The organism is Pseudoalteromonas sp. CF6-2, from assembly GCF_021729425.1.
GTDB classification, from domain to species: domain Bacteria; phylum Pseudomonadota; class Gammaproteobacteria; order Enterobacterales; family Alteromonadaceae; genus Pseudoalteromonas; species Pseudoalteromonas arabiensis.
Genome location: NZ_CP091442.1, coordinates 936,201 through 993,871, shown reverse-complemented (window position 1 = coordinate 993,871; position 57,671 = coordinate 936,201). Strand labels below are relative to the sequence as shown.

The following is a 57,671-nucleotide window of genomic DNA, read 5'->3' as shown; positions in this document are numbered from 1 at the left end:
GCTTTTCATCGGCTTGCTCATTCATATCAAGCATACGGGCGTACATTAAAAATGTGATTTGCTCGATTACCGTTAGTGGGTTGGTGATACCACCCGTCCAAAATTCTTCCCAAAGTTTGTCTATTTTGCTTTTTAACTGACCTGTGATCATTTTCTCTTTTCCTCTTGTCGAACGGTTTAATTAAACGCTCGACCTACAACTGAATTTCTTTATCTACTGATGTGGCTTTTTGTCCTAACTCCACATCAAACTGTTTAATAAATTGCTCTATCACATCGGCTTGCGCTTCACTGAACACGCCATCAAGGCCCATATCATGTACTTGGGTAAATGGAACATCGTAAAGCTGATCAATCTTGATAACGCCATAGCGCACTAGGTGATTTTTTAATAAACCAATAAAACGCTGTTGTTTGGCATTCATATGGGTATGAGTTTGCTGTACGAATTTAGTAAAGCTATGCTCGATTGCCTCTTTATCCATGCCAACAATGGTACGAAGAATTTTATCTAAGCTTGCCGTTGAATCTGGGTAAAACTCTTTCAAAGTATTTAAATCAACATTCGGGTTTTGAATGTGGACTAAAGCATTTAAGCGAGCAATGTCATCTTCTGTAACTGGGCTACCAGCACGGATTTTTTGTAACACGCTATCGGTTTCAAATAGTGGTGCTAAGGTTTTCTCCACCTCTTGGCGGAAGATTTGATAGTCAATCGACACTATCTTGGTAGGACGTTCCGTAACCTGATAGTCAGCTTCATCTTCTCTGATGTCTAAGATGACTTCTTGTGAAGGTGGTTGAATACCTTTTTCTCTTAAGTGAATAACGCTACGCAATGCTTTACGGCTGGTTTCCAATGTTTCAAAACCGTCTATTGATGCTGTTAGGTTCTGCCAGTATTCCTCTTTTTGAATATCTGCAATAAAACTTGCCTTAGCACGCACCTCATTTAAGTGCATTTGTAGTTTTTCTATCTTCACCATTAATGCTTGCCTAGCTAAGTCGATTTGGCTTGGATCGGTGTATAGCAAAGTTTGGATAATGGCGATTTCATTATCAAATTTATACGCTTCTGACTGGCCCATAATATTGCGCCATTGCATCAGAGGTGCAATATGTTCATAGAGACTTGTTTTAGTTTCTGGGGCAAACTGATTGAGGTATTTTTCGTCTTTGCACGCTTCAACTACCTGCCAATTGTCACGCACCGCTATGGTATTCATATCAAGTGAACATATGTCCTGATGAATGAGTTTTATCACTTCATCAAACGTTGCGACATCGGCTTTTTTAAGTGAGGTTTCAGCCAGTAACAAGCGTGATTCAAATAGCTTTTGAGTTAACGATTTTGACTGTTTAACGTCCTCTTCTTCTGGGTCCATATCGAAGTATTCGAAGTTTTCCCAGTGATCGAAAATCAAGAAGTGAGTTTTATCTTTACCTGCTCCATAAAGATCTTTACACAAGCGCGTGCCTCGACCAATCATTTGCCAGAACTTCACTTTCGATTTAATTGGCTTAGCAAATACGAGATTTACACATTCAGGCACATCAATACCTGTGTCGAGCATATCAACCGAGACGGCTATGCGAATGCTGTTTTCATCTGTCGATTTAAAATCGTCAATAAGCTCTTCAGCACGTTCATATTTCGAGTGAATAACTCGGCAAAAGTTATTCCCCAACTGCGGATACATTTCTGCAAATAGGTTTGCCATAAGTTCGGCGTGAGCAATATTCCGCGCAAATACAATTGTTTTACCCGGCAATTGACCATCAACATCACGTAAACCTTTTTCCATCAGGTTTCTAATAATTGCTTCATTAGTTCCTGTTATTTTCACTGCATCATCAATTTCTTTTGCGTCAAAATCCAACTCATTAGGATCAATCCCTTGGTCTTCAAGTTGAGCAATTTGCTCGTCACTAAGATTGTCCTTGCTAATGCCTTCGCGCTGGAATTTAGTGGTAAAGCTAACGATTTTGTAGGGTACTAAGTTGCCGTCTTCTATCGCTTGTTCTAGCGGATAATTCGCCGTCGGCATTTTAAAATCACAACCGAATAGCTGACAGGTAGAACGAGATACCATTTCAACTGGGGTTGCAGTTAAGCCAACTTCTAACGCATCAAAGTATTTAAAAATGTCGCCGTAAATATTGTAAATAGAACGGTGAGATTCATCAGCAACAATCAGATCAAAATAACCTACATCATACTTTTGGAAAATGCGCATCATGCCCGGATAGGTTGCAATAAAGACACGAGCACTACTTGCTGCTTCTTTTTTACTTTTACCAACTACATATAGCGGCTCTTTGGTAAATTCGTTAAAAGCATTACCCGCTTGCTTACGTAACTCTTTACGGTCACATAGGAATAAAACACGCTTTGCCCAACCAGCATCCAACAAGCGTTTCGCCAGCGCGATAGATACTCGCGTTTTTCCCGTACCCGTTGCTTGTACGATAAGAGATTTACGGTGTTTGTTGGTGAAACGCTCACAGACACGAGATATGGTTTCCATTTGATACATACGACCAGCCACATCGGTATCAATAGGCGTTTGGTTGAGATTTTTTTTCAAAGTTCGTTGCTTAATAAGGTATTGCAACGAGTCTTTTGAGTAATAACCATAAAGCTTGCGACTGTTATAGCCTTGGGCATCGTCTAAAATACGAATGTCGTAACCATTTGAATAGAATATTACAGGGCGTTGACCATATTCCTTTTCTAGCGCATCAGCATAGATTTTTGCTTGCTCGCGGCCTTTCTCAACTGATTCACGAGTACGCTTTGCTTCAATAACCGCCAATGGCTTACCATCATCATCCCACAGAACGTAATCAGCTCTTCCGTTTCCACTATTCGTTGGCTGATGTGGCAAATCTACTTCTTTGCCCACTTCATCGGTGCTAGATTCGTCTAGTGAAACATTCCAGCCCGCTGCACGTAAATCCATATCAATAATACGGGCGCGAGTTTCAGCCTCGTCAAACTTAAAGCTTGATGTGATTTTCTTATTCAGTGATTGCACTTGGCTGACTTTTTCAGAGTCAATTGCTTGTTTAAGCTTGGATGCTTCAATTTGTGCAAGTTTTTGCGCTTTTTCAGAAGCTGCCAGCTCTTCTAGTGCTTTCTTTAATCGCGCTTCATTTTCAGCTAGCTGTTTTTCAAGTTGCTTGTTCTTCTTAACAAACTCTGCCCCAGATTGATCAATTGGTTTTGTTTGTTCTGGGATCGTAAATTCAGGACAATCTTCTTGCTGGCCTCCCGCATAAGCCATAAAGAGGTAACTAGCGACAAAGTAACTTTCTTTTAATATCCAGATAGCTTGCTGCTGATCGACTCTGCCTTCATGCGCTGCTTGGTTACCGCTTTTACGGATCGCATGAAGTTTGTCAGTAATTAAGCTGGGTACAACACTTGTGAAGTCATCTGAGGTTAACTTGTCATAGATGTTAGAGTTGGGGAATACAGGTAGGCGAAGCTCCTTGTACAAATAGCCAACCACTTTTTCAGCAAAACAGCGTAGTTTTACTAAAGCACTTTGTGGGTCACTGATCACATAGTCTTCTGCAAATGCAGCAAGCTGATGTAACTCAGGCCATTTGATTTGGATGTGTTCAAAATTCATTGATTGCTTCATTCCTGATTATTCCTTGTGTCCTATATCGCAAGCGCAATGCCAAATTCGAAATTATTGTTGATTATCTGCTTTATCATTTTCAATTCCCAAACGCTTCATCCAATTTGTTAGCGTTTGATGGTCTTTTAAGCCCAACATTTGGGTAGCGTGTTTCTTAACATTACCGCTTGCCTTCAATGCAGCCTCAACATACTTTTTTTGATAATTTTCAGTTAGTTGAACTATATCCACTTTGTCATTAAAAGACAGCCTAACATAATTACTTTGCGCACCAACTCTTCTATTTATGATCGCGTGAGACAGTTCCTTTTCACCTACCAATTTTGCATCTGTCCAGAGAAAAGCTCTGTTCAATGTGCTCCATAATTCACGAATATTGCCTAGCCATGACTGCGATAAAATAAACTTAATTCCATTTTCGGAAACTTTTTTACTTATATAATCTGGGTGTTTGGACCCCGACTCATTAATTTGGTCTGTCAGTTGTTCAACTATGACTGGAATATCTTCAAGCCGGTCTCTTAGTGGTGGCATATTGATAATGCCCACCGCTAAGCGGTAAAACAGATCTTCTCGGAAATCCCCTTGTTCAATCAAGGAGGTCAAATCTTGGTGAGTAGCAGCAATAACGCGCACATCGACATTAATGGTTTTCGTATCACCAAGTCTGGTAATTTCACCTTGCTGTAATGCCCTTAGTAGCTTAACTTGTATATCAGGCTTTAATTCACCAACTTCATCTAAAAATAAGGTTCCACCGTTAGCTTGCTCAAATAGACCTGCAAAATCTTTATCTGCGCCAGTAAACGCCCCTTTTTTATGACCAAACAGTGTTGAATCAACTAGATTTTCAGCAAGCGCACCACAGTTTACGACTCTTATAGGCTTATTGCCTCTCAGGCTCCCTTTGTGGATAGCATGTGCCATCAGCTCTTTACCCGTACCTGTTTCACCTAAAATAAGGGCAGGAACTTCAGAAGCGGCTATTCTCTTTGCCTTTTCAACCACATCAGTCATTGTTTTTGACTTGGCAGTTAATTCTGAAAACGCCTTTTGTATCTTAGGTAATGAGGTCGCTGTATGAGCAATGTTCTTTGAGGCAGACTTTACGTATTCTTTACCGAAATCCAGTGGTATTTCGACTTCTTCAATAACGTTTTTCGGGGACGATTGCACAAAGCGTGTATTGGACTTTCCCTTTCCATGAAGCACAGAAAGCGTTGTCATTGCAGGTGTACCAGACGTTAGATTGATCGAGAGCGTGTCAGACTCTTCAGATAACTTTGTGATCCACTTTTCTGTTTCAACTGAAATAGACTGGTAGTCAATTGGACTTTGGATTTGCGCTAAGTGGATTTTAATATCTTCAGATGGTCGGCTTATCATCGCCATCCGCTTTTTCAGAAAGCGCTCAAATGAATCCCACTTAGCTTCATCTTTGTTGGAGAGAATAACGATTTTATCAAATGGAACTTCAGATTTTGTCGCAAGTGAAACAATAGCAGCATTCTGCTCCTGTTCCATGTTTTCAATATCGCGATTACCAAGCCACGTAAAAAGTGTGTGCACTGTCCAATTGCTTATTTTTATTCATTTGTAAATCATCTTACATGAAATAAAAAATTTTACCTAGCCGATGATCCCTTAATTTAAACTCGTTTAACTCAAACTTAACAGGTGTTTTGTCCATTCGGATCTTTTTGAGCGATGACAGTTGTAAAGATCTTCTAAACTTTCGAAATACTCACTGAACACTTTCTTGTCTTTGTACCAAATATCAATCATATAGCTTCTCTGTCCCGGTAACGACTCAGCTCCTGAAAAAGGTGTTGTATAAACAATTAAGAAATCTCCTCTTTCCATTGTTTGAGCAAACCCCGGCATGTTATCAACGACTAAATTCTCACCATACAACTCAATCAACTCGATAGCTTTTAGCCCTAGATCTCGCACCTTTGTCATATAAAAACTCTCTTTAATTGTTTCGAAAAACTTAAGGTAAGAAGTATGCCGTCCCTGAACTAATATCTAGTTTTCTATACGGCGTAATATAGACAAAGGAATTTTACTGGCTTCGGCCTTGTTTAGTTGCTTTTCAAACGTGATTTTGACTTTCAACTCAGTAAGCAAAGTCATAATTTCATGAATATATCTGCTAGAAATCGCTTCATTAGGGATAATTACTGTATCAACTTGATTTACCGTCAGCACTTTACTCAACTTATCGACTAATTTCCCAAGAGGTAAAAAGTCAGGGTCAACACACTGAGCGGACAAGTTAACTTGTAATTGCTTGTTGGTAAGAACATCTTTACTAAATTGTTTGATACTTGAGAATGATTGAGTCTTGAATTTCAATGTTTTCATTTTATTCACCTATTAGTTTTATCACTTTAAAAGTAATAGAATTGGAAATCTCAAAAATCAAGTAAAAACCCTAACTAAATCGTTGTTTTTATTAAGATTTAAAAATCATTAAAATAATTATATATTTTGATATTTATTAAATCTCAATATTACTAACCCATTAATTTTAATGATTAATCTCATAGTAACGAAACAGTTAAACTTGGCAGATTTTTACGAAAAAACAGCGGTTTTAAGCGATTTTTTAGTAATAACAAAGTCAATGGGAATTACTTACCCCAGTGTTTTCAGGGAAAAAATATTCAATCTCTTTTAGTGCAGCTAATACATTAGTGCTACCAAAATACTCTGCTATTCGCCAGCAATCGACACTCTGTTTCGTATTTTTGCAGAAGTAAGTTTTTCGTGGGTCTCCGCCATTGCTAAGCATTTTGTTGAACAAACCAACTTCATCCAGTTCTGCCGCCAGCATCAGTGGGGTATAACCTGTGACAGGAGCAACGTGTTCAGCATTAACATTTGCACCAGCTTCAATTAACTGACTCGCAATCAATCTCATATTTACAATGTCAATTCTCTCGTCTAGCTTCTCTGACATTAAGTTAGTTAACGAGCGTGATATTTGTCGAAACCTTGGATCTGAGTTTTGAGCTAACAGAAACTGTAGCTGATCTTCCAGAGTGAAACCCGTCATGCCTGAGTTCGCCCTCCTAATCGAATCTAACACTTCAGGAGTTAACTGCATTTGAAGAACACTGTCCCAATAACGCTTTGGGTCCTTAGCTATACCAATCATCTTTATACAGGCATTCAATGCGGTTTGATTGTCAGTTAAACCTCTATTATTAACGTTTGCCCCCATAGCTAAAACTTTATCAACAATATCAGGTCTACCAGATTGAACCGCCGATATAAGAGGCTGTAGACGCTTTTTGTCAGTACAACGGTTCATAGTTTCTTTACTGTGAGGATATTCTGATAGTAGATAAAATAGAGTGTCGTCTAAAGACCTTAATGGCACCTCCCTTAAGTTTAATGTCTCTAAAGCCATTAAAATTGCGGTATCTCCAGAGCTGCTAGTCAGGTTAACATCGGCACCTTGATTTAGGAGCTGTTCAACTACATCACTTTTTTCAATCTCAGCAAACCAAACCAATTGAGGATATGTTTTCTTCCAAATCTCTCCAATTTTCAGCTTTCTATTCGGGTGTCGATAATCTGGCTTTATCTCATCAATATCTGTAACAACATTGATTCCAATATTAGCCTCAATTTCTGGAGTATTTGCTTCTGGAAACATTCCGGCTTTGGGGAAAACTTTATAAAACGAAGCTCTCCAGTTTTGTACTTCCCAATCTTCAATAATGTCAGAAAACTTATTCGATGACTCACTACTTTGAACTGAAGGAATATCATAGTTGAACATCAGCAATGCATTCTTTAAGTGTTTTAAAAAGACTTTATCCGGCTTTTCTTGGCTTGCCGCGACAACTATTGCCTCTTCAATTATATACTTTTGATTAATACCAGCTCTGTATAAACACTTATCAAACCCAAACTTATAAAGCGCATTAGCTTCTGCAAGCTGACCATTCAAGACATACATCCTAGCTTTGTGCCACTGTACCCAATATGCAAAGTGAGATTTATGCACTTCGAGAGATAGTTGTTGCTCAAGTTTATCTATTGCGGCTTTAAAATATTCAAATTCCCCTTCGTTTTTAACAATAGTTCGCTTCAACCCATGTTGAATTTCTCCGACCAATGGCAGCAAATAACTAATCCTATCCTTATAGGCTTGTTGATGTGATTGAATTAGTTGACTAAATTCATAGGTAGGCTTTGCTCCCCACGACAACAATCGGCACTCATCTATCAACAAAGAGCTGCCTTCTTCCTTAGCTGTACGGTCAATAATTGACGCAATAAAAAGTAGTACTCTCACTTTTTGCCAGTCAATATGTTCAGGCCAAGGACCTTGTGACCATGATTGTAGGAAGACTAATGATTGAATGTCTGGTTTATGTTCACCATCCTTCCAAGCTTTAACTTTTGCTTTGTTTTCTTTTTCCAGAGAATTGTAATAGTGTTTCCAGCCTCCCTCATTTTCTTCTAACCAAGCAAGTAATTGTGATGTACAGGTTTCTTGAAATGAAAAGAAGGCTACGCTTAATGGCTTTTTGCTTGAAACTAATCCCAACGCACTATCGATTGTATTTACGACGTGTTTGCTTAGTAACGTCTTACAAAGAGCTATTCCTATTTCTGTTCGAGATACTCCGTCAGCGTAAACATTTGATACATGTGTCATGTATTCCGTTAAATATGCATGAAACCCTTGTTTGAGTATTGCACCAATTTCATTACCAAATGTTTTAGATAAGTAATCGAAAACCTCCTTGGAAAATTTATTTATCAAACGATAATCAGCGGTTTTATCTTTGGCTTTATCATCAAGATATTTATTACCAGCTTTTACACCTAAAACCTTTGCAAATGTTCTCAAAGTCTCTATATGAGTTGGATACGAAAAATCAGACATAGTTGCGCTCCCTGCAAATAATGGTTCTAATGTCGTTGGAAAAATTTTTAAATGCTCTTCTATCACTTGGTGATGAAGGTACTGTTATTTTCTTTCCATTTGGGGTTATCAAAGCCCCATGCTTTTTTCTATTAATAAATCGCCAGCCTATTTTACACATTCTGGTAACTAATTTATTTATATCTTTATCGCTACTGTATTTTTTCATAAACAAATAGAGGGCGTCTAACACGCCCTCGCTTCCTTATTATTTACCACCTTTTGCTGGCGCATTCCCGCGACCACCACCAGACTTACCGCCTGTTGTGCTGGGCCAGTTGCCACCCGGTCCCGGATGTGAAGAAGGGCCACGACCATTACCAGAGCTTTGATTTGAGTTATTTGATACTGTTACTAATGACATTGTTAATCACCTTATGTTTTCCGTCCGACATTGGACGGTCTCAACTTTAACTAACAACTCAGATATTCGCGGCAATCCATGTGGCGGAAAAATTTCATTTTTTACAAATCAAACAAAAACAATTAGTTATATACCTTTGGGGTTAACTACTATAAAAACTCAGGATTACTTCCACGGTTTTGCCAAAGTTTTAAATTTTGTTCGGCTATCATTACCTCATCAATTCAAAGTCATGTGAGCTTTCAATGAATACAATAGTAAAAGACTGGCACATCGTTTCTATTTTTGACGGTGAAAAACCGATTGGAAAAATTTTGTGGGGGATCTGTGTTGATGACATGACATACCGATTCGCGACTAACGATTACATTAGTACATCAAAAATAGTAGAAATCTCTGCTCACAATCAATTAATCAAAACAGCGAGCGGTAGTATTTATCAAGTCATAGGTGCAGGCCAAAAAGCTCAAGTGCAAATGAAAGACTTCGAACTACTTCGCCACGGCTTCAGTCCAGAGCAGATTAACCACTTAAACACCGCTGTTTGTAATTAAGCGCCATTAGAACTTATCACTTTAGTTCGTAAAAACATATCTGCACTTTATTGAGGGCAAAAAAATAGACAAACCGAAGTTTGTCTATTTTTAAATACAAATGTCTAATTTTTAAATACTAGACTACAAAATCAAACCTTAGTCACGGTATGTCTCAACCGCTGGGCATGAACAAACTAGGTTACGGTCGCCGTATACGTCGTCGATACGGGTTACTGTAGGCCAGAATTTGTCTTTTGCTACGCTTGGTACTGGGAATGCTGCGTAGAAACGGTCGTATGCACGGTCCCACTCATTGCCTAGTACGTCTGCTTGTGTGTGCGGTGCAAACACGAGCGGGTTGTTTTCAATTGACCATTCGCCAGATGCGATACGGTCGATCTCTGACTTGATTGACACCATGGCTTCGATGAAACGGTCGATCTCAACTTTAGACTCAGACTCAGTTGGCTCAATCATGAGTGTGCCAGCTACTGGGAATGACATAGTTGGTGAATGGAAGCCGTAGTCTTGTAGACGTTTAGCTACATCCATTTCAGAGATGCCTGTTTGCTCTTTAAGTGGGCGTAGGTCAACAATACACTCGTGCGCAACGCGGTTGTTACGGCCACGGTATAAAATTGGGTAGTGCTCGCTTAGCTTCTCAGATAAGTAGTTAGCGTTCACGATAGCCATTTCTGTTGCTTGTTTTAAGCCTTCAGAGCCCATCATGGCAATGTATGCCCACGAGATTGGTAAAATAGCTGCTGAGCCGTAAGGAGCAGCAGAAACCGCACCGTTACCGATGTTTGTGCCAGCAACATTAATTACGCTGTGGTTAGGCATAAATGGCGCTAGGTGAGATTTAACACCGATAGGGCCAACACCTGGACCACCACCACCGTGTGGAATACAGAATGTTTTGTGTAGGTTAAGGTGCGATACGTCAGAACCGATTGAGCCTGGGCTTGTAACACCTACTTGCGCGTTCATGTTTGCGCCGTCCATGTACACTTGACCGCCGTGCTGATGCACGATGTCACAAATTTCACGAATTGTTTCTTCGTAAACACCGTGTGTAGATGGGTATGTGATCATGATACAAGATAGGTTTTCAGATACCTCTTCGGCTTTCGCTTTAAGGTCTGCCATATCAACGTTACCGTTTTTATCACAGTCAACAACCACGATTTTCATGCTTGCCATTTGTGCAGACGCTGGGTTTGTACCGTGCGCTGAACTTGGGATCAAACATACGTTACGGTGACCTTCACCGCGTGACTCATGGTATTTACGAATCGCGATTAAGCCTGCGTATTCACCTTGTGCACCTGAGTTAGGTTGTAGTGAAACTGCATCGTAACCTGTGATGTTTACTAACCAATCATGTAACTCAGTCATCATGATTTGGTAACCCGCTGCCTGATCAAGTGGGCAGAATGGGTGTAAGTTTGCAAACTCAGGCCAAGTGATTGGGATCATCTCAGCTGTCGCATTAAGTTTCATGGTACATGAACCTAATGAGATCATTGAGTGGTTAAGCGCTAAATCTTTGTTTTCTAGACGCTTGATGTAACGCAGCATTTCAGTCTCGCTGTGGTACGAGTTGAAGTTAGGGTGCGTTAAAATTTCGTCATCGCGTACTAGGCTGGCAGGAATAGAGTTGCTGCCGTTTACTTCGATTTCGTTTGCTAGTGCGTCAACGCTTAGGCCGTGGTCTTCACCTAAGATGATGTCGAATAGCTCAGCTACGTCTGCACGCGTTGTTGTTTCTGATACAGAAATTGAGTATTCACCTGCGCGGTTAGAGGCAAAGTTAACGCCGTGCTCTACTGCACGTGCAACGATTTCGTCTTTGTTATCTGCAACAACAGTCAGTGTATCGAACCATGTGTCGTGCTTAAGGTTTACGCCTTTCGCTTTTAAGCCTGCCGCTAAGATGTCTGCAAAACGGTGGATACGCTCAGCAATCGTTTTAAGGCCTTGTGGACCGTGGTAGACCGCGTAGAACGCTGCCATGTTCGCGAGTAGTACTTGCGCTGTACAAATGTTTGAGTTGGCTTTTTCACGACGAATGTGTTGTTCACGTGTTTGCATTGCCATACGCAGTGCGTCGTTACCTAAACGGTCTTTAGAAACACCGATAATACGACCTGGTAGTGAACGCTTGTACTTGTCGCGTGTTGCGAAGAATGCAGCGTGTGGACCACCGTAACCCATAGGTACACCAAAACGCTGTGCTGAACCAAGCACTACGTCTGCACCTAGTTTACCTGGTGCTTTAAGCAGTAATAAGCTCATGATGTCAGCAGCAACACAGGCAATCGCTTTTTTGCTTTGTACGCCAGCGATTAAATCGGTTACGTCGGTGATTTCACCCGTTGTTGATGGGTATTGGAATAACGCACCAAAAATGTCGTGGTCTAGTGCTTCAGCTGCTTTACCAACGATAACGTCAAAACCGAACTGCTCTGCACGTGTTGCAACAACGTCGATTGTTTGTGTGTGTACGTCATCAGCAATGAAGAATGCATTCGCTTTAGACTTTGCAACACGCTTTGCAAGGCCCATAGCTTCTGCCGCAGCCGTTGACTCGTCAAGTAATGACGCGCTTGCTAAGTCAAGACCCGTTAGGTCTAGGGTCATAGTCTGGAAGTTCAATAATGATTCTAAACGACCTTGTGCAATCTCTGGTTGGTATGGTGTATACGCAGTGTACCAGCCTGGGTTCTCAAGTACGTTACGTAAAATTACGTGTGGTACGTGAGTTGGGTGGTAGCCTTGACCGATGTATGATTTGAACACTTTATTTTTGCTTGCTACAGATTTTAAGTAGCTTAGTGTTTCAACTTCAGTGCGGCTTTCGCCAATTGATAAACCTTGCTCTAAGCGAATGCTTGCAGGTACCGTTTGACCGATCAGCTCTTCAACACTCGATACTCCAAGAGCGCTCAGCATGTCGCTTACTTGCGCTGGGCTTGGCCCAATGTGACGGCGAATAAAATCTTGCTTTTGCTCTAATTGTTCAAGAGATTTGGCGTTTGACATTTGTCCAGATTCCTATGATCCAAAAAAAAGTGGTTACTGCCAATGGGTAACTGGCAATAACTTAAAAACTTGTTGATTTAGTAACTTACAGCGTATGGAAACGTAAGCTATAAAATCATAAAAGCCCCAGTGAAACCCAAGCTAGGTAGTTGATTAGCTAGGTATCTAGACGGGGCTTTTAGTCGGCGTGACTAATTAATTAGTCTTCGTCGATTGTGTTAGCGTAGCCTTCAGCGTCTAACAGGTTATCAAGCTCTGATGTGTCAGATGCTTTGATACGGAATAACCAACCGTCAGTGTACGGGTCGTTATTTACTGTTTCAGGCGAATCTTCAAGATCTTCGTTGATTGCAACGATTTCACCGCCGATAGGTGCGTAGATGTCTGATGCTGCTTTTACAGACTCAGCTACTGCGCAGTCTTCACCCGCGTCAACTTCATCACCAACTTCTGGTAATTCAACGAATACCATGTCGCCAAGAAGTTCTTGTGCGTGCTCAGTGATACCTACAGTAAACGTACCGTCACCTTCGTCGCGAACCCACTCGTGTGAAGTAGCATATTTTAATTCGCTTGGGATATTGCTCATCTTTTTGTTCCTTTGGTTTATATTGGGTGATAACACCAAATTTTTTATAGTTTAGATAACTGATTTGCCGCTACGTACAAAGCAAGGTTTAACAACCTTAACGTTAACCAGTTTTTTACGCATCTCTACTTGGGCTGTTTCGCCAGTTGAACGCGGAACGCGTGCTAGCGCAACACTGTGACCAAGCGTTGGTGAGAATGTACCAGAGGTAATCACCCCTTCACCACCTTCAACGATGACTTTTAAACCGCTACGCAATACGCCTTTTTCTTCAAGCACTAAACCAACTAGTTTGTCTGTGCTCTTGTCAGCGCGTTGCTGCTCTAATACTTCACGACCGATAAACTTACGATCTTCTGGCTCCCATGCGATTGTCCACGCCATGTTTGCAGCAAGTGGAGAAACACTTTCGTCCATATCTAGGCCGTAAAGGTTCATACCTGCTTCAAGACGTAACGTATCACGTGCACCTAGACCTGCTGGCGCTACGCCTGCGTCTAGAAGTTGTTGCCATAAATCAGCAGCTTGATCGTTAGGCACTACGATTTCATAACCATCTTCGCCAGTATAGCCTGTTGTCGCAATAAATAAATCACCAGCTTGCACACCAAAGAAAGGCTTCATACCTTCAACAGCAGCTTGTTGCTCTGCGTTAAGTAAAGTTGCAGTTTTAGCGCGTGCGTTAGGGCCTTGAACGGCAATCATTGCAAACTCAGGACGCTCAGTCACTGTTACGGCAAAATCAGCCGACACTTTAGCTAAATGTGCTAAATCTTTTTCACGTGTTGCTGAGTTAACAACTAAACGATAGTCAGTTTCTGAAAAGAAGTAGATGATCAAGTCGTCGATAACGCCGCCTTCTTCGTTAAGCATACCTGTGTAAAGTGCTTTACCTGGTACAGTTAACTTAGCAACGTCGTTTGCAACAAGCTTACGTAAGAATGCTTGTGCTTGTTCGCCTTGAACATCAACAATTGTCATGTGAGATACGTCAAACATACCTGCATCTGTGCGAACCGCATTATGCTCTTCGATTTGTGAGCCGTAGTTGATTGGCATTTCCCAACCGTGGAAATCAACCATTTTTGCGCCAGCTTCTAGGTGCTTAGCATGTAAAACTGTTTTAGAAGTCATAATATTCCTTCACTTTTAAATTAACCCACTAGTTGTGGGGCGTGGCCTCAATTTAATGAGGGGGAATAACATGGGCGGCGATTATACATTAGTTGCACAGTTGTCACACCCAAATTGCGATTTTGTAACTAAAAACAGCTAAACACCCAAGTGTATAGCTGTTTTAAAAACTTTCTATTTTAAGCAACGTTGGCTAAGGCTAAATCAAAGCCGAGCTGCTGTAAGTGCGTTTGCCATTTATCAAGCTCTGCTTGGCGCGCCACCAGCTGAAATTGCTGTGTTGCTTGGTTGTCTATAGCGGTTATAAACACTTCACCACTTTGTGCACCATAGCAGCTGCGCATGTCTGATAAACGCAGCCCTGGCGTTAGTTTAAAGCTGTCCACCAAGGCATCAAACGCTTGCTCACCACTTAGGGTTAGCGCGCTTAAATCGTCCCGCATTACATAATCAATGTCGTAACGTAGTTGTTGCTCATTAATAAGCGACTGTAATTGCACGCTGGCATCTTTACCTAGCACAAAACGAAATGCGGTTTCATTAAAGTAGTACAGGGCATAAGCGTAGCTGCTTGTTAGGTCATCGTCTAATGAACTACGTAAGCCTAAACCGCTGGCGGTTAGCTTATTAATATCAAGACCTAAAATAGCCGTTAAAAATGGGATTGCTTCAGTGCCACTAAAGTCCATAATGGCAGTATCGTTATTTGCTTGTAGCACGTTGTCTGCTGGTGTCTCAGCTTGGCTGTGGCGAGCAAACATTATTGGCGTAAAAGTCATATGTGACACCTATCAATCGTTAATGCTTGAAGTATATTGCGCCGTGCAGGCAACAACAAATTGTAATTATTTATCAATTGATAAATAATGCTTATATATGTAGCCCTATAAATAGATTTTTTTTATGAAAAATATTTCCACCGACAGTTTACGCACCCTAGTCACCGTTGTTGAAGTAGGCGGCTTTGCCAAAGCGGGTGAGTTATTAGGGCTATCGCAACCGGCTGTGAGCTTACAAATAAAGCGCCTAGAAGATATGCTTGGCCACAAGCTGTTTAAAAAGCAAGGGCAGCGCCAAGTGCTTAACCAGTATGGCGAATTGCTCATGCCATTAGCTAAGCAAATGCTGCAACAAAACGACGCTATTTTGCAGCAGTTCACCAGCGAAAACGTCACCGGTAAAGTGCGTTTGGGGATCCCAAGTGAATTTGCTGCACGTATTTTACCTTCGATCATTGGTGATTTCGTTGCCCTCTACCCTGATGTATCGCTCGAAGTACGCTCTCGTTTGAGTAAACATTTATTGTCGGTTTCACGCCAAGATCAATTCGATTTAGTACTGGCATTAAACGAAGAGCTCGAATCAGCCAAGTTCCCTATTTTTATGCAAGACCAACTAGTTTGGGTAGGCGATTTAAGCCTTGCGCAAAACGATGTGGTAACACTTGTAACCGCTCCAGAAGGGTGTATTTATCGCCGCCGTGCAATTGAAGCATTACAAAGTGCAGGTATTAAATACCGTATTGCTTACAGTAATGCCGACTTAACGGGCCTGACTGCCGCCTTAAAAGAAGGCTTAGGCATTACGGTGCTCGCAAAAAGTACCGTACCCAATGAGCTTAACTACCAGCTACAAACTAAAGATCTCCCTGAACTGGGTCAAATTGGCATTAGTTTAATAAAACGCGCTGATGAAGCTGGTAACGCAGTAGATAAACTCGCTGAGTTTATCGCCTTGCGCTTAACCTAAGGTTGAATCACTATAAAAGCAGTGTTTACGACACGAATGTAAGCCAAAACATCGTGCATAGTTAAAACAGCATATTGATATCAATCATTAAGTTATTGCATTTTCCTAAACAAAACCCCTAGCAATCATCTTAAAATCAACCCTAAAACACTAGATAAAGTATAGTATTACAATACTACCACAAGATAATTTTACTCTTTTATATCAAAAACTTAATCATTAGTACCTGTTTTAGTACAAATAGGATTGATTCGTATTATTTTCCATGTTTAAATTACACCGTTTCAAAACCAAGCACAGACAGGACACACAATGACACCTAAGTTTATTGTTTCAACACTTTCGACTGCAATCGCGTTATCTTTAAGCGCTAATGCACTTGCAAAAGATGCAACAAAAGAAGAAAAAAGCTTTGAACAAATTACTGTAATTGGCTCAGCTGCAGCTATTAATGATATTCCAGGTTCAGCAACGTTTATTAGCGAGCAAGAGCTAGAAAAGTTTGAATACACTGACATCTCACGTGTATTGAGCTCAGTACCTGGCGTTTATGTACAAGAGGAAGATGGCTATGGCCTTCGCCCAAATATCGGCATGCGCGGCACGGGCACTTCTCGTAATGATAAAATATCTGTAATGGAAGACGGCGTACTTGTTGCCCCTGCTCCATATTCAGCCCCTTCTGCTTATTACTTCCCGACTATGGGTCGTATGGAGTCTATCGAAGTACTAAAAGGTGCAGCCTCTGTTAAATATGGTCCTCGTACAACAGGCGGTGTTTTAAACTTAGTTTCTCGTAGTTTACCAACAGAAGGCTCTAAAGGATTGTTTAATGCCGAGCTTGGTAGTGATGGCTTCTATAAAGGCCATGCTTACTACGGTAAAAAGAAAAACAATGCTGCGGGCCTTGTAGAAGTATTCTCTTATGGTGCTGATGGCTTTAAAGATCTACCTGTTGGCAGTGACAACACTGGCTTTGAGAAAAATGACTTACTCTTAAAATTTGGTTTTGATTTTGGCGATAACGAAGCCCATAGCCTAGAAATGAAACTAAAGTATTCTGATGAGCGCTCTGATGAAACATATATGGGCTTAACAGATGCAGATTACAAAGAAAGTCCATACCGTCGTTATGCAGCATCACAAAACGATGAAATGAATACACGCCACAATGCGTATCAACTAAACTATGCATATCGTTTTGGTGACGGTTACGAACTACTGGCTACGGCTTATGTAAACGACTTTCACCGTAACTGGTATAAAGCAAGTAAAGTAGGTACAAGCTACCTTGAGCAATACAGCGAGTTTGAAGCAAACCCAACAAGCGAAGGTATCGAAGGCATTGGCGTAAAAGCGAATAACCGTGACTACCAAGCAAAAGGCTTACAAACTGAGTTCCACATTCCAGCAGGTAACCACTACATTACTGTTGGTGCTCGTTACCATGAAGACGAGATGGACCGCTTTCAGTGGCAAGACACATACACGCTAAATCAAGACCTTTCAATGACGCTAACTGAAAGAGGCGTACGTGGTTCTGATAGTAACCGCGTAGATAGCGCTGAGGCGACAACATTCTTTATCCAAGATCAATGGACTCTTGATGCATTAATCATTAATGCTGGCCTACGCTACGAAGATATTACGATTACACGTGAAGAGTGGTCTAAGTCTGATCCAACACGCTCTAATGGCCTAACAAAAGATATCAGCAACGACAGCGATATTTTAGTGCCTTCACTTGGCGCAACTTATACATTAAACGACAACCTTACGCTGCTTGCCGGTATCCAAAAAGGTTATGCTCCAGCAGCGCCAGGTAACGCTGACCAAGAAGAAGAAGAGAGTGTAAATATTGAACTTGGTGGTCGTTATGATTACGCTGGAATCACTGGTGAAGTCATTTACTTTAACTCTGACTACAGCAACATGCATGGTAACTGTACTGCAGCTGTAGGTTGTAGTGATGACAACATTGGCGACCAATACAACTATGGTGAAGTATCAGTATCTGGTTTTGAGCTAAGCGCGGGTAAAGTATTTACAAGCAATGCCGCATCATTCCCTGTTCGCTTAACATACACATACACAGACTCTGAGTTCGAAAACGATTTTGAATCTGACCTATGGGGAAGTGTAACAAGTGGTGATGAAATGCCATACGTGCCTGAAAACCAGCTAGCCCTTTCTGTTGGTGCTACGTTCTCAAGCTTCGTATTCGATACGCAAATGCGCTATGTTTCAGATGCGCATGCAGACCTATCAGACTCAGGCCGCAATGCAATCGACAGCCGTGTAGTATGGGATTTAGCAGCTAAATACCTTATCGACGACAAACAAAAAGTATATCTAACTGTAGATAACTTGTTTGATAAGACTTACGTTGCAAACCGCGCTCATGGTGGTATCCAAACTGGTAAACCACGTACCCTTCAACTAGGTTACAGCTACTCGTTCTGATAAAACGACTTAACGAAAGTTTAAAAGCCGTGTGATGAAAATCACACGGCTTTTTTGTTTGTAGAAACAAATTCGCGCGAAATGAATTTCACGCCTACAGCGGCGCTTATATAATTGTGTAGGCGTTATGCTTGCGTGGCGCGTTTATTAAAGCATAACCATTAAGATAACCTATACGAAATAAAAAAAGCCGCGGTGATGGGCGTACCGCGGCTTTGCCTAACTTGAATTATTACACCAAGTTATTTCCAACTTCTCATCTTATGACCTTTTAAGGCATAGAATAAGATAAATACATAGCTTGGGATCATCACAATGTACGCGCCTTGTGCACCAAGGCCTGCCACGTTCCCAAGGCCAATTAATAAAGGACCTAATGCACCACCAGCAATACCCATGATCAATAACCCTGAGGCTGTGCCAGTTAAACGGCCCAAGCCTGCAAGCGCTAAAGGCCAAATTGCTGGCCACACCATAGCATTAGCAAAACCGAGTAAAGCAATACATAACAGAGGATCTGGAAGCTCTGGGCCACCAAATGGCACTAATAAAAAGTTTGAGATAATGAATGAGTCGTTGCTACCCATAACCACTAACAAGACTGTGATAATACCGGCAATACCCGACATTAATAACGCAGTTTGCTGACTCATAAAGCGTGGAATAGTTAAGATACCAATTGCATAACCAATTAACATACACGCCATGGTGTATGAGGTCATCACTGAATAGTCAGCTACACCAATTTGCAACGCGTACGAGCCAATAGTATCTGCGGCAATCACTTCAACAGCAACGTATAGCGCAATACCAACAACACCTAAAACTAAGTGAGGGTGTGCAAGAGTTTCTTTAATTTCGCCTTTGCCATTTGATGATTGATCTTCATCAAACACTAAATCAGGTAATGGGGCAAATTTAGCAAATGCCGCAAAAAGCATGATTAAACCAGCAATCAGTACATAAGGCATGATAAGGCTATTTGCCATGATGTCTTTTTGTTCTTGCGATAGTTTGCCCGCACCATCCACTACACCACTTACAACCACAGCAGCAAAAATAACAGGCACGATAACACCTGCAAACTTATTTAATAAGCCCATAATACAAACACGCACTGCGGCTGACTTTTCAGAGCCCATTTTAACCACATACGGGTTAACAGCAGTTTGTAAAACAGTTTGCCCAACACCAATCATTAACTGAGCAAACAAAAAGATTTCGATCATTTGCAGTTTAGCGGCCGGAATATACATTAACGCCGACAAAGCCATAATAGCGCAACCAATCGCCATACCGTTTTTATAGCCGACTCGTTTTATAAGCATTGCAGATGGAATACCAGCAACGGTTACAGCAATATAAAATGAGGAGATAATAAACGAAGCTTGTAACGGCGATAGCTCAAGCATTTGTTGTAAAAATGGTGTAATTGCGCCATTAAGCCAGGTTATACACCCTAGAATAAAAAACATCGAGCCGGCCAATACCATTGGCAGCCAGATGCTTTGTTTTGTGTTGTTGTCACACTCAACCGTTGCTTCCATAATTGTTCTCTTGGTTAATTATTTTTATTTGGCGGGTCATAATAGCAGCTTTCTGCCGTTTAATTTCCATACCAATCACAAAAATTTAATCATACACTAACAAAAATGACAGCGCTATCATTTTGCTGTGTGTACAACATGAAAAAGCCGCAATCAGCAGGCTAATTGCGGCTTTAAAAATCGACAGTGCTTTGATTTAATTAGTTAGTTTTAAAGCACGACCTGCCCTTTCATTATTGATACTCTTCGCTCTTACTTTGACAGCTTGCAAAGGTTTATTATGGCTATCGTAACGATGCCAATTTCCTAACTTATCTTGATACTCGACAGCAATATTTGGATAGGGAACAAACGCATCAATGCCACTGTCCGTCTTTTTGGCTGCCACTGTGGGAATACGATAAAAGCGCCCTGCTTGCTCAAGCTTGGCAAGCTCTTTAAACCCGACAAGAGCTGCAAAGTGTTGCCAGTCTTGCTCTTTTTGTTGCTGCATGGCTAGAGTGAACTGTTGAGTTTTATGGCTATAAATAGCGCCTTCGTTTTTATAATCAAGTTCCCACTCAGCTTTGTGCCATGCTCGCTCGGCAAGCGCAAACAAGCGAGGGTACATCATGTATTCAGCTTGTTGATCGCTTCGTAATAGTTCAGACCATAAATGTCCTTGAATACCGTATGCATCCGCCGTTCTTGCTGATTGGCTATCATCGGCGACGTAGGTTTGATGCTTTACAGAGCGCCAAATTTGCGCGTGTGCTGGTAAGTTATCCGGCATAAAAGAGAAGACTTTTTTACTGTCTATGGCACGACTTGCCCAATGATTTCCTCTTTCTTGTGGGTGTGACTGATAAGGAAAATCAAAATAGGTAACATCAGGGCTGGTCACAACGACTTTCCAACCATTGTTTATGTGGTTATGCGCGACTTTGTGACCTTCGTCACTTAATGTTGCCCACGCGTAGGAATACACATTACTGGGCATATTATTTACATTCACATCACTTAAACCATCGCTCCACCCCGCCACATTTAAGCCTTTATCAGCAACGAGCTTAGCTATTCTTTCAATAAAGTAACCATTAAACGAGTGTATCTTGGTTTTTTGCTGTAATGCGATACAGCTCGGTGATTGTAACCAAGCTCCAGCTGTTTCATCGGCACCAATATGGTATGTGTTTAAAGGCACACCCGCTTCTTTATGAAGTGTAATAACCTCGTCTAAGATTTTATCGATAAAGTCATAGGTTGTATCAAGGCATACATTCAGCGTGTTGTCTTTGTAATGTTGGATAGAGCTATATGCAGTAGTGTCTTCAGGCTCGGTAAGTCGATATTGCTTTGCAAGGGCTGGTTTATTTAATGCCATAAAATGATTAAAACGTGCCTCCATTGCAACAACTGCTGCTCGAGAGTGCCCTGGCATATCAAATGAGGGGATCACCTCAACAAAATGTTTTTTAGCATGCTGTAAAATTTCAATATAGTCAGCGCGACTAAAATAGCCATTTATGCCAGAGTTAGCATTTATGCCTGCACCAAGCTGAGGTAGCAGGCAAGTTTGCTCTGTTAAATCAAAACACCTATTTGCTCCTACAGAAGTTAGTTCAGGAAGACCCGCAATCTGCAAACGCCAGCCTTCGTCATCAGCTAAGTGTAAATGAAGCTTATTTAATTTATACGCAGCCATTTGCTCTATCGTATTTAAAATAAATGCCTTTGATCTAAAATTACGGGCCACATCGATATGCATGCCTCTGTATTCATACCTAGCGCCGTCTGTAACTTTCAGCTCGGGTAAGGTTAAATCATCTAAGCTTATTAAGGCAGCAAGACTTTGTAAGGCATAAAAAGCACCCCTTGTATTGTTTGCATTTATTGTTATGGCGTTATGACGTAAGGTAAGTTCATACGCATCAGGTAACTGAGACGTTAATTGCTGCGATACATTAATCACAATCCCCTCTTTCGATTGTGGTACTCCTAACTTGGCTAATCGCTCTAATGCCGGCATGAGAGCAATATAATGCGACTTTTTAGCTACGACATTTATGCCTTTGCTTAAATCAATACGCGAGCTTGAAAGCTGTTCAAGCTTTATAGGTGAAGGGATTAACCCTAACGGAGCTGTTTTAAACGTCGGTTTTGTGTAGCTATCATAAAGATAATTTGCGCCCATCCAAGGCGTTTCATCGTCATCGCTCACTTGTAGTTGTGCGTCAGTAGTGAAAGGTTGCAAGTACGGCTGTAGCTCAAGTTGTGTTTCATTATCGACAGATGTTTTAGTACTGGCAATAACCTTACTATCAAGCCCTGGTGCAGCGAGTACAAAGTTAGGTAAAAATTCTGAACGAGTAATTTGCGACTCTTGGCTATAAAACTGTACTGCAAAAGTGGTATTTGCTGGCATATCTTTAAATGCTTGTTTAGCCGAAATACGATGAAGATCACCATTGATATGTTCAATATCAAACCACTTCGAATCGACCTTATAAACAGGCATTAATTGGCTAAAGTAAATGTGCCACTGTTGTGGGTCAATATCAGTGCTAGAGGTAAATGTAAGCGCTGATAAATAACATTGCTTTTCATGTGGCGCTGGGCAGTTTACGGGGTTTGCATCTACCAACTGATAGTTTACTTGTAGACTCTCCGCTAAACGATTTAACTCTGTTTGAGTCGCACTTTGGGCTGAATGCGTCAGCAATAGCAACCCTGTTATAACCGATAAAATAACCTTGTTCATGATGCTTGTTCCAATAAATTCGTTTCAGATGCAGCAAGTTGAAATAACTCATAACCACCGAGTAATGGCGCATTGTCACCAAGCTCACTAATGGTAATTTGCAGCGACTGCATAATAATGGGCTGCACCAGTAAGGCGAGTTCCGATTTAAGCGCTGGCATAAATAGCGCGTGGGATTGAGCAACAGACCCACCCAACACAACTTTATCTGGGTTAAAGGCAAGTATTACCTGATTAATGGCATGCGCAAGATGCTGCCCTAGCTGCGTAAATAAACGCAATGATTGGGTGTCGCCGTTAAGTGCGTGGTTGTAAGCTGCACGACCTGTGGTTTGTTGATTTTTAAAAAACTGCCCAGATGTGTAGTCTTCGATAATGCCATCTAAATAGGGAAAACTACCAAACTCGCCTGCCGCAGAATGCTTTCCTGTGTATAGTTGCTCATTTAAAATAAGTCCTGCCCCCAACCCAGTGCCAATGCAGACACCAACAAGATTATCGTCTGGGTTTACCTGAGAATATTTATACTCCCCCATCGCAAAGCAATTTGCATCGTTATGGATCAGAACCGGTAAGTTAAAACGATTCTCTAATAATGTTTTTAAAGGAACATCATACCAATGGGGAATATTGATCGTTTCAATAACCACACCTGTCGGCTGTAACACCATACTTGGCACGCCGACAACGATGCCTTTGCAATGTTTTTCTATCACGTGATCAATAATGCGATACAAAAATTGATTCATCTGCTGCTTAGTTAAATGGCTATCAACGTCAAAGTAATGTTTTTCCTTAACCCCTTGCTCATCAACTTGAGCAACCAGTGCTTTAGTTCCGCCTAAATCTACGCATAAAATGGTGTCTGACATCTCAGCCTCTACTCTAAATTTATTTAAATCGACGTTTGCGCGTTACGCTTAAAAATATTAATGGTGTGATTATTAACAAGTGGCTTGGCCCATATTCCCACACTGAATAAGTAAACCAGTGGAATAAGCACAATCAATAGAGCCAACTGCAAGCTATTAGTCAGGTCGCTAATCAAACCGATGGTTGGCGATGCAAGCGCTCCACCGATAATCCCTGTACATAAAACGCCTGATACAGCTCCATGCCCATATGACACTGAGTTCAGGGCAAGAGAAAATATTACGGACCACATAATAGATAAGAAAAATCCAACCGCAGGAAAAGCCATCACTGCAACCTCTTTACTACCGAATATTGCAGCAATAAAGCAGGCACTGGCAGCAACACTAAAACCTTGTAATACACGCTTAGCGTTGAACAGTTTCAATAATACAATCCCCAATAAACAGCCTAATGTGAGTGCTAACCAAAAATGGCTGACGACTTGTGCGCCTTGAGTTTGTGGATCGATTTGATGATATCTTTCTAGAAAAACTGAAATTGAATTCGCAACGCCTTGTTCAATAGCCACATAAGCAGCAATAGCAAAAAAGAACTTAATCACAGTGCGGTCTTTTAAAAGCGCTAAGCTGTCTTTGAGATGTAACGTTTCACTGTTGTCGTCGGCCTTTTTCGCCATAGGTACAAGTGATACAGCAACTAACATCACGGCACATACCAAAGCAAAGATTAAATACATACTGAGCCAACTCATATTCTCTGGCACCCACTGTAGTAACCAACTCTTCTCACCTCTGTTGGCAGAGCCCGCTATGTGGCTATACACTAATGGAGAAATGCTCGCAGCGAGGCCAAACATTAGTTGAGCAGCAACCGATAACACCGCAAAGTTATGTGCACCGCCACTGGCTCTGAGTAATGGGTTAATAGCAACTTGCAGCATCGCCATTGCACAACCAATCAAAAATAGCGCGAGCATAGCAACAAAAAAGGTCGGCATAGTTACAAAAATAACACTGCCAATCAGCGCTAATAAAAACGCTAGCTGCATGATTTTCTTTTCACCAAATTGCTGCACCAACAAGCCCGCGGGAATTGACATCACGCCGTATGCAATAAAAAAAGCAAATGCAAAGAAACCAGCTAGTGCCAAGCCTATGTCATAGCTTTCGATTAATGCTGGAAACAAAGGTGCCAGCAAGTTAGTGATAAAAGAGATAGTAAAAAATGTAAAAAGTAACAAAGTTACTAATAAGTAATTAATTTTCATTGTTATATACCTAAATTAAGCAGAGTGGTGATTGCATTTGCTTGTGGGCGGACAAACAAAATGATCCAAGGGGTGGTAATCACCACTCTTAATTCTTAGTGTGCTTAAAAAATTAAAGCCATGTGACATTTATCAAGCGATTACTAATACTATTCAAAGTTGTTTTGCTGCATTGCCTTAAGCTGCATTATGTGTGGTTCGAAGTGCTTGCTACATAACGACTCTAAATAGGCATGAGCGGCTAAATCGATCTCTTGTTGAGCGCTTTCAGTGGGGGCATTTAACGCGCTATCTCTATAGTCCATACCTGCCAGTAAGCTGTACCAACTCGGCCTTGAGTAAACGCTTTCTGGGTATTGATGATATAAATAAGCATCAAAATCATCGCCGTTTCGCCATGCCGCTAACAATGGCTCTAACCTAGTTGGTATCTCGGTAGTCTGTGTTACAGCACGCCAATAAGCGCTATCACGACGCTTTGATGTCGCATAATGTGCACAAATATAATCTTTAATCCCATTCACTAAATAATGGAGTTGCTGATTGGTATGCAGTCTTAGTTTTTCAGTTTGTGTAGGACTTGTTTGTATTTTTGATATAGCCTCACTCAGCCACAAAATGGATTGCTGGGTAACCATCAGTGATGTCGCCTCGAGAGGTTCGATAAAGCTCTGTGCTAAGCCTATTGCCATGACATTTTTTTGCCATGCGCACGAGCGTGCCCCTACTTTCATGGACACATGTCTGAACTCAACGTCATTCACTGAAATATTAAGCGTTGCTGCAAGCTCTTGCTCTGCCTGCTGTTTTGAGAGAAAAGCCGAGCTATAAACATAGCCTGCGCCAATGCGTGAGGTTAAAGGTATTTGCCAAAGCCAACCTGCACTCAACGCAGTTGAATGTGTCGCAGCTTGTAGCGGCTGATTCATATTTTGTGGGCAGGCTACAGTTACAGCGCTGTCATTTAATAGCTGATCTGTAAAAGGTTGAAACCTACAGCCGAGTGTTTCACCAATTAAGAGCGCGTTAAAACCACTTGCATCAATATAAAAATCAGCATTAACCGGTGCTGAGTGTTTTAGTTTCAGCTCGCTTATTTCACCTTGAGCATTTGTTATTGCTGCAACAAATTCATCATCAATATGTGTAACATCACGCTCGATTGCATAGCCCTTTAGAATATGAGCTAACTTTTTGGCATCAAAGTGATAACCATAGTGCTGCTCACGCACCATCGGGCTCTTGGCTTTCGGGCTTAACGCGTTTTTTGCAAGATGTCCTGTTAAAAAATAACTATCGGGGCCACACCACTGCTCATGACCGCGACGTCTTGCATTGGCATTTACAAAAAATACCTCCGCGGTATTGATATCCATCTCACTATAAAAGGGATGAAAATAAGCACGGTGATCACCATTCCAATTTTTAAAGTAAATACCCGCTTTAAATGTCGCATCGCAATAAGGCATCCACTGCTGCTCAGCAATCCCCAACTGTTGCATAAACTGTTTTAAATGAGGTGTAGATCCTTCTCCGACACCGATAGCGCCGATTTTACTCGACTCAATCAGGGTAATATCCAGATCAATGTGGAATTTGCTTAGGTAAGCAGCACACATCCAACCGGCTGTACCACCCCCTAAAATTGCTAACTTTTTAATTTCTTTCATAGGGTGTTTAGGCCGTATTACACGGCCTAACTCCATTAAAATTTATAGCTAACACTTAGATAGTAACGAGAACCAAATTCAATGGTATTTTGTGTAAGACCATAGTTGGTGTCGTATGATTGGATAACCTCGTTGGTCAGGTTTACGCCTTCAAGGCTGACATCAAGATTTTCCATCGCATGCCAAATGATTGAAGCATCAATTTGCTGATAATCATCGTTTTTCACAGCTTGGGCCGCACCAACACCAATCCACTCGCTACGCCAGTTGTACGCAAGTCGAGTGCTGATGTAAGCATTTTCATAAAACAATGACGCATTGAAGCTATTTTCCGACACCCCTGGCACCATTTCTTTGGTGTTATCAGGGGTATTGGTTTCGCTATCAACGTAAGTGTAATTGGTTATAAAGCCAACCCCATTATCGAAGCTATGTTGAAGCTGTAGCTCTAAACCTGTTACTTCACCGTCACCATTACTACGCGGCCTGGTCACACGGCATTGATCATAAAGATCTGGGCTCGCACCACAGCCATCAACGGTTTCAACCGCTTCTGTTGAGAAAACAACATTCTCAATCTGTTTAGTAAATAACGCTGCTGAAAACATTGATGCGTCTGTGAAGTAATACTCTATGCCTAAATCAGCTTGATCAGCCTCATACGGTTTTAAATCTGGATTACCACCTGTTGCATTACCAAAGTTTTCATTAATAGCTAAACCAGGTTTTAAATCACTGTAGTTGGTACGCGCCATTACCTGCGATGCTGCCGCACGAATAATAATGTTATCTGTTAAATCATAGGCAAAGTTAATGCTTGGTAAGAAGTTATCGTAATCGATGGTTTCTTCAAACTGCTGACCTGCTGCAAAACCTTGTGATGTTTGCTCTGTTTCAACATAGCGCACACCCATATTACCGCGATAGTTTTCACCACTGAAATCGGCTTTTACGTACACAGCAATCATATCTTCATCAACCGAGAAGGTATTACCTAGATTTGCAACTTCAGTGAGCGCACCGGCTTCATACTTATCTGAAATAAACCCCCACCATTTGTCGGTATCAAGATAGGCATATGAATCAAGTGTGTGGCCTGAAGATTGTGAGTGTAGGCCTGTAAAAACACCGCCACTCCAGTTTGCAAAATTACCGTCTGGCACAAAACCAATTATTTCATCGGGATTACGATTAAACGCGACCCGAGAAAACTCACTACGATTAAATTTAATACCGGTTTCAAGCGCAGTAAAAAATTGGCCGTCTAGGATAAATTCAAGATCTAATTGCGCATAGCTCACTTCATGCTCTTGAACTGTGGTTTCATAGTTAGCTTCTTGTGCATGCTTAAGCTGCGAAGCATCTGTCGCATCAAGTGATGTTAACCATACTTGGTAGGGTCCTGTTGCATCATAGGTAAACCCCCCATCGGTACTATTTTGTCCATCAGGAAATGCCGGATCGCCAATTTTATCGCCTTCATCTGTTGCAGGGATCCACCAAGAAGATGCACCAAACTGAGTACCACCATCGGATGTCGACTGACCAATAACCCCTGATAAAGTAAAGCTATCGCCTACATATTTACCCGATAGGTTTAATACATCAGCCTTCATGTTAACGGCATTACGTACCACAGGGTTGTATATAATAGATGCATACCCAGGCTCGATTGTTGCCTGCTCTGTTCCCCCTAATGAATTATTAACAACATTAGATGAGCCCATACCACGCGCACTGACTGTTAAAAAGTTATGGTTTACATGCGGGTTATCGAATTCAAAACGAAAATAATCAACGACAAACTCTGTATTATCGGTTGGTGTAAACTGTGCCGTGAGTTGCGCACTTGTTCTCTCACGCTCTGCTTTAAACGCTTGCGAGCCAATACTCCACGCACCTACCGTTGATTGTTGATTTGTACTTTGATCTTCTGCGAAGTACTCGTAGTAGCCACCTATGGACTCTAATACATGACGACCAGATGTTAACTGTTCATATGAATAGGCTGCTAGCACACCAAATTTTTCGTTATCGTCTTTCCAACTGAATAGCACAGAACCGCCAGGATCCGTTTCATCATACAGCGAGCTTCTTGCCAGCTCAGCCGACACCATGAGCGTATTTGTATCAAGGTCTAAAGGCTTACGGGTTGTTAAGTTAACCGTGCCGCCTAGTGCACCTTCTTCAATATTTGCTTCAGGCGTTTTGAACACTTCAACAGCAGATACTTGCTCAGCCGATAATAGCTCCATATTGAAAGTACGTGTGGCAGGGCCTAAGTCATACCAAGATGTACTTGCCACTGTTTGTCCATTTAATAACACACGTGACTGCTCAGGTGCTGTACCACGGATTGTCACGCCACTTACTTCGCCGTATTGACGATCAACAGTTACCCCTGAAATACGTTGCAGTGCATCACCAATATTTTTATCTGGAAACTTACCAATATCTTCTGCGGTGATAGCATCGACAACACCGTCGGCAAATCGTTTGGTATTCATGGATGCTTCTAATGAGCGGCGAATGCCCCTTACTTCGATGGTTTCGATGTCGTCTTTAGCATCAACTTCCTGAGCATAACTTGTTGTTGGTGTGCTAAATAATGTTGAAGTACAGATTGCCAATATGCTCAGTCGAAATGGTGCTTTGGTGTGTTTAATCTTCATTCCTAGTCCCTATTTATTGTTATAAAAGCGGCACTAGGTTATCCCGTTAACCTCACGTTAAGAGGTACAATTCTTACCTGTTCTAGTATTTTTCTATCAATTAATGCCTATTTATGACGAAAATTTAAACCATGATAATAAATAAGAATAAGCTAGGAGTAGGTTAATACCAAAAGGTAATAGAATAGTATCACTATCAATCTTAACATTTGCTCAAATAAGGAAATTAAAAATAATAATAGGCTGATTCAATGCGTGCAATGTGCGAAAAAGTGATCCCCAATACAAACTCATCGTGGCGATACTGTAAATATCAGCTTGATTACATTCCATTTAATTGGCATTACCACCCAGAATTTGAAGTCTGTTTAACACTGAATAGCCAAGGTGTATGTCATATTGGTGATTATATTGCGCCTTATGACGAGTTAGATTTAGTTTTACTTGGCCCTGATTTACCCCACACATGGCAATCAACACCCAATCAGGATCAGAGCAACCAAGTTGTTCATGTTGCACAAATCCCCAAGCAATGGTTATTTCAACTGATTGATAGCCACCCTGAGCTACACTCCCTAGAAGGGTTACTCCTAGACTCTTATCAAGGATTAAAATTTTCAAAAGCATGTGCTCGACACGCTAAATCATACTTTGAAGAAATTGAACATAGTGAGCCGTTTGAGCAATATTTAGGACTATTAAAATTACTAAGACTTATGAGCCAAGATAACAGTGCCTTGTCGTTATCAAGCTCTGGGTTTCGATATACCGACAGAACAGATCCTAGCAAAGATAAGTTTGATAAAGTAATTGAGTATATCTACCAATACTACACAGAGCCATTATACGCAGAGCAACTCGCTAAAATGGCACATATGAGTACAAATCATTTTCATCGTTTTTTTAAAAAACGAATGGAGCGAACGCTCACTGAGTTTATTAATCAGCTTAGAATTGGTAAGGCATGCAAGTTACTTATTAATACTAATCGTTCTATCACAGCAATTAGCGATCAGTGCGGATTTAAAAACGCATCAAACTTTAATCGACGGTTTTTAACATTAAAAGGCTCGACACCGAGCCAATTTAGAAAACGTTTGAAACAAAAATCGCTAATATAGTTATTTGCCAATGGCCTCTTTGGCAAATAAGTGCTTAATTGGCCCAAGGTTGTCTACAAGGCTTAAACCAACGCCACGGACGAGTTTTTTCAGTGGGTTAGCCCCTGCAAATAGCTCTTTTAAGCCTTGCATCATAGCAATGTGCTTTTGTGCATCAAGCTTACGAGTACGTTCATAATCACGCAGCGTGCGTGCACTTGCAAACTCGCCTTGCTCATTACTTAAAAGGGTAATTAAATAAGCGGCGTCTTTTAGGCCAAGGTTCATACCTAAACCAGCTAATGGGTGAATGGTATGTGCTGCATCGCCCATTAATACCACGTTGCCCGACACCCACTGCTGGGCATAACGCATCTTAAGCGGAAACGCTATGCGCTCACTTTGCACTTCACATAAACCGCATTGGCCATCGAGGGCTGCCATAACCGCTTTATTAAAGTTGCTATCATCAAGCGCTAAAAGTGTGTCGCAATGCTCTGGGCTTGTTGACCAGACAATTGAGTGAGTGTGTTTATCTGGCAAGGGTAAGAACGCCAGCGGCCCTGTTGGCAAAAACACTTGGCGTGCCGTGTTGTTATGCTCATCAGCAGTTTTCACCGTGGCGACAATGGCGTGATGGTCATAATCTTTAAAGGTAATTGGCATGTTGAACTGCTTGCGAATAGCCGAGTTAGCACCATCAGCCGCCACTAATAATTTAGCAATCACAGGCTCGCCACTTTCAAGGGTAATAAACACATCAGAGTCAGTTTGATGAATTTGCTGATAACGGGTTTCGAACAGTAAAGTGGCATTACTTTGCTTTTCAAGTTCACTAATTAAAGCATAGCGAATAATGTCGTTTTCAACGATATGACCTAGCTGTGGTAAGTCGAGATCGTTATGATCAAAATGAATTTTACCAAAGCTGTCTTGATCACGTACATCCATCGACGTATACGGTGTAGCACGGTGTTTAATGATCTCTGGCCAAACATTTAAAGACTCGAGTAAGCCCTGACTAGCTAGGCTTAACGCGCTCACGCGAAGTGCGTAATCATCACCCGGTAAGGTTTGATTTTTACTCGCGTCAATCACCACAACGCTGATATCTGCTTTTGCTAAACCTAGTGCTAGCGTAAGGCCAACACAGCCACCACCGACAATACAAACTTGTGCTTGTTTCATATCCGTTTACCTTGCTTAACCTGACCCATAAGCTGTTTTGCCAGCGGGGTTTTTAACGAGGAGAATAAATCCATTGAGAAAAGGCCAATGCTGCGACCAAGCGCGAGCAATCGTGATGAGTTTGAGAACAAACGCACTAGGCTGTCTGTGAGTGTCATCACGGTAGTAATATCTTTACTGCGAGTTTGACTGTAATAACGGGTAAAGGCGTAATCACCAAGGTCGCTTCTATTAGCCATATCACACAATAATTGCACATCACGCAGGCCTAAATTAAAGCCCTGCCCGGCAATTGGGTGAATAGCGTGGCCTGCATTACCAATTAATACTGTGCGGTGGCTGCTCAGTGATTCTGCTTTACCGTACACAAGCGGGTAGCTTGCACGCATACCCACTTTGCTAAATGAACCGCCGCAGTAACCAAATGCTTTTTGTAACGCAGCTAAAAAGGCATCGTCTTCAAGCGCCATAGTGTGCTCAACTTGCTCAGGCTCCATACACCACACCAACGAGTATCGATTATTACTCATTGGCAACAGTGCCATTGGGCCGTGCTCGGTAAAACGCTCAAAGGCATGATGATGATGACCACCAGCTACTTCGATGTTGGCAATAATCGCCGCTTGCTGATAAGCGCGGGTATTAAACTCAATATTAGCCAGTTTACGGCTTTGCGAATGAGCGCCATCGGCAATCACCACAAGCTTTGCGCTTAACTGCTCATCGGAGCTTAGCGTGACGTTGGCACAGTCGCTCTGGTATTCAAGTTTGGCGACTGTATCAGGGCAAAATAAACTGACGTCAGTACCTATGAGTTGCTGATGAAGACTACGCCCAAATGGATTCACTTCGACCACATAGCCAAGGGCATCATGGCCGTATTCTTGGCAATCAATATGTGTTTTACCAAAATGGCCACGATCAGATACGGTTACTTTTTCAATCGCTGCCGCAAATGGCGCTTGGCAATCAAAGGCATTGATTGATTTTAAGTACTGCACCGACTGCTGAGCCAGCGCAATGCTTCTATCATCAAAGCTTGGGTGATAGTCTGCGCTTACTTCATTTGCTTCAATTACAGCGATTGATAACTGCTTATTGCTCTGTTTTAGGCCCAGTGCACAACTTGCACCCGCCATTCCACCACCGATAATGACAATATCAAACTGCTTTGCCACGCTTGCTCCTAGCCTTTATTTGCTTGCATCACTGCTTCAATGTCACGAATGGTTTTAGGAACCGAAATGGTCAGATTTTCATGGCCATCTTGAGTGACAAGTAAGTTATCTTCAATACGAATACCAATGCCTTTATATTGCTCCGGTGCTTTTGCATCTTCGCTAATATATAAACCCGGCTCGATAGTGAGCACCATGCCTGGCTCAAATACACGCTCTTTTTCATCAAGCTTATATTCGCCAACATCGTGAACATCTAACCCTAACCAGTGGCCAAGGCCATGCATGTAAAACGCTTTGCACGCTTGGTTTGCCATTAGCTCATCAAGCTCGCCCGTTAGAATGCCTAAATCAATGAGCCCTTGCGTCAGTACCGTCGAAGCCAATTCATTCGCTTTAGATAAGCTACCACCCGGTTTTACTTGGCTAAATGCCGCCTCTTGAGCTGCTAATACAATATTGTAAAGCGCCGCTTGTGGATCGCTAAATTTGCCATTGATTGGGAAAGTGCGTGTGATATCTGCCGCATAACCTTCAAGTTCACAGCCAGAATCGATTAACACTAAATCACCATCTTTTAGCTCAGCGTCATTTTGTGTGTAGTGCAAAATATTGGCGTTGTCGCCACTGCCGACAATCGTGCCATAAGCAGGATGACGAGCACCATTCATTGCGTAATGATGATGAAGCTCTGCTTCTAATTGGTATTCAGTTGCGCCAGGTTTGGCAAATTGCATAGCGCGAATATGACCTTGTGCACTAATTTCGCACGCTGCGCGCATAATGTTTAATTCTGCGTCAGATTTAAACAAACGCATTTCGTGCACTAAACCGCGAATATCTTTGATGGTATGCGGAGCTTTGTAACCTTTTTTAGGTGCGCCGCGAAGTGTGCTTAATATATCCCAAACCTTTGCATCAAAGTTTGCATAAGTGCCTTGTGCATAAAATAAAATCTGCTGGCCGTTCACCAAATCTAATAATTGTTCATCTAGTTCAGTAAGTGGACAAGTTGCGTCGAATAAGTACTCAGATTTAGCCTTTTCGAAGCCTATTCTGCGACCATGCCATATTTCAGCCAGCTTGTCTTTGTTACGGCAAATTAGGGTACTTGGCGTATTGCTCGAAGGACACAGTACTAAAACCGCATCCGGTTCGTTAAACCCTGTTAGGTAGAAAAAATCACTGTCTTGGCGAAATGCATACTCAGTATCACGACTACGTGTTACTTCTCCTGCCGCAGGAATAATAGCCACGCTGTTTTTATCCATCATCGCAAGCAAGCGCTCACGACGGGCTTTAAATTCAGCTTTATCGATTGCAATAGACGACATACTAAACCTCTGTAATTTGATTAGTGAAGGGTCTTCTTAGGGTTTTTGTCTGCGGGCTCTTTACCTAGCTCAGCAAAACATAACAGCGCAGAAACACGCACATACTCGATCACTTCGTGCAGAGCTTGGCTGTCTTCTTCAGTCTCTTCAAATAGGGTGTCTAGGCGGGTAATTTCACTAAAGTCGCTGATCACTTCTTTCACATCCGCTGATAACTTGCCGTAATCTTTTTGTTTTAAACCAAAACCAAGCATAAAACCCGATACCCAAGATACTAAGCCATTGGCTAAATCGATCAGTGTTTCGTCGTCGCTTGGTAAGAATAGGTCAAATTGAAATTCTTCATCGCTAAAGCTGGCAACAACCTGAGAATACACATCAGCAAAAAATGCTTTTAAATCTTTATTGAAGGCTAAGCCATCGTTGAATACATCGCTTAATAAACCTAAGTATTCGTCGGCTTCAATATTGATGCCACAGGCTAATAAACCACTGATCACACCATGGGCTTCGGCTGGTGCGACAAAAATTTCATTTTTTTCTAATAACAATTGGGCTTGTTGGTAATCAGGTAACGTGCTCATAACTTTTTCTTTGTTCGGCTAAGTAACGCCATGCTACCACTCGATAAATCGCAACTCCAATTAATTGTATGATTGAGGTCAAAAAGCAATCTGAAAAGTAAATAAGCAGTTAAAGGTGGGGAAAAACTACCCGAACGATCCGCTTTTTTTACTTCTATGGTTTAAGGATCGAAACTTGTCTTATATACTAAAGGTGTTCCCTAGGGTGCAGGAGCTTGGTTAAGTCCCTGAGCCGATAAATTTTATGTTAGGGTTTCTGTTCGTCTACTATTGTGCAAGCTCGGCATGTACCGAGAAGCCTACGGTAAACCGCAGATTCCCGCCCTGAAACCTCAAGGTTTCAGGACTGACACCGGGCACCGCATACTTGGGGAACACCTTTTCTTTTTTATCTATCAGATATCGAAATCTTCTCTGTAGTTTTTCGCTTTTACAATAACTGACTTATTCGCGCGAAATAAATTTCACGCCTACGGGTGAGCATTTCACTTTAACGATGTGTAGACACAATCTAATTTAACTTCTGGCGACTGATATCTAATAACTCTTATATTTTTCGGCGTTAAAACGTGGGATAAATCCGCCACCACATCGTTACCCGTAGCAGCAGATTTATCCCGCGTCCTAGCTCCTAGCACCTAGTCTCAACCAAGCGCCAATTTTTATCTTCACGCCTTATTTAAACCATCCCTGAAAGCGCTCCATTAATAGGTAATTAACTGGCACTAAAAGCAAGGTGATAAGGGTTGCGAAGATGATTCCAAAGCCAAGGCTTACTGCCATCGGAATAAGGAATTGTGCTTGCGTTGCTTTTTCAAATAACAGCGGCATTAAACCAATAAAGGTGGTTAAACTGGTTAGCATAACGGGGCGAAAACGTGCTGCACCTGCCATTTTCACAGTTTCGAGTAAATCACCGCCTTCTTCACGCTTTTTATTAATGAAATCAACCAGCACCAGTGAGTCATTCACTACCACGCCTATCAAGGCTAACATGCCAAGTAAGCTCATAATGGTTAACTCCATACCCATTATCCAGTGACCCATTACCGCACCTATCATGCCAAATGGTATAACACTCATCACAATTAATGGCTGCATATAGGATTTAAACGGTATCGCTAATAGCGCATAAATAATAAAGAATACAAACACGAGGCCCCAGGCCAGTGAACCAAATGATTCACGCTGCTCTTTGGCTTCACCTTCGAGTGTGTAATCAACACCTGGGTATTGCACCATGAGCTCATCTAAGTAGGCTTTTAAGTCTGCTTGCAGTACCGTCATGTTAGTATTTGATTTTTCAACATCGGCCGTTACATTCAGTGTGCGATAGCGATCAATACGATAAATAGACGATGGGCTTTGCCCCGGCACTAAAGTCGCCACGTGCGAAAGCGGCACAGTACCACCAGCAGGTGTTTTAATAAGAATGTCTTTTAAATCTGCAACCGAGCGGCGCTCTTCAATCGGTAAACGCACCATTACCCGCACATCGTCGCGCCCACGTTGAATGCGCTGCACCTGCGCACCAAAGAACGAGTTACGCACTTGCTGCGATACATCAACACGGTTTAAACCAAGCGCTAAACCTTGTTCTGTCAGCTCAATTTGCAGCTCTTCTTTACCATCTGACATGCTATCAGCAATTTCGTATACAGTTGGATAGGTCGATAACCGTTCTTTCACTTTTTCAGCTACTGCTTCAAGCATTTCAATTGAGCTGCCGCTTAGCTGTACATCAATCGGGCTCGATGTTCGGCCAAACTCAGCACGGAAAGTGACACTTTCAGCGCCAGGAATAATACCGATAAGCTCACGCCATTCGCTGGCAAGCTCTCGGGAGCCAATATCTGATTCACGCTTTTCAGCCGGCATGATCTCAAATCTAACACTCCCCGTATTTGACGAACCACCTCGACCACCTGTGGTTGCCAAAATATTTAGAATCACACTTTGGCCGTCTTCATCACGGTATTTATCTTGTAATTCTTTTGCCTTGTCTGACATTTTAATGACGTATTTATTGGTCACTTCAAACGGTGTTCCGGCAGGAAAAGTAACGGATGCACGCACAGTTTCACTTGGAATACGCGGGAAAAACGTAAATTTAGTCCAACCACTTGTTATCAAGGTAACAATAATTACAAAAATACCGACAAATAAACTAACCGTAGCCATTTTATTCTTCAAGGCTAGATTCAGTAGTGGTTGGTAATACTTCATTATTGCGTGTTCAAAGCCATCAGCAAAGCGCTGTTGAAGACGCTCTAATTTCGATGGTTCGCCCTTTTCATGACGTAACTTTAAGTATTTTAAGTGAGCTGGTAATACAAACTTAGACTCAATCAAAGAAAACAGTAAAACCGGAATAACCACGACAGGAATTTGTGCAAAAATAGCGCCCCGGGCACCTTCAATAAAAGCAAGAGGTAAAAATGCCGCAACTGTCGTGAGTACACCAAATGTTACTGGGGTTGCCACTTCTTGCGTTCCACGAATAGCGGCTTGCTCACCACTTTCTGCCGTTTTTAAGTGTGTATAAACGTTTTCACCAGTAACAATGGCATCATCTACAACAATACCGAGCACTAAAATAAAACCAAATAAGCTGATTACATTGAGTGTTATACCAAAGATAGGCATTATCAAAAATGCGCCCATAAACGATACAGGTATGCCAATAAATACCCAAAATGCAATGGCAGGACGCAAAAATAAGGTAAGTAGCGCAAGGACTAAAATTCCGCCCTGAATTGCGTTACTAGTAAGCGTTGCTATACGGCTTTTTACAACTTCTGAGTCATCATCCCAATAACTTAACTCAAACCCTTCCGGTAGTTGGCTTTGATGCTCAGTAATATAATTTTTTACCGCATCTGCAACTTCAATCGCACTTTGCGGGCCAATACGATACACATCAATAAAAGCAGCCTGTTTACCATTGAAACGAGTACGCACTGGCGTTTCTTCAAAATCATCACTAATACGGGCAATATCACCTAAACGGATAATAGTGCCATCGGCTTGGTTCTTAACCACTATATTAGCAAACTCATCCTTACGATATGCTTGCCCTTTAGAGCGAATAAGTACATCCCCCCCCTCTGTTTTTAAATTACCAGCAGAAACGTCTGTGCTTGAGTTCTTAATAGCTGAAGAAATATCCGCTAAACTCAAATCATATTGTCGCAAAGTATCTTGACTCACCTCTATGGCTATTTCGTAATTACGAACACCGCTTAACTCAACTTGAGTTACACTTGGCAAACGCAAAAGCTCATCACGTACAGTTTCTGCGTATTCAAGTGTTTCTTTTTCACCATAAATACTTGAAACAGATACTGCGATAACTTCGCGCTTCCATTCGGCAAGCGAAACTATCGGCTTTTCCGCATCAACCGGAAAGGTGTTAATCGCATCTACTCGACTTTTAATATCAGCCAATAGCTCCCTTGGATCATACCCTGTCTCGACCTCAATACTTACTGATGAAGAGCCTTCTGATGAACGACTCGTGATCCGCTTTACACCTTCAAGATCTTGAACAGCTTCCTCAATGCGAATAGAGACCCCTTTTTCTACATCCTCAGGCGTCGAGCCACGAAGTGATACACTGACACTAATGCGATCAGACTCAAACGATGGAAATACCTCAAGCGGGATTTGTGTCGAAACGCTAAATAGCCCCGCTAATAAAATGCTGATCAGCAATAAGTTTGCTGCAACATGATTCTTTGTAAACCAAGCAATCATTATTGCGCTCCCTGCTCTTTAGGTTGCTCTTGATTATTGAGACGCTTAGCTTTCCCCCTCGTAGCTTGATACTCTTCGCTTCCCATTACCGTCACTTGCGTACCTGAGCTCACTTGACCAAGTGGTGTAATCACTAAGTTATCGCCTGCAGACAAACCTTCAGCAACAACAGCTTGATTAGCATTTTGCCAAGCAAGTGAAATATTTTTACGACGTAACACACCTTGCTCTTCAACATAAACATAAGTGCCTTGGTAAATCGCGCTATTTGGGATCACAATGGCATTATCAATCGTCTTACCGGTAATCTGCGCTTTGATATATTGACCAATTTTGATTGGGTATTGATTTATAGATGTTGCTTTATAAGGGTCATTAATTTGTGCAACCACATAAAGCTGCTGCGCATTTTCGTCAATAGCCCCTTCGGTACGAATAACTTGACCTTGCCAATGCTGCTTGCCAACGAGATCTGAGCTAAATTTAACTAATGAGCCCGCGCTATTTTTAGCACCATCACGAAATTGCTCTGGTAAGTTAATGAACGGTAAGTCTTTATTTTTGATTGGTAAGCGTATTTCAACACGGTCAATTGCATAAATGCTGGCAAGTTCCATGTTATTAGTCACCACTTGACCTAAGTCTACGCTACGACTTAAAACACGACCCGCGTATGGTGCCGTGACTTTTGTACGCTCTAAATCGAGCTTGGCTTTTTCAAGGGCGGCTTGAGCCGACAATACACTTGCTTCAGCTGCAGCTAATTGTGGTTTACGCAGCACTAAGCTACTAGCTTCATCGCCCTTACCTAAGCGCTGCCAATCGGTTTCAGCTTGGCGACCGCGGGCTTGTTCTTCAAGTAAGCCTTGTTCAGCGGTTAATAAAGCCGCCTGTGCTGATTTCACTTCGGCGCGGTGATCTCTATCGTCTAGCTGCAACAACACATCGCCTTTTTCAAAAAAGCCACCTTCACGGAATTGCTCACTAATTTCGATAATTTGCCCTGAGGCCTGAGCAACTAACAAACTTTGCGTACGCGGCTTAACCGTTCCAAAACTATCTATCATCACTTGATAGGATTCTGGCGTCAGCGTTTTAACAGCAACATTTACTTTCGCTTTCGGTGGTGAAGAAAAGCGGTTTGCTTGTGGTGGGTTGCCTTTAATAAACATGACGAGCAGTACCGTCACAGCTATCACTACAAGTGGGATTAATATTTTACGTGTCTTGCTATTCATGATTATTGCTCTTCTACTTCGCTATTTGCTGCACTAAAGTCACCACCAAGGGCAATGTGTAAGTTAATTCGATTTTTAATAAGCTGGTTTTTTAGTTCAATGACCGAACTTTGCGCATTGAACGAACGGTCTTGCGCATCAAGTACCGTGGTGTAGGTAACCAAACCACTTTGATATTGTTCAAAAGACAAACGCTCTGCAGCTATAGCGTTTTCTTGCGCTTCTAAGGTTTTTTCGTAGCGTACTTTAAGCGCTTGTTCTTGGCTGATCGCTGTTTCAACATCGTTAAAGGCATCATAAAGTGTGGCAAGATACGCCTGCTCTTGGCGCTTAACATTGAGCCTTGCTTGTTCTTCATTGGCTTTTAAGCGGCCTCCTTCAAAAAGCGGCATCGAAATACTACCAATCAACGACCACGCTAAGCTTGAAGGTGAAAATAAGTCGCTCATTCTATCCGTGCTATCACTGATCGACGCTGAAAGATTTAAGCTTGGAAAACGCTGTTTATGCGCATAAGCAAGCCCAGCATCGGTGCTAAGTAATTGATACCAGCTTGCCATTAACTCGGGTTTGCGGGTGATGAGCTCTGAAGGCAAGCCCAGTGGTATGGTATTCTCAAGTAATGGCAAGTCTGCGCTAACGCTTAACGCGCCAGTTGGGTATTGGCCTGTTAAACGCTCTAAATCACGAATAGATTTAGTTAACGTTGCTTGCTGCGCGGCAATGTTCGAGCGCTCTGTATTTAGCTCATTACGCGCAAGATAGACATCAAGCGCTTCATTTAAACCTTGGCGATAACCAGATTCAATGATCGATAAATTCTGTTCGGCATTTTGTTCGCGCTGTTTATAAAGTTCGAGCAGTTTTTGATTTGTGATTACATCAAACCAACCAGATACTACATCAGCTACTAATTGTTGTTTGCTTTGCGAAAATGTGGCTTTTTCAGCTAGGTATTCAAGGTTTGCTTGTCGTTCTGAGGACGATAATTTACCCCATAAATCAACTTCGTAGCTTAATTCTAATGATGCTGAGCTGGCGTTGTTATAATTAACAGGGCGATTATCTTTACTACGGCTAGCACGTGTTGATAAATCAAGACTGGGCCATAAATCTGCCCCTGCAGCAATAAGCTGCTGCTCTTTAATCGCTACATCGTAACCCACTTGTAAAATTGCTTGGTTATAAGCTAATGCTTGCTCAACTAAAGTAAAAACTTGAGGATCGTGTAATTGCTGTAGCCAGTTATCTTCAACAGCAAGCACCTTGTCACCCGAAGGAAGTTGCTGCCATGCACTTGGCACAGTCTCAAGCTCAGCCACTCGCTCATGGTGAGTCGACTGGCTCGCACATGCACTTAGCAAAATTACACTTAAAGCCAATAAACTCGGCTTATATTGCCAATTCATTCTAAAAACCTGAAAAACATCAATTTATGAATGTTATTCAAGCACCACGTTAAGCTTTGCTCAACTGACTTTACATAAAATTACACTGTCTGACATAGGTATACGATAAATGGCTAAACTTTAGGGATAAAATAACTGATACACATCAAATTAAAAAATACGATAACCAGACGTATCAGCTAATTCAAGAAGCTCTATATCTCCTGAACTATCGCCATAAGCATAAATATGTTCAAATTCAGAAAGAGTATAAGCGGTTTTAATTCTCGAAACTTTTTCGGGTCCAAAGCAATTTTTTGTTGCAAGCTCCCCTGTAACAAAACCACTTTTAAACTCTAACTGTGTGCCCAGCAATTCGATATCATGTTTTGCACACCAAGGTGCCAACCAGCTCTCAATTGAGGCTGAAACTATCACTACACGGTGACCTTGCTCCTTATGCCAAGCAATTTTAGCCATTGCTTTTTCTCTAAGCATACTATCAATATGGTTTAAAGAGTACTCATGTGCAAGTTGCTTAAACGTGCTTTCCTTCATTCCTTTAAAGAAATATGCCAACATCTTTTGCTTTGCTATGTAGTTAGGAATTATTTTTAGCTTAAATGCCACTAGCATTGGAGATAAAAGGAACATGCCTAACATCATTTTAAAATCACCAACGGCAAACCGAATAAACTTAATTAGGCTATCATCAGTAGTGATCGTGCCATCAAAGTCAAAAAAAGCAATTTTCATATTATGCCAACATACTTCTAACTAAAACTAAACCATTGAAGGCTGCGAAGATAACAGGTCCAGACCAAGCAACCACAGCTGGTAGTGGGTTATTCTTAAGTTTGATATGACACAAGGTACAATAAATAAAGATGAATATGTAACCAGACATATACCGTTCAAAAACATACTTATTTGGCATTAGTGAGAACACAAATGCAATCGTGGACAAAGCAAATATTAAGCGAATGCGTGGAGGAAGCACCGTACAAAACAAAACGAAAAGGCCACCACCGAGTGAGGATAAGAGCATGATAAAAGTTGATTTATCAGCAATAGTAGGAGCTATTTTTACAAAATTCCACAATCCAGAGTATCTACCCAACTCCTTGCTGTAGCTGGTATCAGGAATAACTGCAATAATAAATCCAATCACGCAGCCAAACATTACCCATTTAAACTTAGAGCTAGAAATAACATCTCGTATAGTCCCATACATAACTGGCAAGAAGAACAAACTATAAAAAGCGAATACACTTAAAAAGAACGCAGGTGTAGCCAGACTAATATTTTGGTGACTATTCTGAAATGAGGGAGGAACAAGGCCTCCCCATAGCACATAGAAGTAATAAAAAATGGCAAATGCGGGTAAAGTTGCAAGCACTCCTTTTAACAAAAAGCTGCCTCTATCAGATAGCTCAGCTGTGTTATAGGAATAGTAAGCTAATGCGCTAGCCCAAATAGTTGATGCAAGCCATAAAAAAGGTTGCCTAACCATCATAGCTAAAATTAGAATGAAAGCTAAATACAAAAAATGTTTATTCAATAACTCAGACTTTGTCGCAATGATAAACACACCCAAAACAGTCAACCAAGCAAGGTTATCTGGCAATAACCATACCCCTGATGGAAAAATGTAAATAGATAATATCATTGGAAGTGAAAGCAAGATGCTATGTAACTTACCAAAGTGACTATATAGTCTTTCCACGATTATACCAATAAGGGCAGCCGTAAAAGCGGAGCTAGTAAGCTTGAGTATTATCTCATTTGACGAAAATAGCTGACCAACAAATCCTAACAGAACATGATATCCTGGAGTTGTTGCTGAGGGATAATCAGAAAAATCTAAGCTTTGAATAAAGTGTAAAATAGTCGGGTAATGAAATAGTTTCTGATCATCAAAAGCCCGCCCATAATTAATGTTAAACAGGATCAAGGGGAGCGCTAAAACATAAAATATTCCCATGCAAAGCAATATGGTAAAAGCTTTATCCTTAACCTGAAAGAACGTCGTGTTCATATACTCATACCTTTGAACTTCCATTCTGGTATAAGTTTTATCACTAGCATAATGTACTTCCAAATCCACTTTGTATAAATTGAATTTTTACCTTTTTGCTGCGCAGAAAAAATATCAGACGCCACTTCCTCGGGCGTTGCTGTTAATTTCTTAGGTAAATCCATCCCCTCAGTCATCTTTGTTGCAACAAAACCTGGCTTTACAGTCAGAACTTGCACATGAGCTTGATGTAACCTATTTCGCAATCCAGAAAGATAAGCGGTAAGTGCCGCTTTTGCTGAGCCGTAGAGGTAATTGCTTTTACGTCCCCGTTCACCAGCTACTGAACTAATCCCAACAATAAAGCCACTTTTTCGCTGTTCGAAATCATTAGCAACTATATTTAAGAAACTAACAACGCCAGTGTAGTTTGTGTCTAAAATACGCTGAGCCTCATCAAAGTTGACCTGTGCTTTTTTTTGTTCTCCGAGGTAGCCAACAGCTGTTATAACTCCTAATGGTTTTTCTTCTAAAGAATCATATACTGCCTGATGACTTTGATATGCCAATATATCAAGCTCGACCAGCTTTACTTTCCGTTGAGTTCTTACGTTAATATCATTAGCAAAATCAGCGAGCTCTGCGCTATTCCTTGCAGCCAGGTAAAGATCATAGCCATGCTTTGCATACTCCCTTGCTATGGCTTTAGCTATATCGCTTTTTGCGCCGACGATAAGGACATAACTCATATTAAATTCCTACTCTCTTTGATTGTAATGATTGAAACTTTATATCCATATGATTTTTTTTACGAAACTCTCTAAACTTCTCAATATTAGGATAACCCTGCTCGAAAACTTCTTTTGAGACTCTTGCGTCTTTAGCTAAATAAAAACGACCACCGTATTTAAGTACAACTTTATCCAATACCTCAAAAAGCTGGAATAATTCGGGTTCGACTTTAAAGTCTAGTGCGAGACTGTAACCCTCCATAGGAAAAGAAAGCCAGTTATCATTTGCTTTACCATAGAGTTTTAGTACAGCTAAAAAGGAGCCCTTCCCAGACTCAGCGATCGTCGAAAGTATCTCATCTAAACCTTCATAACTGGTTTCTTTAGGTAAAATAAATTGATATTGAGTAAACCCATTTTTCCCATATATACGATTCCAATTCCCCAAAGCATCCAATGGATAAAAGAATGAGTCAATATCCACCTTTTGATGCGAAATTTTCTCTGTAACTTTATGATAATAAATCCAATTAAACGCGCTTACACTCCAGTTATTAAGAGACCACGTCGGAAAGTTAAATGGGATTGAAACTTGATGCTTATGTTTATACTCAAGCTCACAATCATCTCTGAAATCACCAACCATTAATAAACTCTTACCTTTGCTACTTCCCTTAGCAAGACAATCAATCCAAGCAACCGAATATGGCATATTTTTATATTTTTCAAATGCCTCAAAAGTTTCTTTTAAATTTTTTGTTTTAATTGTTGTTTGACTGATGAATTGAGAGTTAATCTTTTTAAGGTATATTTTTGCATCCAAGATAACGCCTGTGAGGCCTTGTCCACCGCATGTGGCATGAAATAAGTCAGGATTTTGCTCTTTGTCGCAAGTTGTGATTTCACCATTTGCAAGCATGATTGTAAATTCATGTACACATTCACTGAAGCACCCTTCAATATGGTGATTTTTACCATGTACATCAGACGCTATTGCGCCGCCTACAGTGATTAGCTTAGTACCTGGCGTAACTTTCAAAAACCAACCAAGCGGAACATAGTGCTCAATAATCTCACTCAACAATACGCCAGCCTGTACATGCAGCAAACCAGTTTTATGATCGAAACTCAAAAAGTAATCTCTTTGTTTAAGCTTCATTATGTGACTGCCAAGAGCGCTGTCTCCGTAACTTCGACCATTGCCAAACGCAATAGCAGAGTCACAATGAGTTATGAGTTCGTTCAAGTTGGTTTTTTGACTAATGGAAAATTCTTCACAATCAACTTGAGGGTATCGGCCCCACCCGCTGCATTTCATTGAGATTTCCCCCCTTCAACAAATACGTATTTTTTATCAAGGTTGTATTTGATAACATAGCCAATAGTTAGGCCTAAAATAGCGCCAATATACTTAGCATTATGAATTGGAACTAGATAATCAAATATTATTTCAGTTCCCCAAAAAATCATCGTGGTAAAAACACCCATCAATGAATATAAAGCGAACTTCTTTGCATCATCTGACTTTCCCGCTGTTACATGATAAAAAATCCATTTTTTATCTAAAAAATATTTAGCTACTAAACCGGATAAAGTTCCGACAAACATCCCAAGATACAACGAGCCGAAGCCCGTATAGAGCTTGAAACTAAGAAATTGAAAGGCTAAATTTACTGAGATAGAAAACGCCGCAAAAATTGAATATTTAACCAACAACATTAATAAAGTATCCAAGTAAAAGATATAAGCCAACCCACTAGCACTAGTTGAATAAATCTATCTTTAGTTACAATTTTTGTAGGGGAACCACTGTCTAGGTGCACGTATGCAATCTGTAAATACCTCATAATGCCCAAAGTGACAAAAAGAGCGGTCAAGTAAAGATAAGAGCTATCAACTCTTGCAGCCACTTCCGCAGAAGTTGTATAGGTGATATAAGCAATAATAACAACAGAAGCCATAATTGCCATAGCAGTATCTACAAGCTGCAGGTTATAGCCATCAATCACTTTCCTCATTTTTTTACCTGTATCAAGGTAAATGAGCACATCGTCACGCCTTTTAGCTAAAGCCATAAAAAGCGCAAGAAGAAATGTCATCACGACAATCCAAGACGACAAAGGGATATTAGTAACCACCGAACCAATAAAAAGTCTTAATACGAAGCCAATAGCTATAATCGTAACATCTAGTATCGCAACATGCTTAAGGCGCACGCTGTACGCAATATTCATACAAACATAAATAAGCATAATACCTAATGCTTCAACGGAAGTTGAAACTAACAAGGCGACGCTAGAAGAAAACATGATGATCATAATTAGAATTGCTTGCGGCTTACTAATTGCTCCAGAAGCTAATGGGCGCATCCTTTTTTTGGGATGTTTTTTATCATCCTCAATATCCAAATAGTCATTTAAAACATATATTGAACTGGCAGCTAAAGAAAAAGCAAAAAAAGCAACAGTGGTGTCGATTAGAAGTGAAATATTCGTGAATTTTGCAGCAAAAAAAAGTGGAGCGAAAACAAAAAAATTCTTTATATATTGATGAGGTCTAATTAACTTAAAAATATCATTAAAAGTAAGCATGTACTAAGAATTTCCCTTAATGCAATTACAAGTTTCTAAAAAATAGAAGCTTTACGGTTCCTTCTAGGAATAGAGAGTGCTTCAGTTAATACGAACTCTCTATAGTTAAACCACATAGTACTACTTTATCATTTGATATTAAATGAGTTTTTAAATATTCCTATTTTTCGTACTAAAAATCTCAAAAGCATTGGCGGCTCAATATTGATTCATTTTCTAGCTAAATAGGACCCTCTCTATGATATGTAAAGACAATTAAAGATAGATTACTGTTTGAATACCTGAATTAATAATTTAGTGTAATCTTATTATATTCTGGCAAGGTAACTGCCAGCTACTTTGCTAAAGGATCATATGTATCTTTTTCCCTTTTGAGTCGACCTAAAAAGATTGCAATTAAAGGAGAGATTTAACTATAAGAATGTAAAGATAGGGGAAAAACCAAAGTCCTATTTTTTTAACGTGTTACAGCGTAATGTAATAGAGTATCTAAAGACTGCATCAACTTAATGGCTCGAAGTACTCTCCCTAATTGCAGGAGAGTACGCATTTTAATATGTAGTAAAAACTCAATCTAAAATTAACATGTCTTCATATGAGTTAAAAAAGCTGGTATTACCTATTAATATCGAAATTTGATATTCACCTTTACTAATAGGAGTGTTCCACAAGACTTTAGCACTGTTATTTTGTGTATCGAGAGTCACTTCACATTCCCCTCCACTCACAATACAATCCAGCTTTATTTTACCGTCAAAATCCCATGTTACATCATAAGTTAAATTCGAACCTGCAGTTGCTCTTGCTTTACCACCAGTCACGTTGAGTAACTTATCAAAATCAAAAACAGAGTATCCATTCTTAGGCAAAGAGTAGTTGTAATAATAAGCAGTCGGATCCCTACTCCACTCCATATTAAAGATCTTATCTCCTTGAATCGCTATATCTGTAACATAATCACTTGTTATGTAACTACTTAACAATTTTGGGCTGCTGGGTGCTTTGATAGAGTACTTTGAAATGCCAGTTTCTGGATCAACGACATACAGCTCATTACCAATTAACTTTAAACTAGTTCCAGAAATATTCAGTAGGCGTGCTTCTTCAATAATGTTTTCGGGTTCTGAAATGTTCAGTATCCTTAGTCCATAATATTTACTCAACAAATATACGTAATCTTTATAGGAAACAATTGAGACGTAGTGCCAGCTATCATCTCCAAACCAATCTTTAAAAAAATACCCTTGTTTGTTGAGCTCATTATTTTCATTAATATTGATAATCGCAGCTTCATTTTCAGCAGCAACGTGAACTGTATTTCCAGAGGTGGATATATCAGAAATTGCCCCACCTCTAGATGCTAAACCATGTAATACTGACTTATCTACTGGCTCACTAGGTTCACTTATATCATATAAAACTAGGTTTGAATTAGCTGTATTAATTAGAAGTTTATCACCCTTCACAGCCAAAGCATTTACTGGGTTAGTCGATGGGATATTACCCACTGAAAAAGGAGCTCTCTTATCACTAACATTAAGGATATGTAAACCTTCGCTCTGAGTACCAACAAACAATAAATCTTCACTAATTAGAAGTTTATTCGCTTTGGAAACTGTAACTTCACTCAATACTTCTGGCTGTTCATAATTAGAGGCATCTTTAATAATTAATCTATTATCTTTGCTAGATAAGTATAAAACCTCATCTTCAACGACCAGTGAATTTAACTGAAAATTTTGATCAACTTGATATTCTTTTGTTAGAGGAGCTGAAAGAGAAGAAATGTCAAAACTTTCTAGGCTTGAACTAAAATAGTCTACTAAAAGCAAAGTGTCTTCATGAAAAGTTAGCCATTTTGAGGCTATAGTGTTTGGTAATTTACCTACCCATTTAGGAAAATTAGGATCAGATATATCTAAAAAACGGACACTTTCGGAGCTATCACCAACCGCAATAACGTTTTTAGCAATGGCCATAGCAATATTCTGGGATGATACGCTTGTTTCTGAAATGACGCTCAATTGTGTAGGTAATGAAATATCAACGAGCAGCAAGCTTTGTTTTGAACCAGTTAATGCTGCTATATTCTCATTTATTTCGATTTGTTTGAAAGAGCAATCACACTGTAACTCAGCCACTAAAATAGACTCAAGTGGCGTTGATACATTAAATACCTTCAACCCCTGACTTTCAGTTGCAACATATAAAAAATCTCCTTTAATTTTTAAGTCATTTACTCCAGAAAGACTCTCATTTAAGGTATTACTATCTATATAGCGAGGCGATGCTAAATTAGAAATATCAATCGCTTCAATCCCAAATTCACTTGAAGATACATAAACTATATTTTTATACCTAGCAAATTTTTTGTTTTGGAAAGCATTTTCAATAGAACTTACAAGATTTATATTTGCAATGTCGCTTATATCATAGAACCAAAGTCCAGTTCTTCCCTCAGCAATCAATAGATCATCAAAAATCACACTCGCCTGATAACCATTTTGAGCACTCTCCCAACCGAACGCTCGAATATTGTAAGGATCAGATATATCTAAAGCTTTTAATCGACTGTTATCCGAGGTAAAAGCGATGCCTTTTTCTACACTTGCAGAAAAAGAGTAGGTTGAGTCACTAGAGTACTCATCACGAAAAATTAAACTTTCTTTATTAAAGCTATTTATCGTACCCGAATACTCCTTACCAACAATGCTCACTAAGTCAGAAGAGGTGGTTTTATCCTCATCTTCTACTGTTAACTTAAAACTTAGCTGACTTGACCCTAGAGGCAATTTAAATGAGGGGTTACAGGTATCTGCACTAAGTACTTTAACCTCAGGTCCTTCTACTTGTTCCCAGTTATAGCTTATAGCAGAACCATCTGGATCGTAGCTTTCATCACAACTTAAGCTTACTAATTCATTTTCTAGGAAAGTCTTGTTATCTCCGGCTTCAGCAACAGGAACGTTATTAGTAGGGATAACTTTAACATTCACTTCTGCTTCAGCGGATGCAGCTTGATCATCCGTAACGACTAACTTAAAAGTAAACGACTTTTCAACTTCATAAGCTAAGACTTTTGGTGATGTGAACGAAAGTACCAACTTATCTGTATCATTTAAAGAGACTGGTTCTCCTGATACTTGTTCCCACTTTATTGAAGTAATTGTTCCATCGGAATCTGTTGCCTCTGCATTAATTATAACCTCAGTTAATTCATTAACTTCTACTTCGGGACTCAAACTTAAAGTGGGTGAAGTATTCGCCACTGGCGTATCTGTAGGCGCTTCTGGAGTGCTTTGTGGAGGGTTATCTTCACCACCACTACCACCACAGCCGACCAAAAATAAAAGACTAAATGTGATAGATAGTGCGATATTCTTAATATCCATATTAAATATTCCTGTCCATTTAAATGTGCTTACCATGACGTTTAACTATATGACTACTTAATTTAAAATCATATAATTAAATTAAACCAATATAAAATTTAGGCCTAACCTTCTTAGTTAAGTGCGTTGTTTTTAAATACCCTTTGTTATTTAGGCACTTTCGACAATGTTGCTATATCTTTTTCTTTTCGCATAATTTGATCATGACAATGATTTTTTGATAAGTAGCATCTAATCAAGTCCCTAAAAATGACAAAATACTATCACATGTTGGCATAACTCAACTAAAAAGCATAATCTTTGAGCAATAATTTATTGAGTAAAACTCTAACACGTTGAATTAGGGAAACAAACACTTAAAAAACATGTGCTTATTGCTTAAAAACCAAATTAATTATAAATTTTTAATATTGATTTAGGGAAATAGTTTGAAGTAGCAAAGGATGGTGCCCAGAGGCGGAATCGAACCACCGACACGAGGATTTTCACCCCTTAACGCTTGTGCATCTAACATACTGTTTTTACTACACAAACCCACAAAATATTTCCTATAACTTTCGTCTAGTTTAATATTTATGGTTAATTTAGCTAAAATTACTTTGTTTTTAATAGCTTAGAAATTTTAGCTAAACATACAATTCTTAATTTAAAAATAATGCCTTTTTTATTACTACTTTTCAATGCTTTGTTTTTTCTTATCATCTGGCGACTTTGGCGTGACTGGCGTTACTTGTGAGTAACCTCGCCGATAAACACGCTTTGTTGTTGCCACACTTGAGTGGCCCAATAACTCAAATGCCTGAGTAATTGTCTCGCACTCACTTGCTGTTTTAGCTCTTAAATCTCTATCCTGAAAACGCTGCTCAGGTTGTAAGTCACCACTTTCGATTGCTGCACGCATCGCTTTATTCCACGCAGTTCTAAAACCGTCGGGGGTCAATGCTTGTTCCTTTCGTGAATTAGCGCTTGATGCAAAGAAATACCAATGTAATAACGGCGTTCTGTGTTTTCTAGTGGTACGGTAACCATTAATTTGTTTAAGCTCGCTGATGATAAAGCTAAGGTGATCCACCGCTTCGAACTGCAATCGGCTACCTGTTTTTGATGCTTGAACTTTTAGTCCTTTTTCGTCATCCCAGTCTTTGCTGCTAAGTTTAAGCATGTCGGTTTGCCTTAAGCCGGTTGCCAGCTTTAGCGCCACATATAATTGCAGCCATCGAGGGCAATACTTAACAAACACTGCCAATTCATCATCTGTGACTAGCCGATCTCTTGGCTGTTCTGGGTTACGTATAATTCCATGAAATGGTGTGTCGTCAATTACGCCCCAGCGCACAGCATGAGACATAATGGTGCTCAGTAACGCAAACTCACGATTGCCTCTTACCGGTGCCCCCTCTCGATTCCTAAGATCGAGATATTGATAGGCATGCCTGGCTCTAAGCACTCTTGGGTTCATATGACCAAAACGCTTTATCAAATGCTTTGAAGCACTAATATTACTCTTGTGGGTCGATTCTGCCTTAGTGGGTGAAATCTCTTTGAGATATCGGTCAATCAAGTCATGCATCGTTTGGCATTCAAAATTAATCGATGCGTAAGCGTAGTAATTGCGAAAAGCTTCACTCAGCGTTTTACCGAGGCGGATATCTTTCTGACCGCTTGCCCTTAAGTAATAGGTATTCCCTTCTTTATTAAAGATCATGCCCTTGGGCAGATTTGCATTTTCTGCAGAACGTTTTCTTCCCATGACTGCTATTGCCCCGTATACAGCTCGTCACCTCTAAGCGTAGTCCCGCTACGCTTAATTTGACAGCTATCGCTCGCGCCCAGCTCTGTTTCAATCGTTTTACGCAAAACTTTAGGCCAGCCAAAGGCATCAAGGGTGAAAGTAATATGCATTGAGATCAGTTGCTCAACTTGCTTCTGGCGCTGCTTACGGCCAGTTAACTCAGCAATTTCAGTTTTAGATAGGAATGTGCTCACAAAATCCTCCAACGAATAAGTAACCACGACTAACAACTTGCCGTGAATCAGCTTGGGACTAACCTTATTCGCGATAATCAGAATTTCGCTTTTACTTATTTCTGCTGATTTCCCAATATTTCAGCGTTTTTTACTCTACTTTATGAGTTTTTGGTTTGCAATAGTGCGAATGAAATTAAAAGGGGCGATTTGTAGTATTTTAGCTGTCCTGCTTTAGAATCTGATTGATTTATTTAATGTTAAAACTCAAGATAATATAAGAACTAGTTAATGGAGTTTTTTATGAGAAAGGAACACAACAATTCCTCTGAAATCACATTAGAAGGAGACGCTGCGATAGAGTTGTGGCTTCAAGGTAAAGACGCTTGGAATAGATGGATAGAGAAGCATTCAATTAGCAAAATATCATTTAAAGGGGTAAGATTTTCTTATAAGGGCCTTGAAGGGAAACTCTCTAATAAAAGAGTTGTAAATAAGGACTCCGAGCTTGATCTGATTGATTTTTCAGGATTCAAGTTTCACAACGTTACTTTTCATGATGCACATTTTCACGGAAAGGTTGACTTTTCGTCCGCACAGTTCCTAGGAAGCGCAGATTTTAGTAAAGCTAGGTTTTCAGTCGCTATATTTTCAAACTCAACTTTTAAAGATCTAGCTAATTTCACAAACGCATCCTTTCTTGAGAAGGCAGAGTTTTCAAATGTAAACTTTAATTCTCATATGCATTGTGAGGGTGCCTTTTTCCTAGGGTCTTTAAGTTTCTACCACTCCACAGTTTATGGGCAGACTATTTTTACTGAGAGCAAAATCAATGATGGCTGTACATTTCTAGGAGCAAAATTCCATTCATTGTTTTTATTTAATGGTGTAATAATTGATGGTACCTCTATATTCTCTCGCGCGACATTCAGCGGTCAAACCATTTTTCAGGATTCAAACTTAAAAAGCTCATCCTACTTTTCAAATACATCTTTTGAATTAGATGCTGACTTTTCCGCATCAACTTTTCAGGAGAATGTAGTATTTGATAATAGCTCCTTTTATGGTGAAAAAGTTAGTTTTAGAAAGTGTCAATTTCACGCAATGTTTGACTTTCAGCCAGAAAGCACAGCTAACTTAAAGTACTTAGGCTTTGAGGGAGCTTCTTTCGATAAACAATTCACGATTTCTGGACACTACAACTGTATCCCTGACTTGAGGCAAACTAGGATGTCTCACCATGTGGATTTGAGTCTATTAACTGTCAAATTAAATCGTCATTTTTTCAAAAAAAAAGCATTAAAACAAGAAGATGCACACCGTCTATGTCGCCTCAAAGAAATCGCAGAATCAAACAGAAACCATGAAAGGGCACTTGCATTTCATGCTGACGAATTACGCGCAAAACGTTGGCACGTATTTAGCCCTTGGCAATCAGTTCTAGATGTACTCTTCTCTCTCACAAGTAATTATGGGCAAAGTATCATGCGACCGAGCATGTACCTATTGGCTAGTGTCTTTATTTTTGCTTCACTAACGCTCAATCAAACTAAGCAGCCCAGCTATGACATAGCTCAAATGAAAGCGGCTCTTACGATTTCAGTCGCAACCGCTACACCATTTTTAGCAATATCCAAAGAAGCAAGAACCAAGGGCACCGAAGAACTTTTTAATAAAGAACTCCCTGATAACTACTACCTATACAGTTACATACACTCAGGGTCATCTTTCGTGTTTATGTTCTTGATAGGCCTTGGTTTGAGGAATAGGTTTAGGATCTAAGTTAGTACTAAAATATGTCTGCACAACCCAATGGCTATTTTTCAAACAACTCTCTTAGACGTTCAGGCTTCATTGCAGGTTTAGTTCTATGCAACATCCGGTGGCAATTGGAACAGACAACACAGACATCTTCCAGTGTGCTACTGAATTTGCCTTCCTTTTCCGAAAGAGGGTTTTTGTGATGGCACTCAATAAACTCTTTACCCAGCTCAGCACCATAAACTTCTTCAAAGTTAAAATCACATACTTGGCACGTGTAGCCATAAGCTTTCTTAGCATCACTTACTAATTGAGGGTTTCTTTTGAAATATGCTGTTTCTCTGATATGACGCTCACCTTCATTGTATTCCTGCTCTGGGGTCACTTCTCTTATTTCATATAGCTCATGTGCAACACGCTTGTAGCCACTTAACTTTTTGAGGTAATTCTCTACACCACCAATTTCTGAAAGTCGTTCACTTTTGACTCGATAAACATTCCCACTTGGCCTAAAATTAGGCATGTATTGAACATCTTGCTTGAACTGAGTCCAAGTAAGTTGAATCTCCTGAGTCTTAAAAAAGAATACATAAGGAAAGTGACTGCTTCCCCATAGAAGCTTAGAAAGCTCTAACAGAGGTTCTTTCCAAAAACCTTTAACATGGCAGAGCACAGGTATATCACCATCACCACCCGTCGTTTTTATCAAAAGCATTACATCGTCATTTGAAAGTTGCCTTATGACACTTTTGGCACCTTCAGGAACTCCCCATGCGTTACACCACCCATCAGGAAACTCCTTTGTAAGCAGCTCTTCTACTTCTTGTTTTAAATGTATAGGGCAGCTTTCAACAATGTCAGAAATTGCAATATCGCCGAAGATGGTTTTCGGAAAATCAGCTTGAGCACCTTTTAAACCTACATCATGAAAAAATAACTGCATCTTACTTTCCTTAAAAATTCAGTGGTATAACTCTATGTACTTTCAATAAATACACAGCCAATTACGCCTTTACTATCAAAATAGTAACATTTAATTTGAATTCAACGCTATCTGAAGTTAATTTGTACATGTTGGAGGAATATCTCCGGAATTACCGAATGGAGTCAGTTATGACATGTTTAAAATCAATTGCGAGAGTTTTAGGTGAAGCTGTATTAGAAACCATTGAAGAAGGTATATCTAGCACGCCCTCTCACGACTATGAATGCGTTGATGACTTTTCTAATTCTTATCGCCTGAATGAAAAATGCAAAGTCATTACTGATTTCGAAGGAGATAATGCTCCAGAAAATGGTAGCCAGTGGCTGCGAAAATAGAATAACTCTTTGAAATAAGTATTCCAATAAATTAGCCTCAGAGAAAGTCAGGCTCTAAGCCTAACTATCCCATTAAAATATGTACTATCTAGCACCTTTACTCGCCGCTTTTCGGGCAACTTTACCACCCACCTTTTTAGCAGCTTCTCCGCCGCCTCGACCTGCAGAGCCAGCTCCTTTACTCATGCCCTGAAAGCTTCCAATAGCGCCACCCAAGCCCAAACCAGCGTAGGTTAATAACGATGTAAGGATGAAAGGGAACGCAATAAACATCATATCTGTTATACGCTGGCTGTTCATCATAACGTTAGGTTGCGTTAACACATCAACAACGGGAACGCTCGAACTATTAGCAACCGTCTGAATAAATGACTTTTGAAAAACAATTGTTAGCTCCCAAAAGAAGGGCCAGAGCTGTATCGAAACAAATAGCGCCCCAACGGTCGTAGCTATTTTGATACTGTACTGGCTTACCATAAGAACCAAAGGAAAGGCCGCTAATAGAATCAGTATCGCAGCACCTTTAATCATAGGTGCGGCTGATTGAACTAAACTGGCTTCAGCATAATCAGGAACAGTGGACATTAAATTACCGACAGTACCCACTAGTCGGTTAAACCAACTACCAATTTTCCCCATAACCCCTTCACCTTGAAGGCCGTAATCCCTTGTTTCTGCGCCTTGAATACGGTTCATGGCCACCTTACTGAAATAGGCCTTTTCCATTAGTTTATCTTCATACCAGGTATCAGAAACGTCATGATAGGATGCCTGTAAGAGCACCCATATACTGCTCTTATCATCCTCAGGCATACTATCCCATAGACGCTTACGGAGGCTCATATCGTTAATGTTAACGCTGATACCGCCATAACCTGCTCCGATACCTTGCCACCACTCACGACACGAAGGAAAACCTCCCACTTGGTGAATACACTGGCCACCATCACAATCAATTTCCCCGCTACTTTCCGCTTGCTGGCTCTCAGACCACTTAGGAATATGCTTATTAGTTCGCGCTCCCTGCCAACCAGATAACAAGACTTGAGAATAGAAGCCACTTCCTATGTTTCCGTAGTAAGCATCATTCATAAATGAGTTATGACCTGGCCACGGTTGAGCATCAGTTCGAGGATCATCTATCCACGGCATATTCTTATCGCCTTGGCGTAACGCTTTATTGAGTGCCGGTTGGTAACACTGTTTTATAAACTCCTTCGTTTCAATACGTAAGCCCGTATCAACAATACGACTATTCATTAAGGCATTCTTTGCTCCCTGCAAGTTAAAACCGCAAGGTAAGCGGTCAACCGACTCAATAGAAAAGCCTGTTCCAAAGGCTCTAGCCAGCGCAACGATAATCGGAATTTTTAGTTCATTGTTCGACAGCATTACCCCCAAATCTTCTGCAGGGCCGCCCTTCCTAAAAAAGCCATTATTAATCTCTGGTTGCTTGTAACCTTCGCACTGCTTGCTGTACAGCTGAAAACTATCTAACTTAAGCGGTACCATTGGATAAAAGGCTGTTATAAACACAAACATTTGCAGGTATATGCCAATTTCCAGCTTACCAACCATGCCTACCTTAGCTTCTTCATCCCCTTCAAACGCCTTTATTAATTGGGTTACAACAAACACAATCACAGGCGCAATTATCAGTTTAGTGCTGATAGCAATGTCAGTTATGGTGTTGAGGGGCATACACCCCTGTAGCAAAAAAATACAGGTCACTTAAGCTCGTAAATGTCATACGATCACCGTCAATATTGGAACGGCTAACAATGCAACCAGAACGCGGACCTTCTTAGTTTGTAGATAGTCTGCTTGTGCTTGTGATAAGCGCTTGGACTTCACTAACCAGGCTAAGCCTTTTTCAAAGTGAAAAGTCAGCACCAATGAGGCAACGATGACCAGAATATCAGTGATAAAACCAATGCTTACCGTGGATTTTTTCATGGCCACTAAGCCAACAAGGAAGCTATCTACTCCGTTAACTATCGCACTAGGATTACTGATAACAAGGCCTATCAACAAGGCTTGAACCGCCAGAACTGCAACTGAAATGATAAGGGTATTTTTAAGAAATGTTTTCATACAAAGCTCCGTATTTCGTAAATCAAAAACATCGAGCCGCAGCCAATCCACGTCTCAATTAAATTCTTCTTTTTTGCTCTGATCCACGATGGCCGATGCCTCGTTATTACGTTTACTGGTTTACAGACTCAGCAGGTCTACTAGTCATTGAGTAGTTTGCTTACCTCTAAATTTAATTGATAATCATCATGTTCAAACTCTGAAACCAATGTCTTTTGAATAAACTGGTATAAGGTTTCAATTCGATAACCAAATGTGTGATGTAAGCCTAGGTATATCTTTATCACAGAAGCTCTTGATTGCACCATTGACTTGAATTGCTCATACACCGTTTCACAATCTTTTGCAGTGATGAACTCGGTTTGCCAATGGGCTCCATACAGCATTCGGCATTGAGTATAGAGCTTGCTGCTAACATGCTTTACCCCTGTATATTTGCGAACAAAGCTTAAATCAGCTCCGGCTGCGATAAGTTCTTTAATTGGCCGAGTCTTTTGTAATTGAATCTTCATTAACGCAACCGCTCTATCGACCCTAGCACTATCCACTTCAAGTCCAATCACGCTTTTTTGAATTAACAATCGCATATACAAGTTGAGATGAACGGCTTGTAACCGTTGCATTACAACTATTAACTCGGACGGTACCGGAAACATAAAGTAATTGCTTGGAGCTTGCTCCGCATGTTCCATTGCACCACTCAACAAACCTAAAAACTTACTCGCTAAAAGTTGATCATGCTCGAATCTTGCGCCCAAACTCTTTACGTATAATTGAGTCGATA

At 40.6% G+C, this 57,671-nt stretch carries 43 protein-coding genes and 1 other RNA gene (2 of these 44 cut by a window edge); 7 read left to right on the top strand and 37 right to left on the bottom strand.

The window, feature by feature from the left end; translation table 11 throughout:
* The 7 genes from L3Q70_RS04625 to L3Q70_RS04595 form a co-directional block, all read right to left on the bottom strand.
* Window positions 1-151: the beginning of a class I SAM-dependent DNA methyltransferase gene (locus tag L3Q70_RS04625; protein WP_237114938.1), read on the bottom strand. 1,430 nt of this gene lie to the left of the window's left edge; only the first 151 of its 1,581 coding nucleotides appear in the window; the start codon lies at window positions 149-151; its stop codon lies beyond the left edge, outside the window.
* Between the two features lie 43 nt (window positions 152-194).
* Window positions 195-3,650, bottom strand: a complete 3,456-nt coding sequence (locus L3Q70_RS04620; protein WP_237114937.1) for a DEAD/DEAH box helicase family protein — start codon at window positions 3,648-3,650, stop codon at window positions 195-197.
* A 51-nt stretch (window positions 3,651-3,701) separates the two neighbouring features.
* The gene (locus L3Q70_RS04615; protein ID WP_237114936.1) at window positions 3,702-5,219 is read right to left on the bottom strand and encodes a sigma-54 dependent transcriptional regulator; all 1,518 of its coding nucleotides are present in this window, start codon (window positions 5,217-5,219) and stop codon (window positions 3,702-3,704) included.
* A 90-nt stretch (window positions 5,220-5,309) separates the two neighbouring features.
* Entirely contained in the window at window positions 5,310-5,612 is a 303-nt protein-coding gene (locus L3Q70_RS04610) for a hypothetical protein (protein ID WP_237114935.1), read from the bottom strand.
* 66 nt (window positions 5,613-5,678) lie between these two features.
* Window positions 5,679-6,017, bottom strand: a complete 339-nt coding sequence (locus L3Q70_RS04605) for a hypothetical protein (protein WP_237114934.1) — start codon at window positions 6,015-6,017, stop codon at window positions 5,679-5,681.
* Between the two features lie 259 nt (window positions 6,018-6,276).
* Window positions 6,277-8,559: an ankyrin repeat domain-containing protein gene (locus L3Q70_RS04600; protein WP_237114933.1), complete on the bottom strand. Its 2,283-nt coding sequence runs from the start codon at window positions 8,557-8,559 to the stop codon at window positions 6,277-6,279.
* 247 nt (window positions 8,560-8,806) lie between these two features.
* Complete coding sequence (locus L3Q70_RS04595) at window positions 8,807-8,962, bottom strand: hypothetical protein (protein WP_237114932.1); 156 nt, start codon at window positions 8,960-8,962, stop codon at window positions 8,807-8,809.
* A 245-nt stretch (window positions 8,963-9,207) separates the two neighbouring features.
* On the opposite strand from L3Q70_RS04595, the gene L3Q70_RS04590 reads away from it, so the two are divergent.
* On the top strand, window positions 9,208-9,516 hold the full coding sequence (locus L3Q70_RS04590; protein ID WP_237114931.1) for a hypothetical protein: 309 nt from the start codon (window positions 9,208-9,210) through the stop codon (window positions 9,514-9,516).
* Window positions 9,517-9,654: 138 nt separating this feature from the next.
* Here L3Q70_RS04590 and gcvP read toward each other — a convergent pair whose 3' ends face one another.
* From gcvP to L3Q70_RS04570, 4 genes are all read right to left on the bottom strand, one after another.
* Window positions 9,655-12,543, bottom strand: a complete 2,889-nt coding sequence (gene gcvP, locus L3Q70_RS04585; RefSeq protein ID WP_193988471.1) for an aminomethyl-transferring glycine dehydrogenase — start codon at window positions 12,541-12,543, stop codon at window positions 9,655-9,657.
* Window positions 12,544-12,742: 199 nt separating this feature from the next.
* Complete coding sequence (gene gcvH, locus L3Q70_RS04580) at window positions 12,743-13,132, bottom strand: glycine cleavage system protein GcvH (RefSeq protein WP_062570365.1); 390 nt, start codon at window positions 13,130-13,132, stop codon at window positions 12,743-12,745.
* 51 nt (window positions 13,133-13,183) lie between these two features.
* On the bottom strand, window positions 13,184-14,266 hold the full coding sequence (gcvT, locus tag L3Q70_RS04575; protein ID WP_237114930.1) for a glycine cleavage system aminomethyltransferase GcvT: 1,083 nt from the start codon (window positions 14,264-14,266) through the stop codon (window positions 13,184-13,186).
* Between the two features lie 179 nt (window positions 14,267-14,445).
* Window positions 14,446-15,045, bottom strand: a complete 600-nt coding sequence (locus L3Q70_RS04570; protein ID WP_062570363.1) for a hypothetical protein — start codon at window positions 15,043-15,045, stop codon at window positions 14,446-14,448.
* 124 nt (window positions 15,046-15,169) lie between these two features.
* Between L3Q70_RS04570 and L3Q70_RS04565 the strand changes: the two genes are divergently transcribed.
* On the top strand, window positions 15,170-16,015 hold the full coding sequence (locus tag L3Q70_RS04565) for a LysR family transcriptional regulator (protein WP_062570362.1): 846 nt from the start codon (window positions 15,170-15,172) through the stop codon (window positions 16,013-16,015).
* A 312-nt stretch (window positions 16,016-16,327) separates the two neighbouring features.
* Window positions 16,328-18,478, top strand: coding sequence for a TonB-dependent receptor (locus L3Q70_RS04560; RefSeq protein ID WP_237114929.1), 2,151 nt, complete (start codon window positions 16,328-16,330; stop codon window positions 18,476-18,478).
* 242 nt (window positions 18,479-18,720) lie between these two features.
* Here the strand turns inward: L3Q70_RS04560 and L3Q70_RS04555 are convergent, their stop codons facing one another.
* The 6 genes from L3Q70_RS04555 to L3Q70_RS04530 form a co-directional block, all read right to left on the bottom strand.
* Window positions 18,721-20,025 carry an MFS transporter gene (locus L3Q70_RS04555; RefSeq protein WP_062570360.1) on the bottom strand — a complete coding sequence of 435 codons (1,305 nt, stop codon included), beginning with the start codon at window positions 20,023-20,025 and terminating at the stop codon, window positions 18,721-18,723.
* Between the two features lie 196 nt (window positions 20,026-20,221).
* Window positions 20,222-22,765: a family 20 glycosylhydrolase gene (locus L3Q70_RS04550; RefSeq protein WP_237114928.1), complete on the bottom strand. Its 2,544-nt coding sequence runs from the start codon at window positions 22,763-22,765 to the stop codon at window positions 20,222-20,224.
* Window positions 22,762-23,637 (bottom strand): ROK family protein, encoded by an 876-nt coding sequence (locus tag L3Q70_RS04545; protein ID WP_062570358.1) that lies wholly within the window; start codon window positions 23,635-23,637, stop codon window positions 22,762-22,764. The genes L3Q70_RS04550 and L3Q70_RS04545 overlap by 4 nt, the downstream gene beginning before the upstream one ends.
* A 23-nt stretch (window positions 23,638-23,660) precedes the next feature.
* Window positions 23,661-24,908 (bottom strand): MFS transporter, encoded by a 1,248-nt coding sequence (locus L3Q70_RS04540; protein WP_237114927.1) that lies wholly within the window; start codon window positions 24,906-24,908, stop codon window positions 23,661-23,663.
* 149 nt (window positions 24,909-25,057) lie between these two features.
* Window positions 25,058-26,578 carry a tryptophan halogenase family protein gene (locus tag L3Q70_RS04535; RefSeq protein WP_237114926.1) on the bottom strand — a complete coding sequence of 507 codons (1,521 nt, stop codon included), beginning with the start codon at window positions 26,576-26,578 and terminating at the stop codon, window positions 25,058-25,060.
* A gap of 35 nt (window positions 26,579-26,613) precedes the next feature.
* Complete coding sequence (locus tag L3Q70_RS04530; RefSeq protein WP_237114925.1) at window positions 26,614-29,250, bottom strand: TonB-dependent receptor; 2,637 nt, start codon at window positions 29,248-29,250, stop codon at window positions 26,614-26,616.
* A gap of 251 nt (window positions 29,251-29,501) precedes the next feature.
* Between L3Q70_RS04530 and L3Q70_RS04525 the strand changes: the two genes are divergently transcribed.
* On the top strand, window positions 29,502-30,371 hold the full coding sequence (locus tag L3Q70_RS04525; protein WP_130151102.1) for an AraC family transcriptional regulator: 870 nt from the start codon (window positions 29,502-29,504) through the stop codon (window positions 30,369-30,371).
* On the opposite strand, the gene L3Q70_RS04520 is transcribed toward L3Q70_RS04525, so the two are convergent.
* Genes L3Q70_RS04520 through L3Q70_RS04505 form a run of 4 tightly spaced genes read right to left on the bottom strand, consistent with a single transcriptional unit; the run spans window position 30,372 to window position 34,634 of the window.
* Complete coding sequence (locus L3Q70_RS04520) at window positions 30,372-31,538, bottom strand: FAD-dependent monooxygenase (protein WP_062570354.1); 1,167 nt, start codon at window positions 31,536-31,538, stop codon at window positions 30,372-30,374.
* Window positions 31,535-32,716 (bottom strand): 2-octaprenyl-6-methoxyphenyl hydroxylase, encoded by a 1,182-nt coding sequence (gene ubiH / locus L3Q70_RS04515; protein ID WP_237114924.1) that lies wholly within the window; start codon window positions 32,714-32,716, stop codon window positions 31,535-31,537. Before ubiH ends, L3Q70_RS04520 begins: the two co-directional genes overlap by 4 nt.
* 8 nt (window positions 32,717-32,724) lie before the next feature.
* A complete protein-coding gene (pepP, locus tag L3Q70_RS04510) occupies window positions 32,725-34,050 on the bottom strand; it encodes a Xaa-Pro aminopeptidase (protein WP_062570352.1) in 1,326 nt (441 codons plus the stop codon).
* A gap of 20 nt (window positions 34,051-34,070) precedes the next feature.
* Window positions 34,071-34,634, bottom strand: a complete 564-nt coding sequence (locus tag L3Q70_RS04505; protein WP_062570351.1) for a UPF0149 family protein — start codon at window positions 34,632-34,634, stop codon at window positions 34,071-34,073.
* 194 nt (window positions 34,635-34,828) lie between these two features.
* Between L3Q70_RS04505 and ssrS the strand changes: the two genes are divergently transcribed.
* Window positions 34,829-35,012, top strand: a non-coding RNA gene (gene ssrS / locus L3Q70_RS04500) — 6S RNA.
* Window positions 35,013-35,309: 297 nt separating this feature from the next.
* Here the strand turns inward: ssrS and L3Q70_RS04495 are convergent.
* The 12 genes from L3Q70_RS04495 to L3Q70_RS04440 form a co-directional block, all read right to left on the bottom strand.
* Complete coding sequence (locus L3Q70_RS04495; protein ID WP_062570350.1) at window positions 35,310-38,390, bottom strand: efflux RND transporter permease subunit; 3,081 nt, start codon at window positions 38,388-38,390, stop codon at window positions 35,310-35,312.
* Window positions 38,390-39,628: an efflux RND transporter periplasmic adaptor subunit gene (locus L3Q70_RS04490; protein ID WP_062570349.1), complete on the bottom strand. Its 1,239-nt coding sequence runs from the start codon at window positions 39,626-39,628 to the stop codon at window positions 38,390-38,392. Before L3Q70_RS04490 ends, L3Q70_RS04495 begins: the two co-directional genes overlap by 1 nt.
* A 2-nt stretch (window positions 39,629-39,630) precedes the next feature.
* Window positions 39,631-41,037 carry a TolC family protein gene (locus L3Q70_RS04485; RefSeq protein WP_237114923.1) on the bottom strand — a complete coding sequence of 469 codons (1,407 nt, stop codon included), beginning with the start codon at window positions 41,035-41,037 and terminating at the stop codon, window positions 39,631-39,633.
* A gap of 150 nt (window positions 41,038-41,187) precedes the next feature.
* Window positions 41,188-41,772, bottom strand: a complete 585-nt coding sequence (locus tag L3Q70_RS04480) for an HAD family hydrolase (protein ID WP_237114922.1) — start codon at window positions 41,770-41,772, stop codon at window positions 41,188-41,190.
* A gap of 1 nt (window position 41,773) precedes the next feature.
* Window positions 41,774-43,054: a hypothetical protein gene (locus tag L3Q70_RS04475; RefSeq protein WP_237114921.1), complete on the bottom strand. Its 1,281-nt coding sequence runs from the start codon at window positions 43,052-43,054 to the stop codon at window positions 41,774-41,776.
* The gene (locus L3Q70_RS04470; RefSeq protein ID WP_237114920.1) at window positions 43,051-43,782 is read right to left on the bottom strand and encodes an SDR family oxidoreductase; all 732 of its coding nucleotides are present in this window, start codon (window positions 43,780-43,782) and stop codon (window positions 43,051-43,053) included. Before L3Q70_RS04470 ends, L3Q70_RS04475 begins: the two co-directional genes overlap by 4 nt.
* A 1-nt stretch (window position 43,783) precedes the next feature.
* Window positions 43,784-45,082 (bottom strand): FAD-binding oxidoreductase, encoded by a 1,299-nt coding sequence (locus tag L3Q70_RS04465; protein WP_193988457.1) that lies wholly within the window; start codon window positions 45,080-45,082, stop codon window positions 43,784-43,786.
* Window positions 45,079-45,483 carry a GtrA family protein gene (locus L3Q70_RS04460; RefSeq protein WP_193988456.1) on the bottom strand — a complete coding sequence of 135 codons (405 nt, stop codon included), beginning with the start codon at window positions 45,481-45,483 and terminating at the stop codon, window positions 45,079-45,081. Before L3Q70_RS04460 ends, L3Q70_RS04465 begins: the two co-directional genes overlap by 4 nt.
* A complete protein-coding gene (locus tag L3Q70_RS04455; protein WP_193988455.1) occupies window positions 45,483-46,355 on the bottom strand; it encodes a UbiA prenyltransferase family protein in 873 nt (290 codons plus the stop codon). Before L3Q70_RS04455 ends, L3Q70_RS04460 begins: the two co-directional genes overlap by 1 nt.
* A 569-nt stretch (window positions 46,356-46,924) precedes the next feature.
* Window positions 46,925-49,747 carry a hypothetical protein gene (locus tag L3Q70_RS04450; RefSeq protein WP_237114918.1) on the bottom strand — a complete coding sequence of 941 codons (2,823 nt, stop codon included), beginning with the start codon at window positions 49,745-49,747 and terminating at the stop codon, window positions 46,925-46,927.
* A 670-nt stretch (window positions 49,748-50,417) separates the two neighbouring features.
* Window positions 50,418-51,497, bottom strand: a complete 1,080-nt coding sequence (locus tag L3Q70_RS04445) for a tyrosine-type recombinase/integrase (protein ID WP_237114917.1) — start codon at window positions 51,495-51,497, stop codon at window positions 50,418-50,420.
* Window positions 51,498-51,502: 5 nt separating this feature from the next.
* Window positions 51,503-51,733, bottom strand: coding sequence for a DUF4224 domain-containing protein (locus L3Q70_RS04440; protein ID WP_237114916.1), 231 nt, complete (start codon window positions 51,731-51,733; stop codon window positions 51,503-51,505).
* Between the two features lie 282 nt (window positions 51,734-52,015).
* On the opposite strand from L3Q70_RS04440, the gene L3Q70_RS04435 reads away from it, so the two are divergent.
* Window positions 52,016-53,494, top strand: coding sequence for a pentapeptide repeat-containing protein (locus tag L3Q70_RS04435; RefSeq protein WP_237114915.1), 1,479 nt, complete (start codon window positions 52,016-52,018; stop codon window positions 53,492-53,494).
* Window positions 53,495-53,528: 34 nt separating this feature from the next.
* Here the strand turns inward: L3Q70_RS04435 and L3Q70_RS04430 are convergent, their stop codons facing one another.
* On the bottom strand, window positions 53,529-54,416 hold the full coding sequence (locus L3Q70_RS04430) for an HNH endonuclease (protein WP_237114914.1): 888 nt from the start codon (window positions 54,414-54,416) through the stop codon (window positions 53,529-53,531).
* A gap of 170 nt (window positions 54,417-54,586) precedes the next feature.
* Between L3Q70_RS04430 and L3Q70_RS04425 the strand changes: the two genes are divergently transcribed.
* Window positions 54,587-54,793, top strand: a complete 207-nt coding sequence (locus L3Q70_RS04425) for a hypothetical protein (RefSeq protein WP_237114913.1) — start codon at window positions 54,587-54,589, stop codon at window positions 54,791-54,793.
* Between the two features lie 84 nt (window positions 54,794-54,877).
* On the opposite strand, the gene L3Q70_RS04420 is transcribed toward L3Q70_RS04425, so the two are convergent.
* From L3Q70_RS04420 to L3Q70_RS04410, 3 genes are all read right to left on the bottom strand, one after another.
* Entirely contained in the window at window positions 54,878-56,494 is a 1,617-nt protein-coding gene (locus tag L3Q70_RS04420; protein ID WP_237114912.1) for a conjugal transfer protein TraG N-terminal domain-containing protein, read from the bottom strand.
* Window positions 56,495-56,539: 45 nt separating this feature from the next.
* Window positions 56,540-56,887: a hypothetical protein gene (locus tag L3Q70_RS04415; protein WP_237114911.1), complete on the bottom strand. Its 348-nt coding sequence runs from the start codon at window positions 56,885-56,887 to the stop codon at window positions 56,540-56,542.
* A 140-nt stretch (window positions 56,888-57,027) separates the two neighbouring features.
* Window positions 57,028-57,671: the 3' portion of a hypothetical protein gene (locus L3Q70_RS04410; RefSeq protein ID WP_237114910.1), read on the bottom strand. It continues 286 nt past the right edge of the window; 644 of the gene's 930 nt are visible here — the last part of the coding sequence; the start codon falls outside the window, past its right edge; its stop codon occupies window positions 57,028-57,030.

Bases quoted from the DNA above. Each gene is read 5' to 3' on its own strand.
- L3Q70_RS04430 (WP_237114914.1), bottom strand. From the start codon at position 54,416: ATGCAGTTATTTTTTCATGATGTAGGTTTAAAAGGTGCTCAAGCTGAT.
- gcvP (WP_193988471.1), bottom strand. From the start codon at position 12,543: ATGTCAAACGCCAAATCTCTTGAACAATTAGAGCAAAAGCAAGATTTT.
- L3Q70_RS04550 (WP_237114928.1), bottom strand. From the start codon at position 22,765: ATGAACAAGGTTATTTTATCGGTTATAACAGGGTTGCTATTGCTGACG.
- L3Q70_RS04415 (WP_237114911.1), bottom strand. From the start codon at position 56,887: ATGAAAACATTTCTTAAAAATACCCTTATCATTTCAGTTGCAGTTCTG.
- L3Q70_RS04620 (WP_237114937.1), bottom strand. From the start codon at position 3,650: ATGAAGCAATCAATGAATTTTGAACACATCCAAATCAAATGGCCTGAG.
- gcvT (WP_237114930.1), bottom strand. From the start codon at position 14,266: ATGACTTCTAAAACAGTTTTACATGCTAAGCACCTAGAAGCTGGCGCA.
- L3Q70_RS04460 (WP_193988456.1), bottom strand. From the start codon at position 45,483: ATGTTGTTGGTTAAATATTCAATTTTTGCGGCGTTTTCTATCTCAGTA.
- L3Q70_RS04425 (WP_237114913.1), top strand. From the start codon at position 54,587: ATGACATGTTTAAAATCAATTGCGAGAGTTTTAGGTGAAGCTGTATTA.
- L3Q70_RS04565 (WP_062570362.1), top strand. From the start codon at position 15,170: ATGAAAAATATTTCCACCGACAGTTTACGCACCCTAGTCACCGTTGTT.
- L3Q70_RS04465 (WP_193988457.1), bottom strand. From the start codon at position 45,082: ATGAAATGCAGCGGGTGGGGCCGATACCCTCAAGTTGATTGTGAAGAA.
- L3Q70_RS04605 (WP_237114934.1), bottom strand. From the start codon at position 6,017: ATGAAAACATTGAAATTCAAGACTCAATCATTCTCAAGTATCAAACAA.
- L3Q70_RS04490 (WP_062570349.1), bottom strand. From the start codon at position 39,628: ATGAATAGCAAGACACGTAAAATATTAATCCCACTTGTAGTGATAGCT.
- L3Q70_RS04495 (WP_062570350.1), bottom strand. From the start codon at position 38,390: ATGATTGCTTGGTTTACAAAGAATCATGTTGCAGCAAACTTATTGCTG.
- L3Q70_RS04535 (WP_237114926.1), bottom strand. From the start codon at position 26,578: ATGAAAGAAATTAAAAAGTTAGCAATTTTAGGGGGTGGTACAGCCGGT.
- L3Q70_RS04435 (WP_237114915.1), top strand. From the start codon at position 52,016: ATGAGAAAGGAACACAACAATTCCTCTGAAATCACATTAGAAGGAGAC.
- L3Q70_RS04525 (WP_130151102.1), top strand. From the start codon at position 29,502: ATGCGTGCAATGTGCGAAAAAGTGATCCCCAATACAAACTCATCGTGG.
- L3Q70_RS04530 (WP_237114925.1), bottom strand. From the start codon at position 29,250: ATGAAGATTAAACACACCAAAGCACCATTTCGACTGAGCATATTGGCA.
- pepP (WP_062570352.1), bottom strand. From the start codon at position 34,050: ATGTCGTCTATTGCAATCGATAAAGCTGAATTTAAAGCCCGTCGTGAG.
- L3Q70_RS04610 (WP_237114935.1), bottom strand. From the start codon at position 5,612: ATGACAAAGGTGCGAGATCTAGGGCTAAAAGCTATCGAGTTGATTGAG.
- L3Q70_RS04470 (WP_237114920.1), bottom strand. From the start codon at position 43,782: ATGAGTTATGTCCTTATCGTCGGCGCAAAAAGCGATATAGCTAAAGCC.
- L3Q70_RS04480 (WP_237114922.1), bottom strand. From the start codon at position 41,772: ATGAAAATTGCTTTTTTTGACTTTGATGGCACGATCACTACTGATGAT.
- L3Q70_RS04545 (WP_062570358.1), bottom strand. From the start codon at position 23,637: ATGTCAGACACCATTTTATGCGTAGATTTAGGCGGAACTAAAGCACTG.
- L3Q70_RS04475 (WP_237114921.1), bottom strand. From the start codon at position 43,054: ATGAACACGACGTTCTTTCAGGTTAAGGATAAAGCTTTTACCATATTG.
- L3Q70_RS04455 (WP_193988455.1), bottom strand. From the start codon at position 46,355: ATGCTTACTTTTAATGATATTTTTAAGTTAATTAGACCTCATCAATAT.
- L3Q70_RS04520 (WP_062570354.1), bottom strand. From the start codon at position 31,538: ATGAAACAAGCACAAGTTTGTATTGTCGGTGGTGGCTGTGTTGGCCTT.
- L3Q70_RS04600 (WP_237114933.1), bottom strand. From the start codon at position 8,559: ATGTCTGATTTTTCGTATCCAACTCATATAGAGACTTTGAGAACATTT.
- L3Q70_RS04505 (WP_062570351.1), bottom strand. From the start codon at position 34,634: ATGAGCACGTTACCTGATTACCAACAAGCCCAATTGTTATTAGAAAAA.
- L3Q70_RS04540 (WP_237114927.1), bottom strand. From the start codon at position 24,908: ATGAAAATTAATTACTTATTAGTAACTTTGTTACTTTTTACATTTTTT.
- L3Q70_RS04590 (WP_237114931.1), top strand. From the start codon at position 9,208: ATGAATACAATAGTAAAAGACTGGCACATCGTTTCTATTTTTGACGGT.
- L3Q70_RS04450 (WP_237114918.1), bottom strand. From the start codon at position 49,747: ATGGATATTAAGAATATCGCACTATCTATCACATTTAGTCTTTTATTT.
- L3Q70_RS04570 (WP_062570363.1), bottom strand. From the start codon at position 15,045: ATGACTTTTACGCCAATAATGTTTGCTCGCCACAGCCAAGCTGAGACA.
- gcvH (WP_062570365.1), bottom strand. From the start codon at position 13,132: ATGAGCAATATCCCAAGCGAATTAAAATATGCTACTTCACACGAGTGG.
- L3Q70_RS04555 (WP_062570360.1), bottom strand. From the start codon at position 20,025: ATGGAAGCAACGGTTGAGTGTGACAACAACACAAAACAAAGCATCTGG.
- L3Q70_RS04420 (WP_237114912.1), bottom strand. From the start codon at position 56,494: ATGCCCCTCAACACCATAACTGACATTGCTATCAGCACTAAACTGATA.
- L3Q70_RS04560 (WP_237114929.1), top strand. From the start codon at position 16,328: ATGACACCTAAGTTTATTGTTTCAACACTTTCGACTGCAATCGCGTTA.
- L3Q70_RS04485 (WP_237114923.1), bottom strand. From the start codon at position 41,037: ATGAATTGGCAATATAAGCCGAGTTTATTGGCTTTAAGTGTAATTTTG.
- L3Q70_RS04595 (WP_237114932.1), bottom strand. From the start codon at position 8,962: ATGTCATTAGTAACAGTATCAAATAACTCAAATCAAAGCTCTGGTAAT.
- L3Q70_RS04445 (WP_237114917.1), bottom strand. From the start codon at position 51,497: ATGGGAAGAAAACGTTCTGCAGAAAATGCAAATCTGCCCAAGGGCATG.